The sequence below is a fragment of the Micromonospora sp. SL1-18 genome (genome assembly GCF_047921505.1).
GTDB lineage: Bacteria > Actinomycetota > Actinomycetes > Mycobacteriales > Micromonosporaceae > Micromonospora.
This window is the reverse complement of the sequence record NZ_JBLROA010000002.1, coordinates 1-56,842: the sequence shown is the minus strand read 5'-3', so window position 1 is coordinate 56,842 and position 56,842 is coordinate 1. Positions and strand designations below refer to the sequence as shown.

Here is a 56,842-nt window from a genome sequence, read left to right as displayed (position 1 = left end):
ATGTGCGCCCACGAGCTGGTGAACCGACCGTCGCACGACATTGACTTCGCCACAGCGACCGCGATGCCACTCGCCATGGTGGTTCAGCGGCTCTCCGACGCCTACGTCCGTGCCGGATTCTCCGCCCAGGTGATCGAGGCCACTCCGCGGATGGCTCGGATGCTCGTCTCGGACGGCGCGGCGTCCTGCGAGGTCGATCTTCTCAAGGAGGCACTTGGGCCGCCCGCCCGCATGAGCATCGGTCCGGTCCTGGCCTTCGAGGACGCGGTCGGGCTCAAGGTGCGCGCCCTTCCGCTTCTACGGCCTGAGTTGGTCAGGCGTCGACGAGCTGCGGAGCTGGGCCCTGCGATGGGAGTCGGACATCAGGCGCCGGCTGGCGAGCGGCGAGACCGGGCCCGCCGGGGTGCCGGATGACGAATGGGAGGCGTACCTCGACCCGGCCTGACCCGGCCCTTGGTGTCGAGCAGCGCCTGTGATCCGGAATAGCCTGGCCCGGTGAGCGGGTGCGTGTTCTGCGGGATCGTGGCGGGCAAGGTGCCCGCGTTCGTCGTCGCCGACGAGCCGGACGGCGTGGCCTTCCTGGACACCCGGCCGGTCTTCAAGGGGCACGTGCTGGTGGTGCCGCGCACCCACGTGGACACCCTCGACACGCTGCCGGCCGAGCTGCTGCCCGGCTACTTCCGGCTGGTGCAGCGGCTCATTGTGGCGGTGGAGAGCGGTCTGGGGGCCGGTGGGACGTTCGTCGCGGTGAACAACAAGGTGTCCCAGTCGGTGCCGCACCTGCACACCCACGTGGTGCCCCGGACGAAGGGCGACGGACTGCGTGGCTTCTTCTGGCCACGGACCCGCTACGCGGACGACGCCGAGGCCGAGGATGTCGCCCGCCGGATCGCCGCCGCCCTGGCCTGAGCCGGGCACGGGCGGGTAAGAAAGCGGGGACCGGCGGTGTTGCACGCTGGGAGAGGCAAGAGAGGAGTCCCATCGTGTTCCTTCGCCGCATGAAGCCCGAGCTGCCCACCCCCGACCAGGCCCTGCCGGGCCGGTCGGTCGCGATGCCGATCTCCGACCGGCACGAGGTGTTGCCCTCCTCGCTGAAAGGCCCGTTCCCGGAGGGCTCGCAGGTCGCCGTCTTTGGGATGGGCTGTTTCTGGGGCGCTGAGCGGCTGTTCTGGACCCTCCCCGGCGTGATCACCACCTCGGTCGGCTACGCGGGTGGCATCACCCCGAACCCGACATACGAGGAGGTCTGCTCGGGGATGACCGGGCACGCCGAGGTGGTCCAGGTGGTCTACGACCCCACCCGGATCAGCTACGAGGACCTGCTCAAGGTCTTCTGGGAGAACCACGACCCGACGCAGGGCATGCGCCAGGGCAACGACGCCGGTACGCAGTACCGGTCGGCGATCTACGCCACCAACGACGAGCAGCTCGCCACCGCGCAGTCGTCGCGGGACGCGTTCGCGCCGATCGTGGCGCGGGCCGGCAAGGGCGAGATCACCACGGAGATCGCCCGGCTCGTTGACTACTACTTCGCCGAGGACTATCACCAGCAGTACCTGGCACCGACCAAGAACCCGAACGGGTACTGCACCCACGGCCCGACCGGGCTGAGCTGCCCGGTCGGCGTGGCCCGCACCGCGGGCTGACCTGTCCCGACGTGCCACCGGCCGCCGCGCACTGGCGGCCGGTTGGCGGTCGGTGCGGCAGCGACCGCCGCGCACGGCGCAATGAGCCGCCGTTCCAACATTGTGGCATTCGTCACAGGCGGGAGCCTGGCGAATCACCCCAGACCGGCAACATCGACGCAGAAGCCAACTGAGAGTGTGACGTTCAGCAACCGCCATCGGGAGCAGGATGCGCAGGCGCGCATTTTAGCAACACGCCACCCAATCGTCATCAGCTCAACCGGCGGATAGAAGCGTCATCTGGCAGCATGGACCGGCATGTGCGGACTGGCTGGGGAGTTCCGCCGTGACGGCTCACGCGCCGATGTGGCAGCGGTCGAGCGCATGGCGGCCACGATGAGTGACCGAGGGCCCGACGGCGGTGGAGCCTGGGCCCAGGGGCCGACGGCCCTGGGGCACCGCCGCCTGAAGATCATTGACCTCTCCGCAGCGAGCGGCCAGCCACTGGTCGATTCCGCCGCCGGGCTCACCGGCGTCTTCAACGGCTGCATCTACAACTACCGCGAGCTACGCGAGGAACTCCGCGCCAGAGGGCACCGCTTCTTCTCCTCTGGAGACAGCGAGGTCGTGGTCAAGGCGTACGCCGAGTGGGGGCTGGACTTCGTCGACCACCTGACCGGCATGTTCGCGGTGGCGATCAGCGAACGCGACAGCGGCCGGCTGGTGCTGGCCCGCGACCGGCTCGGCGTCAAGCCGCTCTACCTGGCCGAGACGCCGGGCGTGGTCCGTTTCGCCAGCACGCTGCCCGCGCTGCTGGCTGGCGGTGGCATCGACACGTCGATCGACCCGGTGGCGCTCGCCCACTACCTGAGCTTCCACAGCATCGTGCCGCCGCCGCGGACCATCCTGCGCGGCGTCACCAAACTTCCCCCGGCCACCGTCCGGGTGTACGAGGCGGACGGCTCGACCCACGAGCGGGTCTACTGGGAACCGGCCTTCAGCCGGGTCGCCGAGCGGGCCGACTGGACCGAGCGGGACTGGCAGGACGCGCTGCTGGAATCGCTGGCCACCGCCGTACGCCGCCGGATGGTGGCCGACGTGCCGGTCGGCGTGCTGCTCTCCGGCGGGCTGGACTCCAGCCTGGTCGTCGCGCTGCTCGCCGGCGAGGGACAGTCGGGCCTCGCCACGTTCTCCATCGGCTTCGACGCGGTCGGCGGCCGGGCGGGCGACGAGTTCGTCTACTCCGACCTGGTCGCGAAGACCTTCGGCACCGACCACCACCGGATCAGGGTGCCCACCGGCAATCTGCTGCCGCCGCTGGAGGCCGCCGTCGAGGCGATGAGCGAGCCGATGGTCAGCCACGACTGTGTGGCGTTCTGGCTGCTCAGCCAGGAGGTCGTCCGGCACGTCAAGGTGGTCCAGTCCGGCCAGGGCGCGGACGAGATCCTGGGCGGCTACCACTGGTACCCACCGCTGGCCAAAGTCGACCGGGAGCGCGCGCTCGAGACGTACGCGGAAGCCTTCTTCGACCGCGACGCGGCCGGCCTGGCCCGGGTGCTCAACCCGGCGTGGCTGGCCGACGGCGACCCGGCGCGGGACTTCGTCGCCGCGCACCTGGCCCGGCCCGGGGCCCAGACCGCGGTCGACGCCGGCCTGCGGCTCGACACCCAGATCATGCTGACCGACGACCCGGTGAAGCGGGTGGACAACATGACCATGGCGCACGGGCTGGAGGCCCGGGTGCCGTTCCTCGACCACGAGTTCGTGGAGCTGGCCGCGAGCTGCCCGCCGGAACTCAAGCTGGCCCAGGGCGGCAAGGGCGTGCTCAAGGAGATCGGCCGACGGTTCCTACCCCACGAGGTCATCGACCGGCCGAAGGGCTACTTCCCGGTGCCGGGCCTCACCCACCTGGAGGGCAAGCTCCTCGACCGGGTACGCGACGCCCTCACCGCGCCCGAGGCCCGCCGCCGCGACCTGTTCCGCGCCGAGTACGTCGACGCGCTGCTCGCCGACCCGAACGCCGAACTGACCCCCTTGAACGGAAACAAGCTGTGGCAACTCGGACTCCTGGAAATGTGGCTGCAGAGCCACGGAATCGACTGACCGTGACCGACACCCTCGCCATCGGTACGGCTCGAATCGAGCGGGAACGGGTGCCGGGCCACGGCCGGGAACGTGTCGGCCCGGGCGGCGACCCGGTCGCGCCGGGCAGCCCGGAGCCCGGCCGGCGGCCGTCCGCCGAAGCCGGCGTGGTGCTGGACTGCGGCTGGGGCCGGCTGGTCTTCGGACAGACCTTCACCGAGCAGGTTGATGTCGCCGACGTGCTGCGCTCCGAGGCGGTTGGTGCCCGGGACATCTGCATCTACCTGCGCGACCCGCACGTGCTGGTCTCCCGCCTCCCGGACGAGCTGTTCATCGACCCGTCGCTGACCTACCGGTTGCCGCTCGGCGAGCGCCGGCCGGCCGCCACCGAGGCCGGCGAGGTCCCCGGCCTGGCCATCCGCCCGCTGTCCGACGCCGCCGACGCGGACGCGGTGAACCGGATCTACGCCCGCAACGGGATGGTCACCGCGCCGGCCGACGTGCTGGTCGACAACGCCGGCAGCGACCGGTTCCTGCACCTGGTCGCCGAGGACGCCACCGGCAAGGTGGTCGGCACCATCACCGGGGTGGACCACGTCGCCGTCTTCGCCGACCCGGGCAACGGCGCCAGCCTGTGGTGCCTGACCGTGGACTTCAACATCGCGCCGCCCGGCACGGGCCAGGCACTGCTCACCGCGCTGGCCGACCGGCTCGACGCGCGGGGCCGCGCGTACGTGGACCTGTCGGTGCTGGCCGAGAACACCGGCGCGATCCGGCTGTACGAGCGGCTGGGCTTCCACCGCACCACGACGCTGTGCGTGAAGCGGAAGAACCCGATCAACGAGCGACTCTTCCTTCCCGCCACCCCGCCCGGGTACGACGAGCTCAACCCGTACGCGAGGATCGTCGCCGACGAGGCGATGCGGCGCGGCATCCGGGTGGAGGTCACCGATCCGGACTGGGGTGAGCTGCGGCTCACCAACGGCGGCCGGATCATCCACACCCGGGAGTCGCTGTCGGAGCTGACCTCGGCGGTGGCGATGAGCCGCTGCGACGACAAGCGGGTGACCCGGCGGATCCTCACCGAGGCGGGGCTCTGCGTGCCGCGCGGCCGGACCGCCACCGGTGACGGCGACGACCTGGCCTTCCTGGCCGACGTCGGCGCTGTGGTGGTCAAGCCGGCCCGGGGCGAGCAGGGCAACGGCATCACCGTCGGGGTGCGTACGCCCGAGCGACTGGCCGCGGCGGTCGAACTGGCCCGCCGGTTCTGCCCGGACGTGCTGATCGAGGAGCTGTGCGCGGGCGAGGACCTGCGGGTGGTCGTCATCGACCACGAGGTGGTGGCCGCGGCCGTCCGCCGGCCCGCCCAGATCACCGGGGACGGGGTGCACGACGTCACCGAGCTGGTCGAACGGCAGAGCCGACGCCGGGCCGCCGCCACCGGGGGCGAGTCGCGGATCCCGGTCGACGGCCTGACCCGCGAGGTGGTGGCCGAGGCCGGTTACCAGATGCACGACGTGCTCCCGGAGGGGCAGGTGCTCGCCGTACGGCGGACCGCCAACCTGCACACCGGCGGCACGATCCACGACATGACCGCCGAGCTGCACCCGGTGATCGCCGAGGCGTGCGTGACGGCCAGCCGGGCGCTGAACATCCCGGTCACCGGGCTGGACCTGCTGGTCGGATCCCCCGACCGGTCGGAGCACGTGTTCGTCGAGGCGAACGAGCGGCCGGGCCTGGCCAACCACGAACCGCAGCCGACCGCCGAGCGCTTCGTCGACCTGCTCTTCCCCGGCACCCGCGCGCCGCAGCGGCTCTGGAGCCCGGCCGGGCCGGGAGGCGCCACGTGAGCCCGAGGCCGCTGGAGATCGACCTGGAATACCTCCGCCAGGTGCTGGTGGAGCTGCTCGAGATCGCCAGCCCGTCGGGGCGTACCGACCACGTGCAGCAGTACGTCGGCGAGCGGCTCTCCGCGTTGGGCGTCTCCTCCACGCTGACCCGGCGCGGCGCGCTCAGCGCCTGCCTGCCCGGCCCGCGGCAGACCGGCGCCGACCGGGCGATCGTGGTGCACACCGACACCATCGGCGGGATGGTTAAGCGGCTCAAGGACAACGGCCGGCTGGAGCTGAAACCGATCGGTACGCACAGCGCCCGGTTCGCCGAGGGCGCCCACGTACGGATCTTCACCGACGACCTGGACCGAGTGATCACCGGTCAGGTGCTGCCGCTGAAGGCCAGCGGCCACCGCTACAACGAGGCCGTCGACTCGCAGGGCATCGGCTGGGAGCAGGTCGAGGTACGGATCGACGAGCCGGTCCACGACATCGCCGGTCTGCGCGCGCTCGGCATCGACGCGGGCGACTTCGTCGCGCTGCTGCCGAATCCGGTGGTCACCCCCGCCGGGTACGTCAAGTCCCGGCACCTGGACGACAAGGCCGGGGTGGCCGCGGTGCTGACCGCCTTCAAGGCGCTGGTCGACGCCGGGGTGGCCCCCGCGGTCACCGCGCACCTGCTCGTCACCGTCACCGAGGAGATCGGCCACGGGGCCAGCCACGGCCTCGATCCGGACGTCGCCGAGATCGTCTCGGTGGACGCCGCGGTGGTCGCCCCCGGGCAGCAGTCCCGGGAGGACGCGGCCACCCTGGCGATGGGCGACGGGGTGGGCCCGTTCGACTACCACCTGACCCGCAACCTGGCGTCGATCGCCCGGGAACACGGGGTCGACCTGGTCCGGGACGTCTTCGACCACTACCGCTCGGACGTGGCGGCGGCGGTCGAGGCCGGGGCGCACGCCCGGGTGGCGCTGCTCGGCTTCGGCGTCGACGCCACCCACGGGCACGAGCGCACCCACCTCGACGGCCTGCGCCACCTCACCCAGTTGCTCTGCCTCTACCTGCAGAGCCCGCTGGTCTTCCCCGAGTGGGACGCCGAGCCGGAGGGCGACCTGGCCGACTTCCCGTCGCTGGCCGTCCAGCCGGCCTCCGAGGAGGGCCCCCGCGAGGGCCCGATCGGCCTGGACTGAGCGGGAAGCGGGAAGCGGGCCCGACGGAACCTGTGATCCAAATCCGTTGCCGGGGTCACGCAGGACTGGATAGCGTGGCGGTACACGGGAAAGGAGGTGGTCCAGCTTTGTATAGCAATCGGACTCGTGAGGTGGCTGTCCGCTAGCCGCTGTCCTCGACAGTAATCCCGTCCGCCGCGAGGCGGGCACAGGCACCATCGTCGAGACCGTGTGGCAGCGGTGCGGCGAATCCATGACAGCCACCCGACCCCCGGGGTGCCGGCCCAGTCCAGCCGGCCCGCGCGCGAGCGCGGAAGCCCCGGGGGTCGCTTCATGTCAGCAGCAGGAGGAGCCGGGTCCATGCGCGAGCTGGTGGTGCTCGGGACGGCCAGCCAGGCCCCGACCCGACAGCGCAACCACAACGGCTACCTGCTGCGCTGGGACGACGAGGTGCTCCTCTTCGACCCGGGCGAGGGTAGCCAGCGGCAGATGCTGCACACCGGGATCTCCGCCACCGACCTGACCCGGATCTGCGTCACCCACTTCCACGGCGACCACTGCCTCGGCCTGCCCGGCGTGATCCAGCGGCTCTCGCTCGACCGGGTGCCGCACCCGGTGGCCGTGCACTTTCCCGCCGGTGGCGCGGACTACTTCGCCCGGCTGCGCCACGCGTCGAGCTTCTACGAGACCGCCGAGCTGGCCGTCGAGCCGGTCGGGGCCGACGGGCAGCGGTTCACCCTGGGCATCGGCACGCTGGAGGCCCGCTGGCTGCGCCACCCGATCGAGACGTACGGCTACCGGCTCGTCGAGCCGGACGGCTGCCGGGCGCTGCCGGAGAAGCTGGCCGCGTACGGTATCGCCGGGCCCGCGGTCGGCGAGCTGCTCCGCGTCGGGCACCTGGACCTGGACGGACGCCGCGTCACCCGGGACGAGGTGAGCGTGACCCGCCCGGGGCAGCGGTTCGCGTTCGTGATGGACACCGGGCTCTGCGACGGGGTGTGGGCCCTGGCCGAGCACGCGGACATGCTGGTCATCGAGTCGACGTTCCTGGAGCCGGAGGCCGCGCTCGCCGCCGAGGTCGGCCACCTCACCGCCGCGCAGGCCGCGCGGGTGGCGGCCGAGTCCGGGGTACGCACGCTCGTGCTCACCCACTTCTCCCAGCGGTACGCCGACCCACGCCGCTTCGCCGACGAGGCCCGGCAGCACTTCACCGGTGAGCTGGTGATCGCCGAGGACCTGATGACCGTCCCCGTACCGCCCCGGCGGGTAGCCTCGACCCGGTGACCGTCACGCTGCGCCCCGCCACCGAGGCCGACCTGATGGCGGTCGGCGCCCTGCACCAGCGGTCCCGGGTGGCGGCGTACGGTTCGTTTCTGCCGCTGGAGGCGCTGGCCGAGCCGACGCCGGAGGCCATGGGCCGGTACTGGGTGGAACGGTGGGCCTGGGAACGCGACGACCACCGGATGACGGTGGCCGACCGGGACGGGCGCGTCGTCGGCTTCAGCTACCTGGGCCCGGACGACGCGGGCGACCCGGCGACCGGGCTGCTCAACGCGATCCATCTGGAGCCGGGCGAGCGGGGTCGAGGCACCGGGCGGGCGCTGATGATCGACTCGCTGGCGGCAATGCGCTCACGCGGGTGGGCGCACGCGGCCCTCTGGGTGCTCCGGGACAATGCACCGGCCCGGCACTTCTACGAGCGTGGCGGTTGGTCCGCCACCGGCGAGCAGCGGGACGAACACATCAGCACGGCACTCGTCCCCCAGCTGCGGTACGCCCGCGAGGTGTGAGGGCCCGCCCCGTCACGCACCCGCGCCGTTCGCTCTCAGCGGATCGGGGCATGAGCGTCAGCGCCGGCGCGTTGGCAGCAGCATGGACACCGAGCACACCGAGCGGGCGGAGGATGCCGCGCTCGACGCGTACTCCCGGGTGGTGACCGGCGTGGCCGCTCGGGTGCTGCCCAGCGTGGCCGCACTGTCAGTGCGGACCGCGCGCGGCGCGGGCGCCGGCTCCGCCGTGGTGATCGGCCCGGACGGGCTGCTGCTCACCAGCGCGCACGTGGTGCAGGGCGCCCGGGACGGCTCGGCCGCCTTCGGCGACGGCGTCGAGACCCGGTTCCGGGTGGTCGGTGCCGACCCACTGTCGGACCTGGCCGTGCTGCGAGCGGATGAGACGACCGTGCCGCCGGTGGAGCTGGGCGACGCGGACCGTCTGCGGATCGGCCAACTCGTGGTCGCCGTCGGCAACCCGCTGGGGCTGGCCGGCTCGGTCACCGCCGGGGTGGTCTCCGGGCTGGGCCGGTCGCTGCCGGCCCGCGACGGCCGGATCACCCGGCTGATCGAGGACGTCATCCAGACCGACGCGGCGCTTAACCCCGGCAACTCGGGCGGCGCGCTCGCCGACTCGGCCGGCCGGGTGGTCGGGGTGAACACGGCGGTCGCCGGGTACGGCCTCGGACTGGCCGTACCGGTGAACGCCACCACCCGGCAGATCATCGCCGACCTGACCGCCGACGGCCGGGTCCGGCGGGCCTGGCTGGGGGTCGCGGGCGTGCCGATGCCGCTGCCGCCGGAGGTCGTCGCCCGGACCGGTCAGCGACGCGGGTTGCGGGTGGTGGAGGTGATCCCGGACAGCCCGGCCGGGGTGGCCGGGATCTACCTGGGCGACGTGATTCTCTCCGCCGGCGGCCGGCCGGTGCAGGACGGCCAGGGGCTGCAACGGCTGATGCTCGGCCCGGCCATCGGCACCCGGCTACCCGTCACCGTGCTGCGCCGGGGCGCCCTCGTCGACGTGATCGCCGTCCCCACCGAACTGGGCCGCTGACGCGGTGCGGGCCGCTCCCCGACGGGAGCGGCCCGCACCCGGTGGTTTCAGCGGGCGCCGAGGTGGGCGAGCAGGTCCTGCCGGGTCAGCACGCCCTTGGGCTTGCCGTCGACCAGCACCAGCGCGGCGTCGGCCTTCTCCAGGAGCGTGACGGCCTCGCTGACCGGCTGCCCGCCGCCGACCATCGGCAGCGGCTCGGCCATGTGCCGCTCGATGGTGTCGTGCAGGTGGGCCTGCCCGGTGAAGAGCGCGTCGAGCAGGTCCTTCTCGGCGATCGAGCCGGCCACCTCACCGGTCACCACCGGCGGCTCGGCCTTGAGCACCGGCAGCTGGGAGACGCCGTACTCGCGCATGTAGTCGATGGCGTCGCGGACCGTCTCGGTGGGGTGGACGTGCACCAGCTCGGGCAGGCCGCCCGGCTTGCTGGCGAGCGCGTCGGCCACGGTCGGCTCGGCACCGGAGTTGTCCAGGAAGCCGTACCGGGCCATCCACTTGTCGTTGAAGATCTTCGACAGGTAGCCCCGGCCGCCGTCCGGCAGCAGCACCACGATCACGTCGTCTGGTTTGGCCCTGCGGGCCACCTCCAGGGCGCCGACCACGGCCATGCCGCACGAGCCGCCGACCAGCAGCCCCTCCTCGCGAGCCAGCCGCCGGGTCATCTCGAAGGACTGCTTGTCCGACACCTCGACGATCTCGTCCGCGACCGTCCGGTCGTACGTCTCCGGCCAGAAGTCCTCGCCGACGCCCTCGACCAGGTACGGCCGGCCGGTGCCGCCCGAGTAGACCGAGCCCTCCGGGTCCGCGCCGACGACCCTGACCCGCCCGTCGGACGCCTCCTTCAGGTAGCGGCCGATGCCGGAGATGGTGCCGCCGGTGCCGACGCCCGCGACGAAGTGGGTGATCCGCCCCTCGGTCTGCTTCCACAGCTCCGGGCCAGTGGCTTCGTAGTGCGAGCGGGGGTTGGCCGGGTTGCTGTACTGGTCGGGCTTCCAGGCGCCGGGGATCTCCCGGGCCAGCCGGTCGGAGACGTTGTAGTAGGAACGCGGGTCCTCCGGCGCGACCGCGGTCGGGCAGACCACCACCTCGGCGCCGTACGCGCGCAGCACGTCCTGCTTGTCCTGGCTGACCTTGTCCGGGCAGACGAAGACGCACTTGTAGCCCTTGAGCTGGGCCACCAGGGCCAGCCCGATGCCGGTGTTGCCGCTGGTCGGCTCGACGATGGTGCCGCCGGGCTTGAGGATCCCCGCCCGCTCGGCGTCCTCCACCATCCGCAGCGCGATGCGGTCCTTCACCGAACCGCCCGGGTTGACGTACTCCACCTTCGCCAGCACGGTCGCCTGGATGCCCTCGGTGACGTTGCGCAGGCGTACCAGCGGGGTGTTGCCGATCAGCTCGACGACGTTGTCGTAGTACTGCACCTCGTTGTGCCCTTCGTTGCGGCACCGGCGCCGGCGGCCGGGCGGACGTTCGTTGTCGCCCAGGGTACGTGCCGTCAGGGCACCACATGGCCCGGGATGAACGAGCTGCGACGCGCCTCCCACTCCAGGAACCGCTCGGTCTCGGCGAGCACACTGCCGGCCAGCCAGCTGACCATCACCGCGTCGTCGGCCAGGCCGAGGAGCCCCAGCGGGAACTCCGGGATCAGGTCGATCGGCGAGACGATGTACGCCGTGGCCGCGGTCATCAGGGCCAGCCGAAGGCCGCCGTCGTACTGGCCCTTCGCGGTGGCCCGGATCATCCGCGGCAGTGCCGCCAGCCGCGCGCCCAGCGATGGACCGCCCCGCGCCCCCGCCATCAGCGCCCGGGCCAGCGCGGCGAAGGCCGCGCTCCGCTTCAACGTCTTTGCCATCCTCTTCGCCCCTTTCCGCCCACCAGCATGCGGCCTCGGCGCAAGTGCGCCACCTGTCGGAACAGGTACCCGGAACCGTCGATTCCCAGCCGAGCAATCTCGGAAGAGCGGGGTGTCGGTGCGGCGCGATAATGTCGGTTCATGGGGGACGCTGGCTCCGTCGTACCCGCCGGCTGGCGGGACCTCCGGCGGATCGCCCGCCTGGCGGCGATCGGCACGGGCGCCACCGTGGCGGCCACCGCCGCGACCGGCGGCCTGCTGCTCGGCCAGGCCCGGCAGGCCAGGCGCATCATCCCGATGGCCGAGGCGCCCCCGCCGCGCTGCGACGGAGTGTACGGCGCGAAGCTCCCCGGCCCGCCGGTCACCATGGTGATCCTCGGCGACTCCTCGGCCGCCGGCTACGGCGTGCACCGCCGCCGCGAGACGCCGGGCGCACTGCTGGCCACCGGGCTGACCCGCCGGCTGCACCGGCCGGTGCGAGTGCACCGGTTCGCCGTGGTGGGCGCCCTGTCGGCGGGGCTGAGGCCGCAGGTCGAGTCGGCCCTGGAGGTCGATCCGGACATCGCGGCCATCCTGATTGGCGGCAACGACGTCACCAACCGCACGTCGCCGCCCGTGGCCGTGCGCTACCTTGTCGACGCGGTGCGTAAGCTGCGCGCCGCGGGGTGCGAGGTGGTCGTCGGCACCTGCCCCGACCTGGGCGCGATCCGGCCGATCCAGCCACCGCTGCGCTGGCTGGCCCGCCGGTGGAGCCGCCAGCTCGCCGCCGCCCAGACGGTGGCCGTGGTCGAGGCGGGCGGCTGGACGGTCTCCCTCGGTGACCTGCTCGGTCCCCGGTTCGCCGCGGAGCCGGCCCGGATGTTCGCCTGGGACCGGTTCCACCCGTCCGCCGAGGGGTACGCGGTCGCCGCGGCGGCGCTGCTGCCCACCTTGCTCTCCGCGCTCGGCGCCGGCCAGGAACGCCGCCCTTCGCGTGCCGCCCAGGGCGTACGGTCGCTCCCCGAGGCGGCTCACGAGGCGGCCCGGCACGCCGGCACCGAGGTCAGCGGCATCCAGGTCCGGGGCCGCGACGGCGGGCCCGGCGGACGCTGGGCACAGCTTCGGCGGCGTGCCTTCTTCGGTGTCGGCGCGGTGCCGCAGCCCGGTTCCACCGAGTCTCCGACCCTTGAGGGGCTGGCGTGAGCGGGGCGGTGGGGGCATCATCAGCAGGCACAACGCGGGTCACGCTCACGTCGGCGCCATTCGGCGAGCCTCGGCGGCAGCGGTCGGCGCCGCGAGCGGACCGGCCCGCGCCGCCGGAACTGGGGAGGTGCCATCATGACGCAGCGTAATGAGCTTGTGGCCCGGCTGGGCCGCGCCGCGGCCCTGTCCCTGGTGGCCGGCACGGTGGGCGGGGCGGCGATCCTCGCCGGCCAGGCCATCGCCGCCCGCAGCCGCCAGTACGCCCAGCCCGAGCTGGGCCTCGCGCTGCGCGCCACGGTCGGCCGGGCCGACGCCCCGCCGCTGCGGCTGGTGCTGCTCGGCGACTCCTCGGCGCTCGGCGTCGGCGTGGACCGCTTCGAGGAGACCGTCGGCGGCCAGCTGGCCCAGCTGCTCGCCGAGGGGCGTACCGGCCGGCGGGTGCAGCTGTCCAGCGTGGGGGTGTCGGGCTCCCGCGCCACCGACCTGGCCACCCAGGTGGCTCGCGCCCTGCTCGGCGAGCGGCCCGACGTGGCGGTGATCCTGATCGGGGCCAACGACGCCACCGCGCTGGCCCGGCCGGCGGACGCCGCGGCGTACCTCGGGTCGGCGGTGCACCGGCTGCGCGAGGCGCACGTCGAGGTGGTCGTGGGCACCTGCCCCGACCTCGGCGCGGTGCGCGCGGTCGCGTCCCCGCTGCGGCACCTGCTCGCCTGGTCGGGGCGACGGATCGCCCGGGCCCAGACCTCGGCCGTGCTGCACGCCGGCGCCAGCGTCGTCGACCTGGCCGCCGAGACCGGCCCGGTCTTCCGGGCGGACGCGGGGACGCTCTGCCACGACGGCTACCACCCCTCCGCCGACGGCTACCGGGTCTGGGCGCACGCCCTGCTGCCGGCGGTCGAGGCGGCGGCGACGGCCGCGGCCCGGCACCACTGAGCCCGGCGACGGCCGCGGCCCGGCACCACCGAGCCCGGCGCTGGGCGTGACATTTCCCGCCCGGCGGCCAGCTTCCGTCACAAGTTACCCGCGAGTTAGCGTTGGCCCATGCCGATTGAGTCGCCCCGCGACGCCGTCATCGTCGCCACCGCCCGGTCCCCCATCGGTCGCGCGGTCAAGGGTTCCCTCCGGGACGTCCGCCCGGACGACCTCACCGCCGCCATCGTCCGGGCCGCCCTCGACAAGGTGCCCGCGCTCGACCCGACCACGATCGACGATCTCTACCTGGGCTGCGGGCTGCCCGGCGGCGAGCAGGGCTTCAACCTGGCCCGGGTGGTCGCCATCCTGCTGGGCCTGGACGGCCTGCCCGGCGCCACGCTGACCCGATACTGCGCCTCGTCGCTGCAGACCACCCGGATGGCCATGCACGCGATCCGGGCGGGCGAGGGCGACGTGTTCATCTCCGCCGGCGTCGAGACCGTCTCCCGGTACGCCCGGGGCAACTCCGACGCCCTGCCGCCCGAGGCGCAGGCGCTGGTCGGCGGCGGCTGGGAGAACGCCCGCTTCGCGGTGGCCCGCGAGCGCTCCGCGACCCGCGCGCAGGGCGGCGCCGAGGTGTGGACCGACCCGCGCGAGGCCGGCCAACTCCCCGACATCTACCTCGCCATGGGCCAGACCGCGGAGAACCTCGCCCAGGTCTACGACATCACCCGCGAGGACATGGACGCCTTCGGCGTGCGCAGCCAAAACCTGGCCGAGAAGGCGATCGCCAACGGCTTCTGGGCCCGCGAGATCACCCCGGTGACCACGCCGGACGGCACCGTGGTCAGCGCGGACGACGGGCCGCGCCCGGGGGTGACCATGGCGGGCGTCGCCACCCTGAAGCCGGTGTTCCGCCCGGACGGCCGGATCACCGCCGGCAACTGCTGCCCGCTCAACGACGGCGCCGCCGCCGTGATCGTGATGAGCGCCCAGCGGGCGAAGGATCTCGGCCTCACCCCGCTGGCCCGGATCGTCTCCACCGGCGTCACCGCGCTGTCCCCGGAGATCATGGGGCTCGGCCCGGTCGAGGCGTCGAAGCAGGCGCTCGAGCGGGCCGGCATGACCATCGACGACGTCGACCTGGTCGAGATCAACGAGGCGTTCGCCGCGCAGGTGATCCCGTCGTACCGGCAGCTCGGCATCCCCGAGGAGAAGCTGAACGTGATGGGTGGCGCGATCGCCGTCGGGCACCCGTTCGGCATGACCGGCGCCCGGATCACCGGCACCCTGCTCAACGCCCTGGAGTGGCACGACAAGACCATCGGCCTGGAGACCATGTGCGTCGGCGGCGGCCAGGGCATGGCGATGGTACTCGAACGGCTGAGCTGAGCCGGTCCCACGCCAGCCGGGCTCGGGCTTGTCGCCCTACAGCACGGAGCGGGTCTTGGCGACCGCGGCGGCGGCCTCGGCCAGCACCGACTCCGGTGGGCCGGCCGCCACCAGGTCGGCGGCGACCACCCGGAGCTGGTCGGGCAGCACCAGGTCGCTGCCGAGCCGGGGTACGTCCCGGCGCGGCTCGCCCTCCGCGTCCGCCGCCAGGTTGGCGATCTCCTGCACCAGCTTGTGCACCAGGTCGGCCCGGGAGACGTTGCCGCCCTCGGCCGATGCCGACCAGCGCGGCTGCTGCCAGTGCCCGACCTGGCGGACCAGTAGCTCCACCGCCCGGTCCAGTTCCGCTGCGCCCATCGCGGCCGAGTCTACGACGGCTCCAGGTCGCGGCGCGGCGACAGACGCGCCGAGCTGAAGTTGTCGACGACGGCTCCAGGTCGCGGCGCGGCGGCAGACGCGCCGAGCTGGAGTTGTCGTACGGTCACCGTCGGACGTAGCTGAGCAGGCGGAGGATCTGCCAGTACAGGAAGATCAAGCCGACCAGCAGTCCGAACGCGCAGTACCAGGCGTACCGGCGGGGCAGGCCGGCCCGGGCCGACCGTTCGACCAGGTCGAAGTCGAGGATGAAGCTGAACGCGCCGGCGACGATCGCCACCACCGAGAAGAGGTACGGCAGCCAGCCCACCCGCGCGGCCAGGCCGTAGACCACCACTCCCTGCCGCCCGGTGATCAGGTAGGTGACCAGGTTGACCAGGCTGAGCACCAGGATCCCGAGCAGCGTGCCCGCGACCAGCCGGACCATCCGCGGGGTGGCTCGGACCAGCCGGGCCCGGTAGAGCAGCGCCATGCCGAGGAAGACGCCGAAGGTACCGATCACCGCCTGCACCACGATGCCCGGGTACACCAGCTCGAAGGCCCGGCTGGCAACCCCGAGCAGCAGCCCCTGGAGCACCGCGTACCCGACGATCAGGGGCGGGTTGGTGACCTGTCTGAAGGAGATGAACAGCAGCAGCGCCAGGCTGGCCAGGGAACTTCCGGCCAACGCCGCCGGGATCCACACCGCCTGTGGCACGAGCACCCAGGCGGCTGCCGCGGTGGCGCCGGTGAGCAGCAGCAGGCCGACCGTGCGGCTGACCACGTCGGTCACGGTCATCGTGTCGGCGGCACCCAGGCCGAGTACCTGATGCTCGGTCCGGCCAACGTCGTCCAGTCGGGTCAGCACCGGGTTGGTACTTCGCACCGCGACCTCCTCGCCGACGTATCCGGCTTCCACTCTGCCCGGGGCGGATGCGCGGCGGCGAAGAAACGACGACGCCCGCCGCCGCGGTCGCGGCAGGCGGGCGTCGCAGGTCGAGCGGCGGTCAGTCGTCGCCTTGGAGGTAGCTGAGCAGGCGCAGCACCTCCAGGTAGAGCCAGACCAGGCCGACCACGATGCCGAAGGCTGCGGTCCAGGCGTACCGCTGCGGGAGGCCCATCCGGACGCCCTCTTCGATGTTCGCGAAGTTGAGCACGAAGCTCAGCGAGGCCACCACGATGCAGACCAGGCTGAAGACGATGGCCAGCCCGCTGCCGTCGCGCAGGTGGGTGTTGACGCCGAAGAGCGAGAGCACCAGGTTGATCATCATGGTGGCGAAGAGGCCACCCATGATCGCGATCATGATCTTGGTGAACTTCGGGGTGGCCCGGATGACGCGTGCCTTGTAGAGCATCGTCATCACGAAGAAGACGCCGAAGGTCCCCACCACGGCCTGCAGCACGATGCCGTCGTAGAAGGACTCGAACGTCTTGCTCACCGCACCGACGAAGACCCCCTCGATGACGGAGTACGCCACCACCAGGGCCGGGTTCGCCATCCGGGAGAACGAGATGATCAGGCCGAGGACCAGGCCGACCACCGCGCCGCCGAGCCAGGCCGCCCCGAGCAGCTGGTCCGGGACGAGGACCCAGGTGGCCGCCGCGGCGCCGCCGAGGATCGCCAGCATGGTGACCGTCTTGACGACGACGTCGTCCAGGGTCATCGGGGCCGCGGTGGCCGGGGTCACCGGGGTGTCGTAACCGGTCGCGTACTGCTGCTGCGGGTACGGCTGGTACTGCTGCGGGTATCCGGGCTGACCGTACGGCCCGGGCTGGGCGTACCCGGCCGTCCGCTCACGTTCGGCGTGGCCGAACCGGGACAGCACCGGGTTCGTGGTCTTCACTTTCAGGCCTCCCTCGGGGGGTCGATGCACGTGAACGTGCAACTCCAGGGTAGACGGGACGCGCACCCCGTGTCCGGGGTGAAGCTGTGGGAAAGCTGAGAGTCTGGTGCCCGGGGCGGGGCTCGAACCCGCACGCCTCGCGGCAGCCGCTTTTAAGGCGGCCGTGTCTGCCGTTCCACCACCCGGGCGGGTGACACCGGCGCGGCGAAACGCGGCGGTGCAGGTCTCACCGTAACCGTTGCGGGGTGAGCTGGCCTAGCCGGCGGGGACCCGCCCTTATGGTCGAAGCCGTGACCAGTGCCGCCCGCACGGGCCAGGGCCAGGCGGTCCGCCTCGAACCGGGGGTCGCCCGTCCGGGCCGGGCGGGCCGCCTGCTGGCCACTGCGGCCCGGCACCGCGCGGACCTGCTGGCCGGGCTGCTCTTCGTCCTGCTCGCCGGGTGGCTCACGCACGGCCTGTGGCCGGCCCCGGGCCAGCGGGTGCTCGCGCTCAACCCGGCCGACCAGACCCTCTACGAGTGGTTCCTGGCCGTCGACTCGCGCGCCCTGCTGGGCGACTTCAGCCTGCTCACCGACCGGCTCAACGCCCCGGACGGGGTCAACCTGCTGACCAACACCACGGTGATCGCGCTCGGGGTGCTGCTCGCCCCGGTCACGGTCACGTTCGGGGCACCGGTCACCTTCGCCCTGCTGGCCGGCGGCAATCTCGCCGGCACCGCGATCGCCTGGTATCTCCTGTTCACCCGCGCGTTGCGCGCCCACCCACTCGCCGCCGGCCTCGGCGCGGCGCTCTGCGGCTTCGGCCCCGGCATGGTCTCGCAGAGCAACGCCCACCTGCACATGACCGCCCAGTGGCTGGTACCGGTGATCGTCTGGCTGGTGGTCCGGCTGTTCCGGGCCGCCGAACCGACGGGCCCGACGGACGGGCCGGACCGCCGACGGTTGGCCACCTCGGCGGTCGGGCTGGCCCTTGCGGTCGTCGCACAGTTCTTCATCGGCGAGGAGGTGCTCCTCCTCACGGCGCTCACCCTGCTGGTGGCGGCCGTCGCGTACGGGCTGGCCGACCAGAGGCTGCCACGTCGGGCGCTGCCCACGTTCGGCGGCGGGCTGACGATGGCCGCCGGCCTGGCCGGGTGCGTGCTCGCGTACCCGTTGTGGTACCAGTTCGCCGGGCCGCAGGCCGTCTCCGACGGGCCGTTCGACCCGCGCCACTACGCCGCCGACCTGATCAGTTGGACGACCTTCTCCCCGCTCTCCGTGCTGGGCAGCGACGCCGCGTCCCGGTTGACCACCGGCCCGGCCGAGTTCAACACCTTCCTCGGCTGGCCCCTGCTGCTGGTCACCGCCGCCTGCGCGATCTGGCTGGGGCGCCGCCCGGTGGTGGTCGCCTGCGTGGCCGCGGGCCTGGCCATGGGCGGCCTGTCGCTGGGCCCCGAGGTGCTGGTCGCCGGCGAGCGGACCGGGCTGCCCACCCCGTACGGGCTGCTGGACGGGCTGCCGGTGGTGGACAGCGCGCTGCCGACGCGGTTCGGCCTCGCGGTGCTGCCGCTGGCCGGGGCGGTGCTGGCCCTCGCCGTGGATCGGGCCCTGGTGGGCCGTGGCCGGGCCCGCCGGCTGGTGCCGGTGGCCGTCGGCCTGGGTCTGCTCAGCGTGTTTCCCGCGCCGCTGCCGACCACACCCCGGCCGGCGCTGCCCGAGTTCGTCACCGCCGGCCACTGGCGACAGTGCGTACGCCCCGGCGGGGTGCTGGTCCCGGTGCCGGCGGCCACCCCGGCGGAGCCCTCGCCGATGCGCTGGGCCACCGCCGCGAACGCCGCGTTCGGCATGCCGGAGGGCTTCTTCATCGGCCCGTACGGCGACGACGGCCGGCCGTCCGTCGGCACCTATCAGCGCCCCACCTCCGCCCTGCTGGCCGACGTCGCCGAGCGGGGGTTGCCGGCGCCGATCGGCGACGAGCAGCGCCAGCAGGCCGTCCGGGACGTCAGCTTCTGGCGCGCCTCATGCGTGGCGCTGGCCGACGACGCACCGCACGCGGAGGCCCTGCGTCGGACCCTGCAGGCGCTCTTCGGCCCGGGCACCCGGGTCGCCGACGCCTGGACCTGGCGGTTCTGACCTGGGTCCGGCCCGTGGTTGCTCTTGGTGGCTGTGATCAGCGGCGCGCGCCCACCGACGCGGACGCCTCGGCGAACTCCTCACGCGGGTCGTGCAGCTGGCCCAGCGCGACCACCTCACGCTTGAGGAAGAACGCCAGCGTCCAGTCGACCACAACCCGGACCTTGCGGTTGAACGACGGGATACGCGACATGTGGTACGTGCGGTGCATGAACCAGGCCGGCCAGCCGGTCATCTTGACGCCGTAGACCTGCGCCACGCCCTTGTGCAGGCCGAGGCTGGCCACGCTGCCCGCGTGCTTGTGCTTGTAGTTGACCGGCTCCCGCCCGCGGATCACGTTGACGATGTTGTCGGCCATCCGGGCGGCCTGCCGCACCGCGTGCTGTGCGCTCGGCGAGCAGAAATTGCCCGGCTCCTTGGTGAGGTCCGGCACCGCGGCGCAGTCGCCCGCGCTCCAGGCGCCCTCGACCACCCGGTCGCCGTCCACGATCTGCAGGGTGGGCACGCAGGTGACCCGGCGGCGCTCGTCGCGCGGGAAGTCGGTCGCGTCCAGCATCGGCGACGGCTTGACGCCGGCCGTCCAGACGATGGTGTCGGTGGCGAAGCTGTCGCCGTCGGAGAGTTTGACGATCCCGTCGACGCAGGATTCGAGCCGGGTGTCCAGCCGGATGTCCATGTTCCGCTTGAGCAACTGCTGCACCGTATAGGCGCCCATGTCCCGGTCGACCTCGGGCAGCACCCGCTGGGTCGCCTCGACCAGGACCCAGCGCATCTCCTCCGGCTCCAGCTCCGGGTAGTAGCGCAGCGCGTCCCGGGCCATGTCCTCCATCTCGGCGAGCGCCTCGATGCCGGCGTAGCCGCCGCCGACGAAGACGAAGGTCAGCGCGCGCCGGCGGACCTCCGGGTCGGTCGTCACGGCCGCCACGTCGAGCCGGTCCAGCACGTGGTTACGCAGGAAAACGGCCTCACCGATGGTCTTGAACCCGATACCGTGCTCGTGGAGGCCGGGAATCGGCAGGGTGCGGGAAACCGAGCCGGGCGCGACCACCACGTGGTCATACTGGATCTCGCGGGTCGGGCCGCTGATCGGCTGGACGATCGCGGTCTTCCGGTCGTGCTCGATCCGGGTCACCGCGCCGGCCACGACCGTGCACCGGCGCAGCTCCCGCCGCAGTGGCACCACAGCGTGCCGGGGCGAGATGTTGCCCGCGGAAGCCTCGGGGAGGAACGGCTGGTAGGTCATGTGCGGCTGAGGGTCGACGACGACGACCTCGGCCTCACGAGAGCTCAGCTTCTTGGACAGGCGCAGAGCGGCGTACAAGCCCACGTGCCCGGCACCCACGACAAGGATCCGCTTCGGGTTCACGCCATCTATCTTTCCCCGGGCGGCTCGCCTCATCCCTTTCGAGACCCCCTTCTGTGACTCAGCACAATCCTTGTGACCTGCGCAACCTCCCGAGGTGTTCCGTTATCTGCGACGCAGGAGCCAGCCGAGCAACGCGCTGAGCGCCACCGCGACGAGCAGACCGGCCACGGTCGCCGCCTGGAAGCCGTGGCTCCCGCCGACCCCGCCGAGCCAGGCCAGCACGATGCCGAGCACCGCGCTGGCCAGCACCACGACGCCGGCCCGCGCCAGCCACCGGACCACCAGGTCCGGGTCGACCACCGCGTCGTACGACAGCAGCGCGGCGAGCGCGCAGAGGGTGTGCGCCAGGTAGAGCAGGGCGGCCACGGCGAGCACCCGCCACAGCGCCGGCGATCGGTCGAAGCCCAGCGTGGCGAGCAGCCAGCCACCGACCGTGACCAGCGCCGCGAAGGTTGGCCAGACCCGGCGCGGCCCGGCCGCCGGCAGCACCGCCGCCACCGCGAGGGCCAGCAGCGACCGCGGGGTGAACGCCTCCACCGGGTACGCGAGCAGGAAACCGACCAAAACGGTGAGGAAGATGCCGACGCGGACCAGCAGCGGCGTGAGGCTGACTCGGCGGACGCCGTACCGCAGCGCATGAACCCGCTCGTTGAGTCCTTCGAGGAGGTCGTTCATCTGCGCCCGCCTTCGTTCGCGACTGCGGGACTCCGCTCCGCTGCATTCCTCGCGCTCACCGAACTCCCACCCGGGGGGCGGTGGCCAGGCGGGCCACGTCCCGCAGCACCTGGTCTAGGCTGCCGGCGCCGGCCCAACGCACCACCGGCACGCCGTGCTCGCGGAGCTGGCCGATCATCGTGTCCCGGTCCAGCCGCCACAGCCGGTACGCCACCTCGGCCCAGCCACGGTCCTTCGGCATCGGCAGATCGGCGGGCAGGGTGTCCACCGCCACCACGAACCGCCCACCCCGTGCCATCCTGGCCAACATCTGGGCGGACCGCTCGTCCAGCAGCGGGGTGAGCACCACCACCAACGCGTCCGAGGAGAGCATTTGGGGGCCGAAAACCTGGTCGTACGGCTCGTGCGGGGAGGACTCGGCCCGCACGTCGAGCAGCCACTCCAGCACGGTCAGGTACTGCCGGCGCCCGGTGGCCGGGCGCAGCCGGCGGGCGGCCGAGCCGTACTCCTGCAACGCCACCCGGTCGCCCCGGTGCAGGTAGTGCTCGGCGATCGCGGCGGCGGCCCGGACCGTGGTGTCCAGCACCGACGCCGGGCCGCGGAAGCCGCCGGAACCCCCCGCCTCGGCCAGCACGTCGAGCAGCACCACCACCTCGGCGTCCCGGTCGGAGAGGGTGGCCGCCACGTGCAGCTGCCGGGCCCGCAGTGACACCCGCCAGTCGATCCGGCGCAGCCGGTCCCCGGGCGCGAAGACCCGTACGCCGGCCAGTTCGCCGCCCTCCCCCGGCCGGCGCGAGTGGTGCGCGCCGACCAGCCCGGCGGCGCGGGGCATCGCCTCCACCGCGTCGAACGGCTCGGTCATCGGATACACCCGCATCCGGACCGGTTCGGTGATCACGGCCCGGGAGACGAGCAACCCGTCGGCGGCGGCGACCCGCACCCCGGCCGGGCCGACCGGGTGCCGGCCCCAGCGCAGCGCCGTCCCGGTCAGCTCCAGGTCGACGGCGGTGCCGGACGGTACCGAGGTGACGAAGGGGCGATCGGCCCCGGACCGGCTCACGTCCACCCCGGTCCCGCCGAAGCCGGCCTTCTCCACCCGCAGCCAGCGCGACGTCCGGGTCCGGACCACCGCCAGGTCGTACGACACGGTGTCCGGGTTGGCGACGGCGACCGTGGCGGCCATCGGGGTGCCTTCGACCAGTTGCGCGTCCCCGGTGGCGATCTCCAGCTCGGGCAGCGTGGTGGGTCGGCGGCGCAGCCCGTACGCGGTGCCCAGGGCGAGCGGCGTGGCCAGCACGACCAGGTCGATCCGGCCGAGCAGCACGGCCGCGATCAGCAGCAGCCCGGTGAGCAGCACGGCCCGGCCGAGCGCCCAGGTGGGCGTCCAGCCGCTCGCCGGCTCGTGACGGTCGGCCATTAGCGCCCGGCGGGCGCGGCCGCGTAACTGGGCAGCGCGCCGCTGGCCGGGGCGGGCGTGGCCGCCAGCACCTCACCGACGACGAAGGACGGGTCGACCCGACGCAGCCACATCTCCGGGCGCAGGGTGATCCGGTGGGCCAGTGCGGGTACGGCCACCGCCTTGACGTCCTCCGGCACCACGTAGTCGCGGTTGGCGAGCACCGCCCGGACCCGGGACAGCAGCAGCAGCGCCAGCGAGCCGCGCGGCGAGGCGCCGACCAGCGCGGACGGGTGCTCCCGGGTGGCCGCGGTCAGCGCCACGATGTACCGGCCGATCGAGTCCTCGACGACCACGTCCTCCAGCGCGGCCTGCATGGCGCGCAGCGTTCCGGCGTCCACCACCGGCTTGATCTCGGCCTCCTCCCGGCGGCGGGCGATCCGCCGGCGCAGCACGTCCCACTCCTCCTCGTGGTCGGGGTAGCCGAACGACACCCGGAGCAGGAACCGGTCGAGCTGGGCCTCCGGCAGCGGGTAGGTCCCCTCGTACTCGATCGGGTTGGCGGTGGCGAGCACGTGGAACGGCTCGTCCAGCCGGTAGGTCACGCCCTCGACGGAGACCTGCTTCTCCTGCATCGCCTCGAGCAGCGCGGACTGCGTCTTCGGCGGGGTCCGGTTGATCTCGTCGGCGAGCAGCAGGTTGGTGAAGACCGGCCCGGCGCGGAACGAGAAGTCGCCGCTGCGCTGGTCGTACAGGAAGGATCCGGTGACGTCGGCGGGCAGCAGGTCCGGGGTGAACTGGAGGCGGCGGAAGTCCAGCCCGAGAGCCTGCGCGAACGAGCGCGCGGTCAGGGTCTTGCCCAGGCCGGGCAGGTCCTCCAGCAGCACGTGGCCGCCGGCGAGGATGCCGGCGAGGACGAGTTCCAGGGCCTCCCGCTTGCCGACCACGACCGTGCCGACCGCGTCCAGCACCGCCTGGGCCAGCCGGCCCACCTCGGCGGGAGGCATGCTCCGGTCCACGTCGTTCATCACAGCTTCTCCAGTTCGGCGACGATCGCCGCGAGTTGGCGCGGCGACGGGGGGCGGGATGGCGTACCGAGGAACGCCCACAGCGGCTCTCCCAGCAGGGCGCGGGCGCGGGCCGGGTCGGACTCGCGGGTCACGCCGTGCTTCTGGCGCAGCCGCTCGTCGGCCAGTTCGCCGAGCCGGGGCAGGACCCGGGTGGTGAACCGCTCGCGGTCGCCGGCACACCAGTCCAGCGGGCGTTCCCACCCGTTGATCGCGGTGCGCAGCGCGTCCTGGGCGGCCCAGTTCCAGGCTCCCGGCTCCTCGCCGGCGGGGGCACCGCCGCCGGACGGGAGCGGCGGCGGGGGCGACAGCGCGGCGGTGACTCGGCGTACGGCGAGCAGGGCGAGCACGCCCGCCACGATGATCCAGAGCGAGACCTGCAGGCCCACCGCGCGCAGTCCGGCCACGACCACCACCACGGCCGCCGCGGTGGCCGCGAGCGTACGCGGCACCCAGCGCAGCCGGCCGCGCCGCGCCCGGGTGGCCTCGCCGGCGGGCTCGTCGAACGACAGCAGGTCGTCGATGCTGGTGCCGGTGCGCTCGCTCCAGTCGGTCATGACGGCACCTCGCCGACGGCCGCCAGGCTGGTCAGCTCGCCGCGCAGCCGTTGCAGCGCGGCCCGGGCCTGGTCGCGCATCCGCTCGTCGACAGCGTGGGTGGCGTACCGGGCCTCGCGGTAGACGCGCGCGAAACCGTCCAGCACGTCGGCGCTGGCGATCGCCGGTACGCCGGCGGCCGGATCGCCGCGCAACAGCCGGCTGACCAGGTCGGTGGAGGTGTCTCCGGCGAGCCGGGGCACGCCCGCCTCCTCGGCGGCCTCCTCGAGCCGGACCCAGCAGGCGATCACCGCGGTCCGCGGGTCGGTGGACCGGTCGTCCAACTCCACCAGGCCGGCGTCCAGGGCTGCCACCACCTCCCGGGCGGTGCCCTCGGCCGTACGCCGGGCCCGCTGCGCAGGCACGGCCCGGGTGGTCCGCCGCAGCGCCCCGCTGACCACCGTCCAGACCAGGTAGCCGACGGCGACCAGCATGGCCAGGCCGAGCACGACCATCGCGGCGGTGAGGATCCACCCGGGAATCCCGCCGGAGGTCGGCTGGCCCACGTCCCGGGGCTCGACCGGGATCGAGGGCGCGGGCTCGGCGGTGGGGTACTCCGGCACGTACGGGATGGTGTCCGAGATGGGCGGGATCCGACTGGCGCCGATCGTGGAGTGCCCGGCGGCGAGCGCGGCTACGGCGAGCAGCAGGGCCACCGCAGCGACCGGCCACCACCTGCGCAGCACGCCGAGGTCCATCTCACCGCCCTAGGCAATCCTCAGTCGTCCACCCCGGCCAGCTGTTTCGCCCGGGCGAACACGTCGTCCAACATCGCTGGTGTCAGCCGCCCGGTGAAGGTGTTCTGCTGGCTGACGTGATAGCAGCCGAGAAGCGCCGGTGCGGACGTGTCGGACCAGTGTGCCCCATGGCCGAAGGCGGGGCGAGGTGTGGGCGGTCGTTGACCGTACACGTTGCGCAGGACCGGCCACCACGCAGCCCAGGCGAACGCGCCCAACGCGACCACGACCCGCAGGGTGGGCCGGATCAGCGCGACCTCGCGGTGCAGCCACGGCGCGCAGGTGTCCCGCTCCGCCGGGGTGGGCTTGTTGTCCGGCGGTGCGCAGCGCACGGCGGAGAAGATGCGGGTCTCGCGCAGGGTGAGGCCGTCGTCGACGGCGACGCTGGTCGGCTGGTTGGCGAGCCCGGCACGGTGCAGCGCCGCGAAGAGCACGTCCCCGGAGCGGTCACCGGTGAAGATCCGACCGGTGCGGTTGCCGCCGTGCGCGGCCGGCGCCAGGCCGAGGATGGCGATCCGGGCGTCGGACGCGCCGAAGCCCGGCACCGGCCGTCCCCAGTACTCCTGATGAAGGAAGGCCGCCCGCTTCGTCCGGGCGACCTCCTCCCGCCACGAGACCAGGCGCGGGCAGGCGAAGCAGTTGCTCACCGCGCCGTCGAGGTCGGCCAGGTCGGTCGCCCGCATGGCGCGGACGACCACCTCCTGGGGGGTACGCGGTTCAGCCAAGCCGGGCCCGGAAGAGTTCCAGCGTGCGGGCCCAGGCCGTGGCGGCGGCCCGCTGGTCGAAGTGCTCCGGGCGGTCCTCGTTGAAGAACGCGTGCGCGGTGCCCGGGTAGTCGTACGTCTGGCAGGCACCCCCGGCGGCCTCGATGGCCCGGCGTACGCTCTGCACCCCGTCGGCGGCGGACGTGCCGTCCGCTTCCGAGCAGTGGATGACCGCCGCCTTGTCCGCGTAGTCGGTCCAGTCCGTCCGCATGCCGTCCCAGGGCAGGCGGGGGTAGAAGCCCGCGGTGGAGGCGATTCGCTCGGAGAACGTCCCGGACCAGAGGGCCAGGCTGGCGCCGGCGCAGAACCCGGCGCAACCGATCTTGCCGGCGACCTCGGGGCGGCCGGCGAGGTACTCCGCGGCGGCGGCGATGTCCGTGGCCGCCTCGTCCATCTGCACGCTGTTCAGCATCTGCCGGGGCTCATTGGGCTTGCTGGCCGGGCCGCCGTGGCGGAAGTCCGGCGCGAGGGCGACGAAGCCGGCCTCCGCGAAGCGGTCCACCACCGCCTGGATGTGGGGCACCAGGCCCCACCAGTCCTGGATGACGATGACCGCCGGGCTGGCCGCACCGTCGGAGGGTATCGCGAGATACCCCTCGCTGGTCCCCCCGTTGCCGGTGAAGCTCACCATCTCGCCCATCGACCCGTCCTCCTAGCGGTCAGTCATCATCGGCTGGTCGCACAGTGGTGTTACGTGCGGGTAGCGTGCCACGGCCTCACCGGCGCGGGGAAGACGCGGAAACAGTGGCGTTCACCTCCCGCTCGCCGCATCGCCCCACCCACTCCGTCGATGACGTACGTGACGAGGGGCGCCCGTCGGTCGACGGGCGCCCCTCGGACGAGTTCAGCGGGTCGGCTCCGGCGCGGCCGGCTCCGGCGCCCCGACCGGTGCACTTCCGGTCGGCGCCACCGGTGCACTTCCGGTCGGCGCGGCCGGCCTGCTTTCGCTCGGCGCTTCCGGCCTGCTGTCGGTCGGCGTGGGCGACGCGTCGACGGTCGGCGCGGGCGCGGGCGGCCCGAAGGGTGCCTGGTCGGGACAGTAAGGGTAGGCGTTCCGGGGCGCGGGCACGGTGCCGCTCCGGTCGACACAGGTCGGCCAGCCGAGCCGGATCGGCACCCCGTTCTGGTCGAAGAGCTGGGCGTTGGGCACCAGCCGTCCCTCCTGGTCGTAGACGAAGACGTCCTCGATCGAGTCGTACGGGCTGCCTACCGAGACCTCGTGGTAGCCGAACTCGTTCGAGCTGGCGTGCTGGTCCACGTTGATTAGCGTGGCGAGGGAGAGAAGCAGCAGGGCGGCCGTACCGAGGCGTAGCAGCCGCTGCCGCCAGCCCCGGAGGTCGACGGAGCGCCGGCCCAACCAGACCGAGGCGAGGATCGTGCCGGCGAGCAGGAACAGGCCGGCCAGCACGCTGCCGCTGAGCCGGGGCAGCAACCCGGACGGTTCGCCGAGCGCGCCGGAGATCAGGAGCGCGGCCAGCCAGCCGCGGACCAGCCACCACGCCGGGCGCAGCGGCCGGAGGAACTCGCCTGCCGTGGCGTACCCGAGCAGCGGGCCGAGCCGGGTGTCGAGGGCGCGCAGCCGGGCGCCGGCCCAGTTCCGCGCGGCGGCCAGCCGATGGTCGAACGACGACCGCTCGGTGCGGCCGTCCGCGCCGGCGGCGGCGCGCAGCTCGGCCGCGTACGCCTCGGGGGTGCCCAGCCGATCAACCAGCGCGCCACCGGTCTCGGCGGCCACCTCGGCCAGGTGCTCCGGCAGGTCCTCGGTCAGCTCGTCGCGGACATGGGGTGGCAGGTCGGCGAGGGCCGCCCGCACCCGGTCTACGTAGTCCGCGATCTCCTGCCCAGTGACGGTCATGCCGCCATCCCCCGATCATCGAGCAGTGCGTTCATGGTGGTGGCGAACGATCGCCAGGTCTTGCCGGAGCGGGCGAGCTGGTCACGGCCGGCGGCGTTGAGCGCGTAGTACTTGCGGTGCGGGCCGGACTCGCTCGGCACCACGTACGTGGTCAGCAGGCCGGCGGCGAAGAGCCGGCGCAGGGTGCCGTAGACCGAGGCGTCGCCGACCTCCTCCAGGCCGGCCTCGCGCAGCCGGCGGAGAATGTCGTAGCCGTAGCCGTCCTCGTCCCTGAGCACGGCGAGGACGGCCAGGTCGAGCACGCCCTTGAGGAGCTGCGTCGTATCCACACTTGGCACGGTACTGCGGATTACACAGTACCGTCAAGCAGACAGTAGCGCGCCGCTTGACTGCCATTCGGTGAGACCAGGTCGCGCTACGTCACCCGCGAATCCCGCAGCGTCACGGAATTCGCGCTACAGCGGCACCCATTCTGTGCCGGCGCTTAAGTTTCGCTTATGAGACCTGCTGATCTCGGAGGACGATCGATAACTTGCCTGAATGCGACACTTCGGAACCCTGATCGCCGCAGCCATCGTAGGCCCGCTGGCCTGGATCCTCTTCGCCCTCGGCCAGAGCCGGACGGCGCAGGCGTTCGCAGACGCGCAAGACGCGAGCGCATTGAAGAGCGGTGATTTCGTAAAGCCCGCGCTGGTGCTGGCAGCCGCCGGGCTTCTGCTCGGGCTCATCGCCACGCTCCGGATCTCCCCGCTGGGCGCGACGCTGGCCGGGTTGGCCTACTCGGCTACCTACCTGGGCCTGCTGGTCAACCCGACCTCGACGCTGAAACTGCTCAACCACAAGGTGACCCTGAGCGGCCACCAGGTCGACCTGGCGGCCCCCGTCCGGACCGGGACGGCACTGCTGGTGGGCTCGCTGTTGCTCGTCGCGGTGGTGAGCGCCGGCCGTTGGCAGCGGTCGGACGCCGACTCTCACGTGGTGATGCCCGACGAGGTCCTCGCGCCCGCCGCGCCACGAAACCGCCCGCTCGGCGTGGACGGTCTCGGCCTGAGCACGTCAGGCAGCACGTCCGAGCCGGAACTGGTTCGGGCCGGCGCTTCGAACGCGACCAGCGGTTCGGATTGGGCAGGCACGTCCGGCGGTTCCGGAGACCGGCTCGGGCAGTCCTCGGAATGGCCGCGCCAGGCGTCGCGGTGACCGGTTGACGGTCTACGCGAGGCTCCACGCGATGCCGTCGAGGATGTCGTGCTCGGATGCGACGACGGACGGCATGCCGGCGCGCTCCATGATGACCCGCAGCACCAGGGCTCCCGCGCCGATCACGTCCGCGCGGCCGGGGTGCATCACCGGGATGGCCAGCCGCTGCGCGGCGCTCTTCGCGAGCAGGTCGGCGGTGACCTCCGCGACCTGGTCGTACGAGACCCGGGCGTGGTGGATGCGCTCCGGGTCGTACTCCCCCAGGCCCTGAGCGATGGCGACGACGGTGGTGACCGATCCGGCGAGCCCGACCAGCGTGGCGGCCTCGCGCCCGGGCACCACCGTCAGCGCCCGGTCCACCGCCACGGCGATGTCCGCCTGCGCGGCGGTGATCTCGTTCCGGCTCGGCGGGTCGCCGTGCAGGTGCCGCTCGGTCATCCGGACGCAGCCGATGTCCACCGAGACGGCCGCCTGCACCCTGCCGTCGCGGGTGCCGACCACGAACTCGGTCGAGCCGCCGCCGATGTCGACCACCAGGTACGGCGGCTGGGCGTCGGCGGGCAGCCCGCGCACCGCGCCGGTGAACGAGAGCCGGGCCTCCTCGTCGCCGGTGACCACCTCGGGCGCCACGCCGAGGGTCTGCTCGACCATCGTGCGGAAGTCGGCGGCATTGGCGGCGTCCCGGGTCGCCGAGGTGGCCACCATCCGCACCCGCTCCGCGCCGAACTTCTCGATCTCGGCCGCGTAGTCGGCGAGCGCCACCCGGGTCCGCTCGATCGCCTCAGGCGCGAGCCGGCCGGTCCGGTCGACACCCTGGCCCAGCCGGACGATCTCCATCCGGCGACACAGGTCCACCAGCGGCGCCTGCGGGCCGGCGTCCGGGCCAGGCAGGTCGGCGACCAGCAGTCGGATCGAGTTGGTCCCGCAGTCGATGGCAGCCACGCGCGTCGTCACGGCAGCAACCCTACGGCAGCCCGAACCGGCCGAGTGCCATGATCGACTCAACGTGCGGCAGCGGCGGTGTCAAGCAGCCGGAACGGGCCGACTTGCCGCAACCCCCCGCTGACCCGCCGGCCTTTAGAGGCGCAGCAGCATCCGGGAGTTGCCGAGAGTGTTCGGCTTGACCCGTTCCAGGTCGAGGAACTCGGCCACGCCCTCGTCGTACGAGCGGAGCAGCTGCTCGTAGACCGGCTGCGGCACCGGCGCGCCGTCGATCTCGCGGAAGCCGAACGAGCCGAAGAACCGGGTCTCGAAGGTCAGGACGAAGATCCGGGCCACGCCCAGCTCGCGCGCCGCCTCGATCAACTCGCCGACGATCCGGTGCCCGATCCGGCGCCCCCGGCAGGCCGGGTCGACCGCCACCGTACGGATCTCGGCCAGGTCCTCCCACATCACGTGCAGGGCACCACAGCCGACCGCCGTGCCGTCCGGCGCCACCGCCACCCGGAACTCCTGCACATCCTCGTACAGCGTGACGGTGGCCTTGCTGAGCAGCCGCCGATCGTCGGTGTAGGTGTCGACCAGCCGCCGGATGCCGCGCACATCCGAGGTGCGGGCCCGGCGGACCACGATCTCGTCGATGATCATCTCACTCGGCCGTCGGGACGTCCACGCACGGGCCGGTGGCCCACCACTTCTCCACCAGCGCCAGGGTCTCGTCGCCGAACGGGCTGACCCCCGGCCCGGCGGCGAGCGCGTGCCCGAGGTGGACGTGCAGGCACTTCACCCGCCCGGGCATGCCGCCGGCCGAGATGCCCGCGATCTCGGGCACCTGGCCGATCGCCTCCCGCCGGGCCAGGTAGTCCTCGTGCGCGGCCCGGTAGCGGGCGGCCAACTCGGGGTCGGTCGCCAGCCGCTCGGCCATCTCCTTCATCAGCCCGGCCGACTCCAGCCGGCTGCACGCCGCCGTCGCGCGCGGGCAGGTCAGGTAGTACAGCGTCGGGAAGGGGGTGCCGTCGGCCAGCCGCGGCGTCGTCTCCACCACGTCGGGCAGGCCGCACGGGCAGCGATGGGCCACCGCCCGGGTGCCGCGGGGCGGGCGTCCGAGCTGCGCGGCCACCGCGGCCAGGTCGGCCTCGGTGGCCGGTTGCCGCTCGGGCGGGGGTACGGAATCCGCCGCCGGATCCTGCGGTGGTACGACGCTCACGGTGTCGCCTTTCGTTCGCGACTGCGGGGCTCGCAGACCCGGCTCACTCCTCGCACTCACGGTGTCGCCTTTCGTTCGCGACTGCGGGGCTCGCAGACCCGGCTCACTCCTCGCACTCGCGGTGCCTGTCTCTCGTCGGGTGGGTGCTCGGGGTGGTCACTTCTTCTCGGGGCGCTCGGCGTTGGCCGCCCGCACGCTCGACCACAGCGTGTCGTACCAGGGGTCGGGCCGCTTCGGCGGGCCCGGCTGCGCGCCCCTGCTGGCGTCCTTCGCGGCTCCCTCCGGGTCGGAGAGCACCACCAGCGGGGTCTCTCCCGGCCGGACCATGAAGAAGCGCTCCCGGGCCTGCGCCTCGATGTACGCCGGGTCCTGCCACTTGGCCGCCTTGGCGGAGAGATCCTCGATCTCCTTGCGCTGTTCCGCCTGGGAGGCCTCCATCCGAGCGATGTCCGTCTGCTGGTCGAGGTAGACCCGGACCGGATAGGTGTAGGCCAGGGCGAGCGCGATCAGTACCGCGAAGAGCACGGTGGCACGCCCGGTGACGCGCCGGGGTTGGGGTGCGGTGAGCCGCTTGACCGTGCCGCCGGCCGCCGTACGCCGAGCGGCCGTGGGACGGCTCGCGGGGCGTACGCCATCGACGCCGCGGATGGCGCCGGGCGACCGGCCGGCGGCGCGTGGCTCGGCCCGGACGCCGGCGTCGCGGACCGACGACCGGATCCGGGCCGCGCCCGGCCGGCCGGTCTGACCGGGCCGGCGGGCGGGACGCTGACCACCCGGTGTGCGGCGCTGCTGCATCGTCACACCCCTCCCCCGGAGCTTGCGGCTCAGGCCGAACGGTAGCGCGGGAACGCGCCCGCGCCGGCATACCGCGCCGCGTCGGCCAACTCCTCCTCGATCCGCAGGAGCTGGTTGTACTTGGCCACCCGGTCGGACCGGGCCGGGGCGCCGGTCTTGATCTGGCCGCAGCCGAGGGCGACGGCCAGGTCGGCGATGGTGGTGTCCTCGGTCTCGCCGGAGCGGTGGCTCATCATGCACTTGAAGCCGGCCCGGTGGGCCAGGTCCACCGCGTCCAGGGTCTCGGTGAGCGAACCGATCTGGTTGACCTTGACCAGCACCGCGTTGGCGGCCTTCTCGGTGATGCCCCGGGCGATGCGCTGCGGGTTGGTGACGAACAGGTCGTCGCCGACGATCTGGATCCGGTCGCCGAGCGCCGCGGTCAGGGTGGCCCAGCCGCTCCAGTCGTCCTCCGACAGCGGGTCCTCGATGGACACGATCGGGTAGTCGCCGACGAGCTTGGTGTAGTAGTTGCTCATCTCCTCGGCGGTCTTCGCGCTGCCCTCGAAGGTGTAGGTGCCGTTCTCGAAGAACTCGGTGGCGGCCACGTCGAGGGCGAAGACGATGTCGGTGCCGAGCCGGTAGCCGGCCTTCTCCACCGCCTCGGCGATCAGGTCGAGCGCGGCGGCGTTGGTCGGCAGGTTCGGGGCGAAGCCGCCCTCGTCGCCGAGACCGGTCGACAGGTCCTTCTTCTTCAGCACCGATTTCAGCGCGTGGTAGACCTCGGCACCGGAGCGCAGCGCGTCACGGAAGGTGGGCGCGCCGATCGGCGCGATCATGAACTCCTGGATGTCGACGTTCGAGTCGGCGTGCGCGCCACCGTTGAGGATGTTCATCATCGGCACCGGCAGCAGGTGCGCGTTCGGGCCGCCCAGGTAGCGGAAGAGGCTCAGCTCGGCACTGCCCGCGGCGGCCTTCGCCACCGCCAGCGAGACGCCGAGGATCGCATTGGCGCCCAGCTCGGCCTTGTTGTCGGTGCCGTCGAGGTCGAGCATCTTCTGGTCGATCAGCCGCTGCTCGCTGGCCTCGTAGCCGATCAGCTCGTCGACGATCTTGTCCTCGATGTTGGTGACCGCCTTCTCGACACCCTTGCCCTGGTAGCGGTCCTGGTCACCGTCGCGCAGCTCGATCGCCTCGAAGGCGCCGGTGGAGGCGCCGGACGGCACCGCGGCGCGGGCGATCGTGCCGTCGTCGAGCCCGACCTCGACCTCGACCGTCGGGTTGCCCCGCGAGTCCAGGATCTCCCGGGCGACGATTCCCTCGATGGTTGCCACTGAGTCGCTCCTCGTTTGTGTGTTCCGGTCCGGTATGGGCCGCGACGGTGCGGCTGAGGCAGGTGTTGCACGCAGCGTATCGCCCTTCCGGGCCGGGCCGGCCCAGGGTTGGCTGACGGGAGGAACAGTGCCCGGCGCGGATCCCCCTTTCCGCGCCGCAGACGAGACGGACATTCCCGGAATCTCTGACCTCAACCGGCATCGGGTTTGCGAGAGGTTGCCCCGATCGACGAGGCTGGGTGACATGCCCGCCGCCTCGACGACTCTCCGCGTGCTCGCCGCCTCGGTCATCGCGTCGCTCACGGTCACCGGCTGTCAGGCCCTCGACGACGCCGGGGGCGCGCTCGGGCGGGCCGACCTGGTCAACGACCTTGCCGCCCGGATGGACCGGGCCCTGGAGCAGACCTGGGCCGCCGACTACCAACTGCCGGGCGGCCGAACCGCCTCTGTCGCCCAGACGATGAAGCCGCTCCAGTCCGCGTACACCTGGCCGGACGGCAAGATCACGGTGTCCCAGCAGGCGGTGACGCACTGCGAGAAAAGCGGAGGACGTACCTCCTGCGTGGTGTCGCCACCGTTGCCGACCGCCGGGAAGCCGTCGGTCGTGGTCTACACCGAGGCCCGCAAGTACGGCCTGGTCACCCCGCCGGCGGTGATCCGGCTGCTGACCGACGCCGCCCTCGACCGCGAGGCGGACATCGAGCAGACCGACACCACCCTGGGCGGGCACCACGCCACCTGCGTCGACGTCACCCGCGCCGGGGAGCGCTTCACCGCCTGCGTCACGACCGAGGGGGTGCTGGCCAGCTTCACCGGGACCCTGGACGGCAAGCCGGCGGACATTGCGCTGAGCCGGTACACCGACACGGTCGAGGCGTCCGCCTTCGACGTGCCGGCCGGGGCCGACGTGGTGGATCGCCGCCCGGCGACCTCGTGACCGGGCGGCCCGCGGACGCCCCCGCCGGGACCGGCGCTCCGGCCGCAGCGGGCGGCGCCGCCCCCGACCGCCTGGGCGGTCCGGCCGCGGCGGACCGGGGTGGGTTCGTCCCCGGTGCCGACCGGAGCCGGCCGCCCGCGCCCGACGACCTGGCCCTGCCGGTGGCCGGGCGCAAGCTGCTGGCCGGGCCGGACGGGCACTTCCCCCGGATCGGCGGGCTGCCCGCCGACCTCCGGTGGGTGCCGCTCGGGACGCTCGACGGGACGCCGGCCTGGGCGGCCGAGGTGGCCGACGCGGAGGCGCTGCCCGGGCGCTGGCGCGGCTGGCAGGGCATCGCCACCGAGCTGCCGGAACCGCTGGCCGCCCTCGCCGGGCGGGCCCTCGCGGTGGTCACCTGGCGGCGTACGCACCGCTGGTGCGGGGCGTGCCGGGCCGAGCTGACCGACTGGCCGGGCGAGACCGCCCGGCGCTGCCCCGACTGCGGCCTGACCGTGTTCGTGCCGCTCTCCGTAGCGGTGCTGGTGGCGATCACCCGCCCCGGCCGGGCCGGCGGCGCCGACGAACTGCTGCTGGTCCGGCACGCGTACGGGCCGACGCAGCTGTGGGCGCTGGTGGCCGGGTTCGTCGAGGCGGGCGAGTCGCTGGAGTCGGCCGCGCACCGGGAGATCGCCGAGGAAGTCGGGCTGACCATCGGGCGGCCCGTCTACGTCGACAGCCAGCCCTGGGCGATGTCCGGCCCGGGCACCCTGCTCGCCGGCTTCACCGCCACCGTCACCGACCCGGACGCCGAGCCGGTGATCGACCCGACGGAGCTGACCGAGGCGCGCTGGTTCCCGGTGGACGCGCTGCCGTCGGAGCTGCCGCCGGCGTACTCCATCTCGCGCTGGCTGGTCGACGCCGTCGCCGCCCGCGCGCGGCGCTGAACCAGCGCGGACGCCCGGCCCAGGTGTTAACAAGGGGCCCCTGCTCTACCGGAGGCGTTAACAGGGGGCCCTTCCTTACACCCCCAGCAGGGTACGCAGGTGGCGCGGGGGCGGGCAGTCGTGTGCCAGCATCGCGTCGTGCCACTCGCGCACCGACACGCCGTCGGGGCGGGCGCGGGCGATGTCGGCCATCTCGCTGTACCCGACGAAGTAGGTGGAGAGCTGGGTGGAGGTGAGCAGCGCCCGCCGCCACTTGCCGGCCGCCTCGCCCTCCTCCTGGAAGCCGCGCCCGGTCATCAGCGCCATCGCCTCCGCCTCGGGCATCCCCTCGCAGTGCACGAGCTGGTCGAGCAGCGCGTTGATGGTCATCCGGAGCTGCATCTTGAGCTGCTGGAGCCGGACCGGAAGCCCGCCGAACCCGAGGCCGGCCATCAGCTCCTCGGTGTAGACGGCCCAGCCCTCGACGAACACCCCCGACTCGGTGAGCGGCCGGACCCGGGTCGGCCCGCCGTACCGGCGGGCGTGGGCGAGCTGGAGGAAGTGACCGGGCATCGCCTCGTGCACAGTCAGGTTGCGGATCATGTGGTCGTTGTACTCGCGGTAGAACGACTCGACCCGCTGCGCCGGCCAGTCGGCCGGGGCGGGCGCGATGCAGTAGAAGGTCGGCACGTTCGCCGTCTCCAGCGGGCCCGGCGAGTCGCAGTAGGCCACCGCCACGCCCCGGGCGAACTCCGGCATCTCCTGGATCACGCACGGGTCGTCGACCAGGGTGATCAGGTCGTGCGCGCGGACGAAGTCGGTCGCCTCGTCCAGCGTGACCGAGGCCAGGTCCACGATGGTGGCATCGTCGGGATGCTCGGCGGCGAGCAGATCCAACGCCCGACGTACCGTCGCGTCGTCGGCCGGGCCGCCGACCAGCTCCACGGCCGCCTCCCGGATCTCCGCGGTGACCCGGTCGAGGTTGTTCCAGGCACGGCGCTGGACCTCGGCGGCGCTCAGCTCGGTGTCCAGCGTGTGCCAGAGCCGCGCCTCCCAACGCCGCCGGCCCAACCGGGGGTCGCGCCCCGGGCCGGCGTCGGCGGCCAGCCCGAGCCGCAGCCAGGCCACGAACTCCTCCAGCGCCGCGATCGCGGCGGTCGCCGCCGGTTCCACCCGGTCGAGCAGCGCCGGCGCCTCGGCGAGCGGCCCCGGCAGCTCGTCGCGGATCAGCGCCGCCGCACCGGTGAACTGCCCGACCGCCGTCTCCGCGTGGATCCGCGGCATGTCGCGCAGCATCGCGCGCGCGGTCGCCAGGGCGTCGGGTACGGCCGCCAGCCGCCCGGCCAGGTGGGTCAGCCGCTCCTCGACGGGCGCGTACGGGCGGGCCAGCACGGCGTGCAGCAGCGGACCCGGGTTGTGCCGCAGCGGGTCCCACTCGTGGGCGCGGATCTCGGTCAGCTCGAACAGCCCCTGGTCGACCATGCTGCTGAGCAGCGCGTGGTCGACCCGCTCCTCGACGTCGAGTGAGCCCGGGTCGATCTCGGAGAGCGCGTCGGCCGCGTCGCGCAGCATCGCCTGGTCGGCCGCGAGGGCACCGGCGGAGAGGTCGGGCAGCCGGTCGTCGTACCGGTGGTCCCCGGCCGAGGTGGCCAGCCCGGGCCGGCTCTCCAGCAACGCCTCGACGATCCGCTCCGCCACCACCACAAACGCGTCCATACGGACGACCCTACCGACCTTCCCCGACGTTCTCGTCGATGCCGACGTTCTCGTCGATCAATGAGTTTGCGTCAGTCGGAGCGCGTTCTCCGGCGCAAACTCCTTGATCAACTCGCTTGGGTGGGGGTGGGGTGGGGCGGGTGGGAGGCGCGTTCGGCAGCGCGGACGGCGTCCGCGTAGGCCAGCGCGGTGCGGCGGAGAGCCGCCTCGGGATCGATGCCGGCCTGGCGGGCGGCGGCGACGGTGGCCAGGAGGCTGGCGCCGAGTCTCGCCTCCGGATCCACCTGGGACTCCGTCAGCGGGGGCGGCACCGCCAGTCCGATCCGGCCGGCCCGGTCCAGGATCTTCGCCGCCAGGGCCAGCGCGGGTTGGCTCATCGCGATACCGTCCAGCACCGACTCGCGGGTCTTCTCGGCCCGCTTGATCCGCTCCCAGTTCGCCTCGATCTCCTCGATCGTGGCGGCCTCGGCCCCTGCGAAGACGTGCGGGTTACGCCGGACCATCTTGTCGACCAGGCCGCCGGCCACGTCGTCGACGGTCCAGCTCTTGCCGTCGGGCAGTTCCTCGGCGAGCCGGGCGTGCAGCAGCACCTGGAGCAGCACGTCGCCCAGCTCCTCGCGAAGCGCGTCGGTGTCGTCGGCGCTGATCGCGTCGTACGCCTCGTAGCACTCCTCGAGCAGGAAGCCGGCGAGGCTGCGGTGCGTCTGCGCCCGCTTCCACGGGTCACCGCCGGGGGAGGCGAGCCGGTCCATCACCTCGACCGCGTCGAGCAGCCGGGCGCCCGGCGGGTCCCACGAGCCGTACATCAGCTCCAGCTCGGCCAGGCCCGGCTCGCGGGCCAGCCGCAGCCCCAGCTCCCGAGCGAGGGCCTCGTCGCCGGTCGGCCCGGCCAGCCAGACCGCCGTGCCGTGCGCCGCAACCGCGTCGAGCAACGCCTGGGTGGCACCCTCGGCCACCACGGTCACCCCGGCACCTGCCGCCCGGACCACCGAGGTCAACCCGCTCTCCGCGCCGGCCAGCACAGGCGCTGCGCGTACGACGTCCCAGGCGGCCGCGGTGAGCAGGCCGGCCGGCAGCCGCGGCGAGGTGACCAGCAGGACGATCCGAGCGGTCATGCTCAGGAGGCGGTGCCCGGGGCGGTGGACGCGGTGTCGTCCGTCTCGTCGGTGGTCTTCGGCTCAGGGGTGGAGATGTCGGTGACCGGGCCGGTGCCGTCCACGTACGGGAGGTCGTAGAAGGTGGGGGCCTGCAGCTGGAGCACGGCCGGGACGGCCAGCGTCGGGTAGCGCGGGTTGATCCGGACGTCCTGCCGGGCCACCTCGCCCCGCAGCACCTCACTCAGGGCCACCACCGCCGTCGCCTGGCTGGCGATGTTGGGGTCAGCGAAAACCTGACGCTGTTCGTCGGCGGACCAGCCGGCTGGGGCCACGTTCGCCTTCACCAGCGCGTCGTAGAGCGCGCCACGGTCGACGTCCGTCAGCTCCGTCGACGGCAGCGCCCCGCCGAGCGCGAGGAAGATGTTGTACCACTCGGCGGCGAGCTTCGCGTACTCGGTGTCCGGCACGTGGCGCATCTGGCCGATCGCGTCGACGCTGACCTGGTTGCCCACCTGGACCTGCTTCGCGGCGACGATCCGCTTGCCCAGGTCGAGGCCGACCAGCAGGTTGACCACGTCCTGCCCGTCCAGGTCCAGCTGGCGCTGCTCCGGGGGCACCTGCTGGCCCTGCTTCTCGGCCGCGTCCACCTGCTCGGCGTACACCGTCGCGGCCTCCTTGCGGATGGCGTTGACCCGGTCGATCGAGTACGCGGTGTCCCCCACGTACGCGGCGACGGTCGGGGCGGACCGGCCGCAGGCGGCGAGGGAGAGCACAGCGAGGGCCGCGACGCTGGCGGCGGCGATGAGACGGCGAGCACGCATGACGGCCACTCTCTCATGCCCGCCACGCTGCTGTGACGCCGCCCACCCCGCTCGGGCGCGGCTCACCGCGCACCGGCCCCAGCCGGCTGAGCCGGCGTGGGCTCGCCGCATCACCTTTCGCTCGCCACTGCGGGGCTGGCAAAACCGGCCAGCTCCTCGGGCTCGCCGAGGACGTCGGAGAGGAGCTGGGCGCACCACTCCAGCAGCGCCTGGTCGCGCAGCGGCTCGCCGCCGACCCGGCGGGTGCTCGGCCGGGGCACGCTGACCTGGTCGAGCGCCTGCTTGTAGACCGAGTCAGGGTGGTACCGCTTGAGCCGCAGCTGCTTCGAGTCGGGCAACGGCAGCGGGCCGAACCGGAGGTGCTTGCCCTGCATCGAGACGTCGGTGAGGCCGTACCGCCGGGCCAGCAGCCGGAACCGGGCCACCGCGACCAGGTTCTGCACCGGCGCGGGCGGCTCGCCGTAGCGGTCGGTCATCTCGGCGACCACCTCGCGCAGCCGCTCCTCGTCACGAGCCTCGGCGAGCTTGCGGTACATCTCCAGCCGCAGCCGCTCCACCGCGACGTAGTCGTGCGGCAGGTGCGCGTCGACCGGAAGATCCACCTTGACCTCGGTCTCTTCCTCCGGCTGCTCGCCCTTGAAGGCGGAGACCGCCTCGCCGACCATCCGGACGTACAGGTCGAAGCCGACGCCCTCGATGTGGCCGGACTGCTCGCCGCCGAGCAGGTTGCCCGCGCCCCGGATCTCCAGGTCCTTCATCGCCACGTACATGCCGGCGCCCAACTCGGTGTGCTGGGCGATGGTGGCCAGCCGCTCGTGCGCGTTCTCCGTCAGCGGCCGGTCGGACGGGTAGAGGAAGTACGCGTACGCCCGCTCCCGGCCCCGGCCGACCCGGCCCCGGATCTGGTGCAGCTGGGCCAGACCGAGCAGGTCGGCCCGCTCCACGATCAGGGTGTTGGCGTTCGGGATGTCGATGCCGGACTCCACGATCGTGGTGCAGACCAGGACGTCGAACTCCTTCTCCCAGAAGCCGACCATCACCTTCTCGAGCGCTTCCTCACCCATCTGGCCGTGCGCCACCGCGACCCGGGCCTCGGGCACCAGCTCGCGGAGCCGGCGGGCCGCCCGCTCGATCGACTCGACCCGGTTGTGCAGGTAGAACACCTGACCGTCGCGGAGCAGCTCGCGGTGAATCGCGGCGGCCACCTGCCGCTCGTCGTACGCCCCGACGGCGGTGAGCACCGGGTGCCGCTCCTCCGGCGGGGTGGCGATGGTGGACATCTCCCGGATGCCGGTGATCGCCATCTCCAGGGTGCGCGGGATCGGGGTGGCCGACATGGCCAGCACGTCGACCGAGGCGCGCAGGGTCTTCAGGTGCTCCTTGTGCTCGACGCCGAAGCGCTGCTCCTCGTCGATGATGACCAGCCCCAGCTGCTTGAACCGGGTGGCCGCCTGGAGCAGCCGATGGGTGCCGATGACGATGTCAGCGGTGCCGTCGCCGACCATCGCCAGGGCCTGCTCGGCCTCCTTCGGCGTCTGGAACCGGGAGAGCTGCCGGATGGTGATCGGGAACTGGCTCATCCGCTCGGCGAAGGTGTTGTAGTGCTGCTGCACGAGCAGGGTGGTGGGCACCAGGACGGCCACCTGCTTGCCGTCCTGCACCGCCTTGAAGGCGGCGCGGACCGCGATCTCGGTCTTGCCGTACCCGACGTCGCCGCAGATGAGGCGGTCCATCGGGACGGTCTGCTCCATGTCCCGCTTGACCTCTTCGATCGCGGCGAGCTGATCCGGCGTCTCCTGCCAGGGGAAGGCGTCCTCCAGCTCCCGCTGCCAAGGACTGTCCGGTGCGAACGAGTGCCCCTTGGACGCCTTGCGGGCGGCGTAGAGCTGGATGAGCTGAGCGGCGATCTCGCGGACCGCCTTGCGGGCCCGCGCCTTGGACTTCTGCCAGTCCGAGCCGCCCATCTTGTGCAGGGTGGGCTGCTCGCCGCCGACGTACCGGGAGAGCTGGTCGAGCTGGTCGGTGGGGACGAAGAGCCGGTCGCCGGGCTGGCCGCGCTTGCTCGGGGCGTACTCGATGACCAGGTATTCCCGGCTGGCGCCGTTGACGGTGCGCTGCACCAGCTCGACGTACCGGCCGATGCCGTGCTGCTCGTGCACCACGTGGTCGCCCGCCTTCAGCTCAAGCGGGTCGATGGTGTTGCGCCGCCGGCTGGGCATCTTGCGCATGTCCCGGGTGGAGGTGCCCCGGCCACCGGTCACGTCGTCGCCGGTGAGCACCACGAACCGGGACGCCTCGTCGACGAAGCCGGCGGTCAGGCAGCCGCAGGAGACCAGCAGCTCGCCGGAGGCGGGCGCGGCCGGCACCTCCTCGGTGAACCGGGCGCCGAGGCCGGCGTCGCGGAGCACCTCGACGGCCCGCTGGGCGGGGCCGTGCCCCTCGAAGACCAGCGCGATCGACCAGCCCTCGCCGGCCCATCGCTTGAGGTCGTCGACCAGCCGGGCGGTCTCGCCGTGGTAGAGCGGGGCGGGCTGGGCGGCCAGGGTCAGCGCGATCGCGTCGTCCGGGGTGACGTCGACCTCGGACGGCTCGTCCTCCCACGGCTGCCGGGCCGGCGTGGCCTCCGCCTCGGCCAGGCCGAACGGCGCGAGGGTCCACCAGGGTTGGCCCAGGGCGCGGGCTGCCGTGCGTACGTCGGCCAGGGTCCGGAAGGCGGCGGCGCCGAGGTCGACCGGGGCTTGGCCCCCGACGGCGGCCGCCGCCCAGCTGGCCTGGAGGAACTCCTCCGAGGTACGCACCAGATCGTGCGCCCGGGTGCGGATCCGCTCCGGGTCGCAGAGCAGCACGTGGGTGCCGCCCGGCAGGCAGTCCAGCAGCAGCTCCATCGAGTCGGCACCGATCAGGGCCGGGGCGAGCGACTCCATGCCCTCGACCGGGATGCCCTCGGCCAGCTTGTCGAGGATCTCGGCCAGCTCCGGGTGCTCCTCGGCGAGCGCGGCGGCCCGCTTACGCACCGCGGGAGTGAGCAGCAGCTCGCGGCAGGGCGGCGCCCAGAGCTGGGCGACCTGCTCGATGGTGCGCTGGTCGGCGACGGCGAAGGTACGGATCTCCTCCACCTCGTCGCCCCAGAACTCGACCCGGGACGGGTGCTCGTCGGTGGGCGGGAAGACGTCGAGGATGCCGCCGCGTACGGCGTACTCGCCCCGCTTGGTGACCAGGTCGACCCGGGCGTACGCCATGTCGGTGAGCCGCCGGGCCACCTCTTCCAGGTCCGCCTCGTCGCCGGCGGCGAGCTGCACCGGCTCCAGGTCGCCGAGCCCCTTGAGCTGCGGCTGGAGCAGCGACCGGACGGGCGCCACGACCACCCGCAGCGCCCCGGTGCGCCCGTGCGCGTCGGCCGACCCGGGGTGGGCGAGCCGGCGCAGCACGGCCAGCCGCCGCCCGACGGTGTCGGAACGGGGCGACAGCCGCTCGTGCGGCAGCGTCTCCCAGGACGGGAAGACGGCCACCCGCTCCGGCGGCAGCAGGCTGCCCAGCGCGGAGGCGAGGTCGTCGGCCTCCCGGGTGGTCGCCGTCACCGCGAGCACGGGGCGGCCCGCGCCGCCGTCCGGCTCGTCGGCCGCGACGGCGGCGACGGCGAACGGACGCAACGCGGCCGGGGCGGTGATGTCGAGGCCGTCGACCTGCGCGGCACCGGAGCGCGCCAGGTCACGCGCCCGGGCCAGCCCGGGGTCGGCCAGGGCGGCGGAGAAGAGTCCGGTGAGCATCTGTGATCACATCCAGGAGGTCGGCACACGGCGACAACCCCTCGTCCAGCCGGACGGGGGGTGCACGCCCTCCAGCCTATCCCCGCCCACTGATCTTCCCTCGCTCTCCGCCGTTACGCCCGCCGCCCTGGGAACCACGCAACTTCACCGAAACTGCTGCCTCCGGCTCGTAGCAGGCAGCAACCTCCCGGAAGTTGTGCGGATCTTGACCAGTCCGGCCGGTCCGTGGTCGGGTGTCAGCATGGCCAGACGGCTGGTCGAGCTGAGTCACCCCCCTCAAGATCAACTGGAGTTGACCATCGAGCCACCGAGCGATCAGGCCGCCCGGACCGAGCCCGGATCGAGCTGGCGTACCAGCCGTTGGGACAGGTGGGCCAACGCTCGGGACTGGGCCAGATCGATCGGCCAACGATCGACGTCCGATCCGGCGGAGAGTTCCAGCAACAGGCCGGACGGCGGGGTCGGACCGACGTCCATCCGCCACAGGCCAATCCCGACCTGGATCACCTCGTCGCCTCGCACAGCCGCGCCGATGAGGCGGGACAGGTGCAGGTCGTTCGACCCGGCACAGTCCGGGCCGCGCAGGCACCACGGCGGGTGGGCAGCGTTCGATAGGTTACTCATGGGCCGGGGGTCCTTCCCGGTCAAGGCCCGGGGAGCGGAGTGCCACCTCCACCCCGGGCCGCCCTATTGATAGCGCTCACCCGGTTGCGAGCCAGGGCAAGCAGGCACAGCCTATCGCCGCTAGTCGACATTGTCGACAGTGTCGACGTTATAGACGCTGTCGTTTTCTGGTGATCTACTTGGCCCTGCGAGCCAGGGAGACACCGTGAGCACACCCAAGTACGAGCAGGTGGCGTCCGCCATCCGCAGCCAGATCCAGGCCGGGACGCTGAAGCCAGGTGATCAGCTACCCACGACGCAGGGGCTGATCGAGATGTACGGCGTCTCCTACGGCTCAGTCCGCACCGCACTGCTGATCCTGAAGGCCGAAGGGCTGATCGAGGGCAGGCAGGGCGAGGGCGTGTTCGTGCGGGAGCAGGGCGGTCAGTAGCGCACGCTGATGCGGCGCTCAACGGCGTCGACCCGGATCTCTCCGCCGTACGGGATGATCAGCTGCGGGTCGGTGTGGCCGAGGTCGACATCGAACACCACCACCGGGCCGTCGGCGTAGTCGGCGAGTGCTCGGGTGATCGCCTCCCGCTGCGCCTCGCCCCATGCCCGCCGCTGCTCAGGCGTGTGCGGCTGGTCGAAGTCCCATGCCTTCGGGCGGCCGACCACGATCGCCGGGAAGGCAGCCAGCAGCCCGCGTTCCCCCATGTTGCGCACGATGCGGAAGACCTCCTGGGCGGTGGGCAGCTCGTTCGAGGTCTCGAAGACCAGCACCGATCCGGCCAGCTCCGCCACCGACGGCACCCGGTCGGCGGCCATCAGCCAGTGCAGGATCTCCAGGCAGCCACCCCAGGTGCGGCCCTGCACCACGGTCTCCGGCCCGTGCCACCGCCAGCCCTCGCCGGGGAGCATCTCCGGCTCGTACGCCAGCGTGGACGGGTCCCGCCAGTCGTTCGGCTGGTCACCCCAGTCCGGGGCCGGGGTGAGGTCGTACCAGCCGGAGGTGAAGAGGGCGGCCCGCAGCGAGTCGAAGGTGAGCGGGTGCGGCTTGCCTGGCCGGCCGAGGTGCACCAGCACCGATCCGCCGTGGTACGCCACCATCCCCAGCCGGTACAGGTGGTTGAGGATGTTGGTGTTGTCCGAGTAGCCGTAGTAGGGCTTCGGGTTGGCCCGCAGCACCTCGTCGTCCAGATGCGGGGTGACGGTGATCAGGTCGTCTCCGCCGACGGTGGCAAGCACGGCGGTGATGGTCGGGTCGGCGAAGGCAGCGGTCAGGTCCCGCGCCCGGTCCCGCGGGTCGGCGCCCATCTGCACGGTGGTCGGATACTCCACCGGCTCCAGCCTGAACTCCTCGTGCAGCCGGCGCAGCCCCAGCTCGTACACGTGCGGAAAGAGGCCCGGCAGCCCGGCGGACGGGGAGACCACGGCGACCCGGTCGCCTGGCTTCGGCTTGGCGGGATAGCGCAGGGACGTCATGCCCCGACGCTATCGGCCCCCGCCACCGGGTTATTCGACCGTCTGCCCGACCTCGATCAGGTGACCGCCAGCCTGGCACCCGCTGCCGGATTGGGCGACGAAACCGTACAACCCGGGCGAAGCACCGCCGTAGGCTGGCCACGTGGGCGAGCAGGGACGGGAGCCTCCGGTACGCGGCGCGCTCGCCCAGAGTGCAGATCATCACGTGATCCCCCTCCTGATCCCCCTCCTGCCATCGTGCCGGACATGGATACGATCCAGGGAGTCGGACAGCGCTGTCCTTCGTACTCTCGTAAGGAGCGCACCCGTGACCGACAAGCACGACCACGACGGCCCCGACGCCGCGCTGCGAGCCGACATCCGCCGCCTCGGCACCCTGCTCGGGCAGACCCTCGCCCGCCAGGAGGGCCGGCCGCTCCTCGACCTGGTCGAGGAGATCCGCGCGCAGGTCCGCTCCGACGCCCCCGGCGCCGCGCAGCGCCTCGCCGGCCTCGATGTCACCACCGGCACGAAGCTGGCCCGCGCCTTCTCCACCTACTTCCACCTGGCCAACATCACCGAGCAGGTGCACCGGGCGCGCGAGCTGCGCCGCCGCCGGGCGGTGCACGGCGGCTGGCTGGACCAGGCCGCCAAGATGATCGCCGAGCGTGGGGTCCCCGCCGAGGAGACCGCCTCGGTGGCCCGCCGGCTCGCGATACGCCCCGTCTTCACCGCCCACCCGACCGAGGCGGCCCGCCGCTCGATCCTGTCCAAGCTGCGCGCCATCGCCGACGAGTTGGACGCCGAGACCGCCAACGCCATCCTCTACGGAGCCAGCGACGAGGGCCCGGCCAACCGGCGCCTGGCCGAGCTGCTGGACCTGATGTGGCAGACCGACGAACTGCGGCTGGACCGGCCCGACCCGACCGACGAGGCCCGCAACGCCATCTACTACCTGCGCGACCTGTACGCCGAGGCCGCCCCGCAGGTCCTCGACGACCTCGCCGACACGCTGCGCACCCTGGGCGTGGAGACCTCACCGACCGCCCGCCCGCTGACCTTCGGCACCTGGATCGGCGGCGACCGGGACGGCAATCCGTTCGTCACCCCCGCGGTCACCCGTGAGGTGCTGCGGATCCAGCACGAGCACGGCATCGAGGCCACCGAGAAGGCGATGGACGTGCTCATCAGCGAGGTCTCCGTCTCCCGCCGGCTGCGCGCGGTCTCGCTGGACCTCTCCGCCAGCCTCGCCACCGACCTGGACGCGCTGCCCGAGGTGGCGCCCCGGTTCCGCCGGGTCAACGCCGAGGAGCCCTACCGGCTCAAGGCGCGATGCGTGAAGGCGAAGCTGGCCAACACCCGGGAGCGGCTACGCACCGGCACCGCGCACGTGCCGGGGCGCGACTACCGGGGCTCGGCCGAGCTGATCGCCGACCTGGAGCTGCTGCGCGCCTCGCTGGCCCGCAACTCCGGGCAGCTGACCGCGGTGGGCCGGCTCGCCTCGACGATCCGTACGGTTTCCGCGTTCGGGCTGCACCTGGCGACCTTGGACGTCCGCGAGCACGCCGAGGCGCACCACGCGGTCCTCGCCCAGCTCTACGCGGCGGTCGGCGAGGTGTCCGACTACCCGTCGCTGAGCCGGCTGGAGCGCACCAAACTGCTCGCCGACGAGCTGACCGGCCGCCGCCCGCTCTCCACCCTGGACACGCCGCTCACCGAGTCCGCACGGAAGACGTTCGACGTGTTCGGGGCGATCCGCGAGGCGCAGGACCGGTTCGGCACCGAGGTGATCGAGTCGTACATCGTCTCGATGACCCTCGGCGTGGACGACGTGCTCGCCGCGGTGGTGCTGGCCCGCGAGGCCGGCCTGGTCGACGTGCACAGCGGGCGGGCCCGGATCGGCTTCGTGCCGCTGCTGGAGACCCCGGCCGAGCTGAACGCCGGCGGCGAGCTGCTGGACGAGCTGCTGTCGCTGCCGGCGTACCGGGCGCTCGTCGCGGCCCGCGGTGACGTGCAGGAAGTGATGCTGGGCTACTCCGACTCCAACAAGGAGGCCGGCATCACCACCAGCCAGTGGTCGATCCACCGGGCGCAGCGCGCGCTGCGCGACGTGGCCGCCCGGCACGGCGTACACCTGCGGCTCTTCCACGGCCGGGGCGGCACGGTGGGTCGGGGCGGCGGCCCCACCCACGACGCGATCCTGGCCCAGCCGTACGGCACCCTGGACGGCGCGATCAAGGTGACCGAGCAGGGCGAGGTCATCTCCGACAAGTACACGCTGCCGGCGCTGGCCCGGGAGAACCTGGAGCTGACCGTGGCCGCGGTGCTCCAGGCGACGCTGCTGCACACCGCGCCCCGTCAGCCGGACGAGATGCTCGAACGCTGGAACGCCACGATGGAGCTGATCTCCGACGCGGCGTTCCGGTCGTACCGGTCGCTGGTCGAGGACCCGGACCTGCCGGCGTACTTCTGGGCCTCCACGCCCACCGAGTTGCTCGGGGCGCTGAACATCGGCTCCCGGCCGGCCAAGCGACCGAACACCGGCGCCGGCCTGGCCGGCCTGCGGGCCATCCCGTGGGTGTTCGGCTGGACCCAGACCCGGCAGATCGTCCCCGGCTGGTTCGGCGTGGGGTCCGGGCTGGCCGCCGCGCGGGCCGCCGGCCTGGAGGACGTGCTCGCCGAGATGCACCGCAACTGGCACTTCTTCCGCACGTTCCTGTCGAACGTGGAGATGATGCTGACCAAGACCGACCTGAACATCGCCCACCGGTACGTGGAGACGCTGGTCCCGAAGAAGCTGCACCCGATCTTCGACAAGATCCGGCAGGAGTACGAGCTGACCAAGCAGGAGGTGCTGGCCGTCACCGCCTCGCCGGCCCTGCTGGACGGCTCGCCCGTCCTCCAGCGCACCCTGGCGGTGCGGGACACCTACCTGGAGCCGCTGCACCACCTCCAGGTGGCGCTGCTACGCCAGTACCGGGACTCCGGCGCCGCCGGCCGCTCGGTGGCCACCGCGCCGGGCGGCCGCCGCGCCCCGAACGACGGTACGGCGCTGGAGCGGGCGCTGCTGACCACGGTCAACGGCATCGCCGCCGGCATGCGCAACACCGGCTGAGGTGCAAGAAAGGGCCCCCTGTTAACGCATTTCGCATAGCAGGGGGCCCCTGTTAAGAGCCTGTCGCACAACTTTCGATCTTCAGCTGTCAAGAGTTGTTGCTGCGATTCGCCCATAGTGGACGATCATTTTGTGCGTGGCGTACAACTTCATCTCCTGCAGCCCGGACGACTCGGCGTTGCCGCGGCATGACCTGCGTGGGTGGCTGCCGCCGCAGCATCTGTGCTGGCAGGTCCTGAAGGTCGTCGGTGAGCTCGACCTGTCGAGGTTCCTGCGGGGCTACCGCGCCGATGGCCAGGGCGGGGCGGCGTATCCACCGCAGGTGTTGCTGAGCTTGGTGCTGTACTGCTACTGCAAGGGCGTGCGCTCGTCCCGCAGGATCGAGGCGGCCTGCCTCGACGATGTGGGCTGCCGGATCATCACCGGCAACCAGCACATCGACCATTCCACCGTCGCGCGTTTCCTGCGCCGTCACCGCGAAGGCATGAAGGCGCTGTTCGTGCAGGTCCTGGCGCTATGCGCCCAGCGTGGGCTGGTGGACCTGTCCGCGGTGGCGGTGGACGGCTCACCGATGCAGGCGGCCGCCGCCCGCTCCACCAACCGCAGCCTCCACTCCCTGGAGACCATGATCGCCGATGGCGAAGCCGAGATTGACCAGTTGACGGGCGCCATGGACGACTCAGCAGCCGCCGCAGGCAGCACCCAGCACACCGCCGCCGGCAGCTGCCTGCGGCGGCTGTCCCGGCTCGGCGACCGCCTGGCGCGAGCCCGGATGGCCCGGGACAAGCTGCATGAACGCGCGCTGCCCTCAGCCGGCGAGATCCGGATCAAGGTTGAGGCCGCCGAGCGGATGGTGGCCAGGGCCGCCCAACGCCTCGCCGAGGTCACTGCCGCCCAGCAGCAACGGCTGGCCGACTACGCCCGCCGAAGCCTGCAGGACCAGGCCGCGGGACGGCGGCGCGCTGTCGGGCGCCCGCCGGTCAGTATCGAGGCCAAGACCAAGGTCATCCGGCAGCAGACCCGGCTGGCCAGGGCGCAGGCCGGGCTGCACCGTGCGCTCAACCCACGGCCGATCCCGTCCGCGGCGGCCAGGGCGTCACTCACCGACCCGGCGTCGCGGCTCATGCTCGGCAAGCACGGCGGCTACGTGCAGGGCTACAACGTGCAGATCGCCTGCTCCCGCAACCAGATCCTCCTCGCGATCGAGCTGCACGACAATCCGTCCGACACCACCGCCCTGATTCCGGTCATCAGACGTGTCCAGCACAACTGCGCGACCGCAGGGCTGAGCAGCGACGCCGCGGCGTGGCTGGCCGACAGCGGATACGCCAGCACCGCGAACTTCACTGCCCTGGCCGATCTCCCGCTGCTCGTGTCAATCACCAACGAGTACGACCAGACCATGGCCCCCACGCCCCCCAGCCAGGACGTCCCCGCCGGCCACCGCGACATGGCCGCCCGCCTGGCATCCACCGAAGGCAAGCAGCTCTACGCCCGCCGCGGCGCCCTCGTCGAACCCGGCTTCGCCCAGCTGTTCCAACGGTTCGGACGCCGCCTGCACCACCGCGGCACCAGCGACGTCGACGCCGAGATCAAACTGCTCGGCGTCGTGCACAACCTGAACAAGATCTTTCGCCACGACGCCAGACGGAAGACCATTTGACAGCTGAAGATCGAAAGTTGTGCGACAGGCTCTTAACGCCGCCGCCGGTCGGTCACCAGTCGCCGCCGCCGAAGTCCCCGCCGCCGAAGTCGCCCCCACCGAAGTCACCGAAGCCGCCGAAATCACCGCCGCCGTAGTCACCGCCGCCGGAGTCACCGCCGCCGGAGTAGTCGCCCTGATCGCCGGTGAACTGATCGCCGGAGAAGTCGTTGCCGCCGTGGTCGCCGGAGTCCTGGCCGCCGCCGAAGCCGTCCTGGAAGCCCTCCTGGTAGCCGGCCTCGTAGCCGTAGCCCGGGTCGGCGAAGGCGGGCGAGAAGAGCGCGTCGGCGATGAGCATGCCGCCGAGCACGCCGGCGCCCGCGCCGAGCGCGGTCTTCCACCACGGCGTCGAGTACCAGCCGGCCGGCACCTGCCGCCCCTGCCAGGCGCCGCCGGGGTAGTAGTACGGCGTGCTGTTGCCCGGCTGCGGCCCGGCCCGGTAGGTCTGCCCCTGCACGTTGACCTCGCGCTCCTTGGTGAGCATCCCGGCGCCCCGGGCGGCGGCCAACGGCGGCAGCTCCGGCCCCGGGTCGATGCCCATCGCGGTCCGCGCCGCCCGGATGTACGCCAGCCCCTCCAGCGCGGTCTCCCGGGCCAGCGCGAACTGGTGCTGGGTTCGCGCCTGCTCCAGCTGGGAGCCGGCCGCGTTGTACCGCTCCCCCGCGTCGGCCAGCGCCTGGCGTACCGCCGGGGCGTCACCGTGCAGGTTCATCAACTGCCCGCCGAGTCGCTCGTACCAGCGCTGCGCCTCGGCCCGGGCGTCGCCCAGTTCCGTGGCCCGCCGGGACCTGCTCCCCCATCGCCAGAACACGAACGCACCTCCGAGCATCAGCACCAGAACGAGGCACAGCGCAGCTTTCATGACTCGAAGGTACCTACGGGGATCACGTCGCACCCATTTGGCAAGCTTCGGAGGGTGACGAGCTTCGCAACGCTGGCCGTGGTGATCATCTGTCTCGCCGCGGGTGGCGCGGTGGGCTGGCTGGCCGCCCGGGCCCGGTCGGCGGCCGAGGTCGCCCGGCTGGAGGCCACGCTCGCCGCCACCAGGGAGGGCGAGGGGCGGCTGGAACAGTCGATGCGGGCGCTCAGCTACGAGGCGACCGCCCAGTCCCAGGAGGCCGTCGCGCGGGCGGTGGCGCCGCTGCACGACACTCTCCGGCGCTACGAGCAGCGCGTCGCCGAGCTGGAACGCGACCGGGTCGAGGCGTACGCCGAGCTGCGCGAGCAGGTGCGCGCGATGAGCACGGTCTCCGGGGAGCTGCGCACCGAGACCAAGCAGCTCGTAGCCGCGCTGCGCGCCCCACAGGTCCGCGGCCGCTGGGGCGAGCACCAGCTCCGTCGCATCGTCGAGGCGGCCGGCATGCTGGAGCACTGCGACTTCAACGAGCAGGTCACCGCCGCCACCGACCACCAGGGGGTACGCCCCGACCTGGTGGTCCGGCTGCACGGCGGGCGGACGGTGGTGGTCGACGCCAAGGCGCCCTTCGACGCGTACCTGACCGCGATGGAGGCGCGCGACGAGCGAGGGCGGGACACCCACCTCGACGCGCACGCGCGGCACCTGCGGGCACACGTGGACGGCCTGGCCGCCAAGTCCTACTGGGCCGCGTTCGACCAGACCCCCGAGTTCGTGGTGCTCTTCGTGCCGGCCGATCCGTTCCTCGACGTGGCGTTGCAGCGCGACCCGGCGCTGTTGGAGCACGCCTTCGCCCGCAACGTGGTGCTGGCCACGCCGGCCACCCTGGTGGCGCTGCTGCGCACGGTCGCCTACTCGTGGCGGCAGGAGGCGCTGGCCCGCAACGCCGCCACCGTGCACGCGCTGGCCCGCGAGCTGTACGGGCGACTGTCCACCCTGGGCGACCACGTCGGCAAGCTGGGCACGTCGCTGGGCGGGGCGGTGACCGCGTACAACCGGGCGGTCGGCTCGTTGGAGGCGCGGGTGCTGGTCAGCGCGCGCAAGCTGGCCGAGCTGGGCGTCTCCGACCAGGAGCTGCCGGCACCGGCCCAGGTGGAGCTGGCACCGAGGCAGCCGCAGGCGCCGGAGCTGACCGGAGGCGACACGTCGCCGCCGCTGTAGCGCGAGTGGTCGCGCCTTTGTTACAACACCCGTCGGTCACATCACGAGCAGGTCACAACAGACCTCGCGCTAGTGACAGCCCCCGATCACCCCATAAAAGATCTCTTCCTACTCGCCCTGTACCCCTCCGGGCGCCTTTCTCTCATCGGAGGAAGAGAACGTGAATAAACCCCCAAGCTGGATCCGGCGCGCCTCGGCCGGGTTCGTCGCGTCCGCCCTCACGGCCGGCGCCCTGACTCTGGCGTCCGCCGGCACCCCGGCCCTCGCCGAGTCCACCCCCGACATCCCCAAGGCCGGGTGGAGCCCGACCGACCAGGACCGACTGGCTCAGGCGAAGGTCAAGGGCCAGCAGACCGTCGACGTTCTGGTCGGCGCACAGGACGGCCAGGCCAGCGCCGTCGCCGACCGTCTCGCGGCGCTCGGCGCGAGCGTCGACTACCGCGACGACAGCCTCGGCTACCTGCGCGCCAGCGTGGCCACCGACCGGGCCGACCGCATCGCCGGGCTGAGCGGCGTGCAGACGGTGGAGATCGACGCGACGCTCGCCGTGCCCGACCCGCGTCCGGACGGCAGCGAGTCGCCGGCCCCCCAGCCCGCGCCCGGCGCGGGCACCCCCGCCGCCAACCCGTACATGCCGATCCAGGACATGAACGCGGCGCAGTTCGTCGCCGAGCACCCCGCGCTCGACGGGCGCGGCGCCACCATCGGCATCATCGACACCGGCGTCGACCTGGCGCACCCGGCGCTGCAGACCACCACGACCGGCGAGCGCAAGATCATCGACTGGGTCACCGCGACGTCCCCGACGGCGGACGGCGACCCGACCTGGATCAGCATGACGACCAAGGTCTCCGGCGGCAGCTTCACCGTCGACGGTCGTGCCTGGACCGCGCCGCGCGCGGGCTCCTACCGCTTCGGCGTCTTCAACGAGCGGGCCAAGAACCTCGGCGGCGAGGTGGGCAACGACGTCAACCGCGACGGCAACCGGGCCGGCAGCAGCGGGCTCTTCGGCGTCCTGTGGGACGGCGACAAGACCGTCTGGGTCGACACCAACCAGGACGGCTCGTTCGCCGACGAGACCCCGATGACCGACTACAAGGTCCGCCACGACGTCGGCACCTTCGGCACCGACAACCCGGCGACCCCGATCGTCGAGGCCATGCCGTTCGTCGTGCAGATCGACGGCAAGAACAAGTTCGTCAACATCGGCATCGTCTCCGGCCAGCACGGCACGCACGTCGCCGGCATCACGTCCGGCAACGGGCTGTTCGGCGGCAAGATGACCGGCGTCGCCCCGGGCGCCAAGCTGGTCTCCGTACGGGTCTGCATGTTCGTCAGCGGCTGCACCGCGCACGCCCTCATCGAGGGCATGATCTACGCCGCCAAGCAGGCGAACGTGGACGTCATCAACATGTCGATCGGCGGCCTACCGTCGCTCAACGACGGCAACAACACCCGCGCGCTGCTCTACAACCGCCTCATCGAGCAGTACAAGGTGCAGATGTTCATCTCGGCCGGGAACAGCGGGCCGGGCACCAACACCGTCGGCGACCCGTCCGTGGCCGAGAAGGTGATGAGCGTCGGCTCGTACATCACCGATGCCACCTGGCAGGCCAACTACGGCACCAGCTCGTCGAACCGGGACAACCTGCACTACTACAGCTCCCGTGGGCCGCGCGAGGACGGCGGCTTCAAGCCCAACATCGTCGCCCCCGGTTCGGCCATCTCCAGCACCCCGACCTGGCAGCAGGGCGGGCCCGTCGCCGGCACCTACCCGCTGCCGCCGGGCTACTCCATGCTCAACGGCACCTCGATGGCCTCGCCGCAGGCCGCGGGTGCCGGCGCGCTGCTGGTCAGCGCCGCCAAGGCGGAGGGCTTCCAGCGCAAGCCGGACCAGATCCGACAGGCCATGATGTCCTCGGCCCGGTTCCTCGACGGCATCGGGGCGTTCGAGCAGGGCACCGGCCTGGTCGACGTCAAGGCGGCGTACGAACTGCTGCGCAAGAACATCCAGACCGTCGGCATCAACTCGTCGGTGCCGGTGAACACGGTGCTCGCCGGCTACCTCGCCACCCCCGGTGTCGGCGTCGGCATCCACGACCGTGAGGGCGTCACGGTGGGCCGGAAGTACACCCGCACCTACACCTTCACCCGCACCACCGGCGGGTCGAAGCCGATCACCTACGACCTGTCGTGGGTGGGCAACGACGGCACCTTCTCGTCCGACTCGTCGGTGGCCCTGCCGCTGAACAAGCCGGTCGAGGTGACCGTGGCGATCAACCCGGCGACCCCGGGCGCGCACTCGGCGATCCTGCGGCTGGACGACCCGGCGACCACCGGCGTCGACTACCAGACGATGAACGTGGTGGTCGCCCCGTACACCTTCGCGGCGGCGGACGACTTCCAGGTGACGATCAACGGCAAGGTCGGGCGTAACCAGGCGCTGCGCTACTACTTCCAGGTGCCGGCCGGCACGCCGGCGCTGAAGGTGGACTTCACCGGGCCGTCCGGTGAGCCGGGCACCGGGCAGGCGCGCTTCCTGCGCTTCCACCCGTACGGCGTGGGAATCGACGACAACGCGTCGACCTCCTGCTTCAGCCCGCCCGCGCCCGTCACCCCGCCCACCGTGCCCTGCGCCACCGGCTCGCCGAACAGCCGGACGACCGCCAACCCCCTCCCGGGGGTCTGGGAGATCACGGTGGACGCCCGGCGTACCTCGGACGCGGAGTGGACCAAGTTCACGCTGACCGCCTCGGTCCTCGGCGCGACGGTCTCCCCGAACCCGGACGTGCTCGACACCGTCGCGGGCGGCGTGCCGGTGGCCCGGTCGTACTCGCTGAAGAGCACGCTCGGCGGGTTCACCGGCCGGGCGGTCGGCGGCACGCTGGGCAGCGCCCGGCAGGGTCCGTTCACCATCGGCAACCGCGCCGTGCAGGAGTACGACCTGACGGTGACCCCGGGTTCGACCCAGCTGCGGGCCACCATCGGTGGCACCGCCGACCCGGCCGCCGACCTGGACCTGTACGTGCTCAACTGCACGTCCGGGACCTGCGTGGAGGCCGGACGCAGCGCGGGCGGCGGCTCCGAGGAGTCGGTAACCATCAACGACCCGGCGCCGGGCGCCTGGAAGGTACGCGTCGACGGCTACTCGGTGCCCACCGGCTCGACCAGCTACAACTACGTCGACGTCTTCACCAACCCGGCCTTCGGCACCGTCGCGGTGACCGACGCGAACGCGCCGCGCCCCAGCGGCAGCTCGTGGACGGTACCCGGCTCGGTGACCGCGAAGGTGGGTCCGGCCAACGGCCGGGTGCTCTACGGCACGGTGCAGGTCCGGACCGACACGAACCTGCTGATCGGCAGCGGTGACGTGGTGGTGCGGAACGTCGGCTGACGATTCCGCGAGGAAGCAGGAGGCCCGTCCCCGGTGTGGGGGCGGGCCTCCTGCCTCATCAGGCGCAGGCGGGCGTTACAGCCAGCCGCACTGAGCCGCGCGCACGCCGGCCTCAAAGCGGCTCCGGGCCTGCAGACGTTCCATGAGGGCGGCGGTGATCCGCCGCACGGTCCGCAGGGAGAGCCCGAGCTTGCGAGCGGCCACCTCGTCGGTATGGCCCGCGGCGAGGATCTGCAACAGTTCCTTCTCGAACGAGTCGAGACCGTGTTCGTTCACCGGTTTGACCCCGCCCAGCGGGTTGGCGTTCCGCCAAACCTGCTCGAAGAGCGCGTAGATGGCGGCGACGACCCCGCCGTCGAGGACTTCCACCGCTCCCTTAGTCGAATCGTCCGGGTCGAGCGGCAACAACGCGACGCGCTGGTCGACCACCACCATGAGCATGGGCAAGGTCGGCGTGGTGCGGACCTGGCCGCCCAGGCCGGTCAACCAGCGGGCATACCCGACGACGCCCGGATCGTTGCGGTAGCTGTCCTGGTAGACGCAGCGGATCTGCACACCCCGCTCGAGAGCGAGCTGGTTGAGCGGCTTGCTCGACTCCCTACCGTCCGGCGTCTGCGCCGTCCCGGGATTCAACGAGACGCATTCTCGTTCGGCACTGATGGCCAGCGCCTCCAGGCGGGAGCGGACGGCCTCAATGTCCTCGTACCGCCGAACCCCCTCGTGCATCCGGGCGGCCATCTGCTCGGCGGCGATGGACTGGATGGCGACGCGGGTGGCCTCGACCTGGCGCTGTCGCTGGGCGACCTCCGCTTCCGCGCGGGCGAGCAGCGCGGCGAGACCAACTTCAGGCGACACGGGCCGCATCGAGCCGGGCTGCACCGATGACGGCCGGAGCAGGGCAAGGTCTGCGAGTTCGTCCAGCGCGGCCCGCACCTGGGCCTCATCGAGCGCCAGATGGCCGGCGAGGTCGGCCACCCCCAGATTCGGCAGGGCGAGCATCGTCCGATATACCAGCTCAGCCCTATTTGTCAGCCCCAATGATTCAAGCACGTCTACCTCCACCCCGTGTTGGAGGAAGTATCTGTGCCGGGCGGTCGGTACGCAAGACCGGCCCCGAGCGGGAGGCGCAGTGGCATCAAAGTGCCATGCAGCTTGATGCCAGCCATCAGGTGGTGACGCGGATGGAACTGCCCGGCAAGCTCTATTCAAAGGGCGCAGCCGATCCCGCCGAAAAGCCAGGGCGACACCGGAAAGCGCCTTCAACTCAAGGTATTGAGGAGTTCGTGGTCATGTCGAGGCGCATCTTCTTCCTTGCCGCCATTGTCGCGGTGCTTATGTTTGGCCCGCTGGCGTACACGGCTGGCGCGAGCTCGACGGTCGGCGATGATGTCGAATGGACCACGAGCGGGCAGGCAATTTTCATGACCAGCGGCGGGGGCTCCGACGGCGGCTTCGAGTGGGCGTGACCATGCGGATGGCGACATTCGCGGTTCACTGTCCCGACCGCCTGCGGTCAGCGGGCGAGGAAGTGCTACGAGACCTGGTCTGGGCGCACATCCGCCAGCAGGACCGGGTCGAGCACGTCCGGGTACGGGCCGGGCCGGAACACATCTCGGTCGCCTTGTTCGTGCTAACCAAGAATCAGCTCGACGCGGATGAAGTGGCGCGGGCCGTCGGACACCGCATCCGCGCACTACCGGCCTTCTACCGTTGACCAGACGGACCAGGCCAACGTCTTCCGTTCGACCCCTCGGAGCACTTCCGCTCCCGACACCAGTGGCGCCAGGTCGCGAATCTTCGCGACCTGGCGCTTTTTCCTTTCGGCACACCTTTCCGCGGCACCGCGCATTGACACCAAAGTGCCATGCAGCTTGCTGCCAGCCGCACGGTAGTGACATCTCTGGGTCGCACCGGCAAGCTCTATTCCAAGGGAGCGAACACTCCGCGAAAAGAACAATCCGCGAAAAGAAGGATGGTTGGAATGTCCATTAATCGCAATCTCGGTAGGCTCGCCACCAGCTGCGCCATTTCCATCGGCCTGCTGGGATTCGGTGCGGCACCGGCATTCGCCGACGACCCGGTCCAGCTTCCGGTCGGCGAGGAGGAAGTGGTGGACATCGATGAGGGCGGGGAATTCATCCCCGAGGATCCGACGGAGGGGGGGT

At 72.3% G+C, this 56,842-nt stretch carries 52 protein-coding genes and 1 tRNA gene (1 of these 53 cut by a window edge); 24 read left to right on the top strand and 29 right to left on the bottom strand.

All coding sequences use genetic code 11. From position 1 onward, the window contains the following. From ACNAW0_RS01285 to ACNAW0_RS01245, 9 genes are all read left to right on the top strand, one after another. Window positions 1-414 carry the 3' portion of a hypothetical protein gene (locus ACNAW0_RS01285; RefSeq protein WP_416285771.1) on the top strand. Its footprint begins 84 nt before the window's first position, so only the last 414 of its 498 coding nucleotides appear in the window; its start codon lies beyond the left edge, outside the window; its stop codon occupies window positions 412-414. An 81-nt stretch (window positions 415-495) separates the two neighbouring features. Further along, window positions 496-909 (top strand): HIT family protein, encoded by a 414-nt coding sequence (locus ACNAW0_RS01280; protein ID WP_416285770.1) that lies wholly within the window; start codon window positions 496-498, stop codon window positions 907-909. Window positions 910-983: 74 nt separating this feature from the next. Beyond that, window positions 984-1,646, top strand: coding sequence for a peptide-methionine (S)-S-oxide reductase MsrA (gene msrA / locus ACNAW0_RS01275; RefSeq protein ID WP_416285769.1), 663 nt, complete (start codon window positions 984-986; stop codon window positions 1,644-1,646). A 297-nt stretch (window positions 1,647-1,943) separates the two neighbouring features. After that, window positions 1,944-3,728: an N-acetylglutaminylglutamine amidotransferase gene (locus ACNAW0_RS01270; protein WP_416285768.1), complete on the top strand. Its 1,785-nt coding sequence runs from the start codon at window positions 1,944-1,946 to the stop codon at window positions 3,726-3,728. A gap of 2 nt (window positions 3,729-3,730) precedes the next feature. Then, window positions 3,731-5,557, top strand: a complete 1,827-nt coding sequence (ngg, locus tag ACNAW0_RS01265; RefSeq protein ID WP_416285767.1) for an N-acetylglutaminylglutamine synthetase — start codon at window positions 3,731-3,733, stop codon at window positions 5,555-5,557. Beyond that, on the top strand, window positions 5,554-6,729 hold the full coding sequence (locus ACNAW0_RS01260) for an osmoprotectant NAGGN system M42 family peptidase (protein WP_416285766.1): 1,176 nt from the start codon (window positions 5,554-5,556) through the stop codon (window positions 6,727-6,729). The genes ngg and ACNAW0_RS01260 overlap by 4 nt, the downstream gene beginning before the upstream one ends. A gap of 339 nt (window positions 6,730-7,068) precedes the next feature. After that, window positions 7,069-7,992 carry a ribonuclease Z gene (locus ACNAW0_RS01255; RefSeq protein ID WP_416285765.1) on the top strand — a complete coding sequence of 308 codons (924 nt, stop codon included), beginning with the start codon at window positions 7,069-7,071 and terminating at the stop codon, window positions 7,990-7,992. Further along, window positions 7,989-8,498: a GNAT family N-acetyltransferase gene (locus tag ACNAW0_RS01250; RefSeq protein WP_416285764.1), complete on the top strand. Its 510-nt coding sequence runs from the start codon at window positions 7,989-7,991 to the stop codon at window positions 8,496-8,498. The genes ACNAW0_RS01255 and ACNAW0_RS01250 overlap by 4 nt, the downstream gene beginning before the upstream one ends. Before the next feature lie 82 nt (window positions 8,499-8,580). Beyond that, window positions 8,581-9,531, top strand: a complete 951-nt coding sequence (locus ACNAW0_RS01245) for a S1C family serine protease (protein WP_416285763.1) — start codon at window positions 8,581-8,583, stop codon at window positions 9,529-9,531. A 47-nt stretch (window positions 9,532-9,578) separates the two neighbouring features. Here ACNAW0_RS01245 and ACNAW0_RS01240 read toward each other — a convergent pair whose 3' ends face one another. Then, window positions 9,579-10,949: a cystathionine beta-synthase gene (locus tag ACNAW0_RS01240; protein WP_416285762.1), complete on the bottom strand. Its 1,371-nt coding sequence runs from the start codon at window positions 10,947-10,949 to the stop codon at window positions 9,579-9,581. A 74-nt stretch (window positions 10,950-11,023) separates the two neighbouring features. Next, window positions 11,024-11,380, bottom strand: a complete 357-nt coding sequence (locus tag ACNAW0_RS01235; protein WP_416285761.1) for a YkvA family protein — start codon at window positions 11,378-11,380, stop codon at window positions 11,024-11,026. Between the two features lie 141 nt (window positions 11,381-11,521). Between ACNAW0_RS01235 and ACNAW0_RS01230 the strand changes: the two genes are divergently transcribed. From ACNAW0_RS01230 to ACNAW0_RS01220, 3 genes are all read left to right on the top strand, one after another. Next, window positions 11,522-12,562: an SGNH/GDSL hydrolase family protein gene (locus ACNAW0_RS01230; protein WP_416285760.1), complete on the top strand. Its 1,041-nt coding sequence runs from the start codon at window positions 11,522-11,524 to the stop codon at window positions 12,560-12,562. 135 nt (window positions 12,563-12,697) lie between these two features. After that, window positions 12,698-13,495, top strand: a complete 798-nt coding sequence (locus tag ACNAW0_RS01225) for an SGNH/GDSL hydrolase family protein (protein WP_416285759.1) — start codon at window positions 12,698-12,700, stop codon at window positions 13,493-13,495. A 108-nt stretch (window positions 13,496-13,603) separates the two neighbouring features. Beyond that, window positions 13,604-14,866, top strand: a complete 1,263-nt coding sequence (locus ACNAW0_RS01220; protein WP_416285758.1) for an acetyl-CoA C-acetyltransferase — start codon at window positions 13,604-13,606, stop codon at window positions 14,864-14,866. 36 nt (window positions 14,867-14,902) lie between these two features. Here the strand turns inward: ACNAW0_RS01220 and ACNAW0_RS01215 are convergent, their stop codons facing one another. The 4 genes from ACNAW0_RS01215 to ACNAW0_RS01200 all read right to left on the bottom strand — a co-directional run bounded on the left by ACNAW0_RS01215 (window position 14,903) and on the right by ACNAW0_RS01200 (window position 17,252). Then, window positions 14,903-15,223 carry a hypothetical protein gene (locus ACNAW0_RS01215; protein WP_416285757.1) on the bottom strand — a complete coding sequence of 107 codons (321 nt, stop codon included), beginning with the start codon at window positions 15,221-15,223 and terminating at the stop codon, window positions 14,903-14,905. Between the two features lie 124 nt (window positions 15,224-15,347). After that, a complete protein-coding gene (locus ACNAW0_RS01210) occupies window positions 15,348-16,106 on the bottom strand; it encodes a Bax inhibitor-1/YccA family membrane protein (RefSeq protein WP_416285756.1) in 759 nt (252 codons plus the stop codon). Window positions 16,107-16,227: 121 nt separating this feature from the next. Then, window positions 16,228-17,064: a Bax inhibitor-1/YccA family membrane protein gene (locus tag ACNAW0_RS01205; protein WP_416285755.1), complete on the bottom strand. Its 837-nt coding sequence runs from the start codon at window positions 17,062-17,064 to the stop codon at window positions 16,228-16,230. A 104-nt stretch (window positions 17,065-17,168) separates the two neighbouring features. Continuing rightward, window positions 17,169-17,252 (bottom strand) — tRNA-Leu (locus ACNAW0_RS01200). A 102-nt stretch (window positions 17,253-17,354) separates the two neighbouring features. Here ACNAW0_RS01200 and ACNAW0_RS01195 point away from each other — a divergent pair. After that, entirely contained in the window at window positions 17,355-19,175 is a 1,821-nt protein-coding gene (locus ACNAW0_RS01195; protein ID WP_416285754.1) for a hypothetical protein, read from the top strand. A 37-nt stretch (window positions 19,176-19,212) separates the two neighbouring features. Here ACNAW0_RS01195 and ACNAW0_RS01190 read toward each other — a convergent pair whose 3' ends face one another. From ACNAW0_RS01190 to ACNAW0_RS01145, 10 genes are all read right to left on the bottom strand, one after another. Beyond that, a complete protein-coding gene (locus tag ACNAW0_RS01190) occupies window positions 19,213-20,574 on the bottom strand; it encodes an NAD(P)/FAD-dependent oxidoreductase (protein WP_416285753.1) in 1,362 nt (453 codons plus the stop codon). A gap of 69 nt (window positions 20,575-20,643) precedes the next feature. Continuing rightward, on the bottom strand, window positions 20,644-21,216 hold the full coding sequence (locus ACNAW0_RS01185; RefSeq protein ID WP_416285752.1) for a hypothetical protein: 573 nt from the start codon (window positions 21,214-21,216) through the stop codon (window positions 20,644-20,646). 55 nt (window positions 21,217-21,271) lie between these two features. Further along, window positions 21,272-22,633 (bottom strand): DUF58 domain-containing protein, encoded by a 1,362-nt coding sequence (locus tag ACNAW0_RS01180; RefSeq protein ID WP_416285751.1) that lies wholly within the window; start codon window positions 22,631-22,633, stop codon window positions 21,272-21,274. Then, window positions 22,633-23,640 (bottom strand): AAA family ATPase, encoded by a 1,008-nt coding sequence (locus ACNAW0_RS01175; protein WP_416285750.1) that lies wholly within the window; start codon window positions 23,638-23,640, stop codon window positions 22,633-22,635. The genes ACNAW0_RS01180 and ACNAW0_RS01175 overlap by 1 nt, the downstream gene beginning before the upstream one ends. Continuing rightward, window positions 23,640-24,236, bottom strand: a complete 597-nt coding sequence (locus tag ACNAW0_RS01170) for a hypothetical protein (protein WP_416285749.1) — start codon at window positions 24,234-24,236, stop codon at window positions 23,640-23,642. Before ACNAW0_RS01170 ends, ACNAW0_RS01175 begins: the two co-directional genes overlap by 1 nt. Then, complete coding sequence (locus ACNAW0_RS01165) at window positions 24,233-24,973, bottom strand: DUF4129 domain-containing protein (RefSeq protein WP_416285748.1); 741 nt, start codon at window positions 24,971-24,973, stop codon at window positions 24,233-24,235. Before ACNAW0_RS01165 ends, ACNAW0_RS01170 begins: the two co-directional genes overlap by 4 nt. 20 nt (window positions 24,974-24,993) lie before the next feature. Continuing rightward, a complete protein-coding gene (locus ACNAW0_RS01160; protein ID WP_416285860.1) occupies window positions 24,994-25,695 on the bottom strand; it encodes a uracil-DNA glycosylase in 702 nt (233 codons plus the stop codon). 34 nt (window positions 25,696-25,729) lie between these two features. Continuing rightward, complete coding sequence (locus ACNAW0_RS01155; RefSeq protein ID WP_416285747.1) at window positions 25,730-26,416, bottom strand: dienelactone hydrolase family protein; 687 nt, start codon at window positions 26,414-26,416, stop codon at window positions 25,730-25,732. A gap of 204 nt (window positions 26,417-26,620) precedes the next feature. Beyond that, the gene (locus ACNAW0_RS01150; protein ID WP_416285746.1) at window positions 26,621-27,631 is read right to left on the bottom strand and encodes an HAAS signaling domain-containing protein; all 1,011 of its coding nucleotides are present in this window, start codon (window positions 27,629-27,631) and stop codon (window positions 26,621-26,623) included. Then, complete coding sequence (locus tag ACNAW0_RS01145) at window positions 27,628-27,960, bottom strand: PadR family transcriptional regulator (protein WP_416285745.1); 333 nt, start codon at window positions 27,958-27,960, stop codon at window positions 27,628-27,630. Before ACNAW0_RS01145 ends, ACNAW0_RS01150 begins: the two co-directional genes overlap by 4 nt. 211 nt (window positions 27,961-28,171) lie before the next feature. Here ACNAW0_RS01145 and ACNAW0_RS01140 point away from each other — a divergent pair, with 211 nt between their 5' ends. Beyond that, entirely contained in the window at window positions 28,172-28,828 is a 657-nt protein-coding gene (locus ACNAW0_RS01140; protein ID WP_416285744.1) for a hypothetical protein, read from the top strand. A gap of 12 nt (window positions 28,829-28,840) precedes the next feature. Here ACNAW0_RS01140 and ACNAW0_RS01135 read toward each other — a convergent pair whose 3' ends face one another. The 5 genes from ACNAW0_RS01135 to eno all read right to left on the bottom strand — a co-directional run bounded on the left by ACNAW0_RS01135 (window position 28,841) and on the right by eno (window position 33,082). Next, window positions 28,841-29,770 (bottom strand): exopolyphosphatase, encoded by a 930-nt coding sequence (locus ACNAW0_RS01135; protein WP_416285859.1) that lies wholly within the window; start codon window positions 29,768-29,770, stop codon window positions 28,841-28,843. Window positions 29,771-29,905: 135 nt separating this feature from the next. Beyond that, window positions 29,906-30,415 (bottom strand): amino-acid N-acetyltransferase, encoded by a 510-nt coding sequence (locus tag ACNAW0_RS01130; RefSeq protein ID WP_416285743.1) that lies wholly within the window; start codon window positions 30,413-30,415, stop codon window positions 29,906-29,908. A 1-nt stretch (window position 30,416) separates the two neighbouring features. Beyond that, on the bottom strand, window positions 30,417-30,974 hold the full coding sequence (locus tag ACNAW0_RS01125; RefSeq protein ID WP_416285742.1) for a DUF501 domain-containing protein: 558 nt from the start codon (window positions 30,972-30,974) through the stop codon (window positions 30,417-30,419). Window positions 30,975-31,130: 156 nt separating this feature from the next. Beyond that, window positions 31,131-31,769 carry an FtsB family cell division protein gene (locus ACNAW0_RS01120; protein ID WP_416285741.1) on the bottom strand — a complete coding sequence of 213 codons (639 nt, stop codon included), beginning with the start codon at window positions 31,767-31,769 and terminating at the stop codon, window positions 31,131-31,133. Between the two features lie 29 nt (window positions 31,770-31,798). Then, a complete protein-coding gene (gene eno / locus ACNAW0_RS01115) occupies window positions 31,799-33,082 on the bottom strand; it encodes a phosphopyruvate hydratase (protein ID WP_416285740.1) in 1,284 nt (427 codons plus the stop codon). Between the two features lie 244 nt (window positions 33,083-33,326). Here eno and ACNAW0_RS01110 point away from each other — a divergent pair, with 244 nt between their 5' ends. Both ACNAW0_RS01110 and ACNAW0_RS01105 read left to right on the top strand, forming a co-directional pair. Beyond that, window positions 33,327-34,019 carry a hypothetical protein gene (locus ACNAW0_RS01110; protein ID WP_416285739.1) on the top strand — a complete coding sequence of 231 codons (693 nt, stop codon included), beginning with the start codon at window positions 33,327-33,329 and terminating at the stop codon, window positions 34,017-34,019. Further along, window positions 34,016-34,942: an NAD(+) diphosphatase gene (locus ACNAW0_RS01105; RefSeq protein WP_416285738.1), complete on the top strand. Its 927-nt coding sequence runs from the start codon at window positions 34,016-34,018 to the stop codon at window positions 34,940-34,942. The genes ACNAW0_RS01110 and ACNAW0_RS01105 overlap by 4 nt, the downstream gene beginning before the upstream one ends. A gap of 75 nt (window positions 34,943-35,017) precedes the next feature. On the opposite strand, the gene ACNAW0_RS01100 is transcribed toward ACNAW0_RS01105, so the two are convergent. The 5 genes from ACNAW0_RS01100 to ACNAW0_RS01080 form a co-directional block, all read right to left on the bottom strand. Then, window positions 35,018-36,637: a DUF885 domain-containing protein gene (locus tag ACNAW0_RS01100; protein ID WP_416285737.1), complete on the bottom strand. Its 1,620-nt coding sequence runs from the start codon at window positions 36,635-36,637 to the stop codon at window positions 35,018-35,020. Between the two features lie 107 nt (window positions 36,638-36,744). Continuing rightward, window positions 36,745-37,752: a nucleoside triphosphate pyrophosphohydrolase gene (locus ACNAW0_RS01095; protein WP_416285736.1), complete on the bottom strand. Its 1,008-nt coding sequence runs from the start codon at window positions 37,750-37,752 to the stop codon at window positions 36,745-36,747. Window positions 37,753-37,754: 2 nt separating this feature from the next. Then, the gene (locus ACNAW0_RS01090; protein WP_416285735.1) at window positions 37,755-38,555 is read right to left on the bottom strand and encodes a hypothetical protein; all 801 of its coding nucleotides are present in this window, start codon (window positions 38,553-38,555) and stop codon (window positions 37,755-37,757) included. A 110-nt stretch (window positions 38,556-38,665) separates the two neighbouring features. Next, window positions 38,666-42,322 (bottom strand): transcription-repair coupling factor, encoded by a 3,657-nt coding sequence (mfd, locus tag ACNAW0_RS01085; protein WP_416285734.1) that lies wholly within the window; start codon window positions 42,320-42,322, stop codon window positions 38,666-38,668. A gap of 315 nt (window positions 42,323-42,637) precedes the next feature. After that, window positions 42,638-42,946 carry a hypothetical protein gene (locus tag ACNAW0_RS01080; RefSeq protein WP_416285733.1) on the bottom strand — a complete coding sequence of 103 codons (309 nt, stop codon included), beginning with the start codon at window positions 42,944-42,946 and terminating at the stop codon, window positions 42,638-42,640. Window positions 42,947-43,151: 205 nt separating this feature from the next. On the opposite strand from ACNAW0_RS01080, the gene ACNAW0_RS01075 reads away from it, so the two are divergent. Beyond that, a complete protein-coding gene (locus ACNAW0_RS01075; RefSeq protein WP_416285732.1) occupies window positions 43,152-43,376 on the top strand; it encodes a GntR family transcriptional regulator in 225 nt (74 codons plus the stop codon). On the opposite strand, the gene ACNAW0_RS01070 is transcribed toward ACNAW0_RS01075, so the two are convergent. Further along, entirely contained in the window at window positions 43,370-44,410 is a 1,041-nt protein-coding gene (locus ACNAW0_RS01070; protein ID WP_416285731.1) for a S66 family peptidase, read from the bottom strand. The two genes, ACNAW0_RS01075 and ACNAW0_RS01070, sit on opposite strands and share 7 nt — an antisense overlap. 307 nt (window positions 44,411-44,717) lie before the next feature. On the opposite strand from ACNAW0_RS01070, the gene ppc reads away from it, so the two are divergent. Beyond that, on the top strand, window positions 44,718-47,504 hold the full coding sequence (ppc, locus tag ACNAW0_RS01065; protein WP_416285730.1) for a phosphoenolpyruvate carboxylase: 2,787 nt from the start codon (window positions 44,718-44,720) through the stop codon (window positions 47,502-47,504). Between the two features lie 136 nt (window positions 47,505-47,640). Then, entirely contained in the window at window positions 47,641-49,167 is a 1,527-nt protein-coding gene (locus tag ACNAW0_RS01060) for a transposase (RefSeq protein WP_416285729.1), read from the top strand. A 52-nt stretch (window positions 49,168-49,219) separates the two neighbouring features. On the opposite strand, the gene ACNAW0_RS01055 is transcribed toward ACNAW0_RS01060, so the two are convergent. Then, window positions 49,220-50,068, bottom strand: coding sequence for a hypothetical protein (locus tag ACNAW0_RS01055; RefSeq protein WP_416285728.1), 849 nt, complete (start codon window positions 50,066-50,068; stop codon window positions 49,220-49,222). Window positions 50,069-50,122: 54 nt separating this feature from the next. Here ACNAW0_RS01055 and ACNAW0_RS01050 point away from each other — a divergent pair, with 54 nt between their 5' ends. Next, window positions 50,123-51,283, top strand: coding sequence for a DNA recombination protein RmuC (locus ACNAW0_RS01050; protein ID WP_416285727.1), 1,161 nt, complete (start codon window positions 50,123-50,125; stop codon window positions 51,281-51,283). A gap of 160 nt (window positions 51,284-51,443) precedes the next feature. Next, window positions 51,444-54,677, top strand: coding sequence for a S8 family serine peptidase (locus tag ACNAW0_RS01045; RefSeq protein WP_416285726.1), 3,234 nt, complete (start codon window positions 51,444-51,446; stop codon window positions 54,675-54,677). Window positions 54,678-54,752: 75 nt separating this feature from the next. Here the strand turns inward: ACNAW0_RS01045 and ACNAW0_RS01040 are convergent, their stop codons facing one another. After that, a complete protein-coding gene (locus tag ACNAW0_RS01040; RefSeq protein ID WP_416285725.1) occupies window positions 54,753-55,676 on the bottom strand; it encodes a helix-turn-helix transcriptional regulator in 924 nt (307 codons plus the stop codon). Between the two features lie 146 nt (window positions 55,677-55,822). Here ACNAW0_RS01040 and ACNAW0_RS01035 point away from each other — a divergent pair, with 146 nt between their 5' ends. From ACNAW0_RS01035 to ACNAW0_RS01025, 3 genes are all read left to right on the top strand, one after another. Beyond that, window positions 55,823-56,143, top strand: coding sequence for a hypothetical protein (locus tag ACNAW0_RS01035; protein ID WP_416285724.1), 321 nt, complete (start codon window positions 55,823-55,825; stop codon window positions 56,141-56,143). 2 nt (window positions 56,144-56,145) lie between these two features. Next, window positions 56,146-56,391 carry a hypothetical protein gene (locus ACNAW0_RS01030; RefSeq protein ID WP_416285858.1) on the top strand — a complete coding sequence of 82 codons (246 nt, stop codon included), beginning with the start codon at window positions 56,146-56,148 and terminating at the stop codon, window positions 56,389-56,391. Window positions 56,392-56,541: 150 nt separating this feature from the next. Beyond that, window positions 56,542-56,842 (top strand): hypothetical protein (locus ACNAW0_RS01025; RefSeq protein ID WP_416285723.1); only part of this gene is annotated, 301 nt, incomplete at its 3' end.

Excerpts from the sequence above, each read along its gene's own strand:
- ACNAW0_RS01270 (WP_416285768.1), top strand. The coding sequence starts at position 1,944 with ATGTGCGGACTGGCTGGGGAGTTCCGCCGTGACGGCTCACGCGCCGAT.
- ACNAW0_RS01255 (WP_416285765.1), top strand. The coding sequence starts at position 7,069 with ATGCGCGAGCTGGTGGTGCTCGGGACGGCCAGCCAGGCCCCGACCCGA.
- ACNAW0_RS01245 (WP_416285763.1), top strand. The coding sequence starts at position 8,581 with ATGGACACCGAGCACACCGAGCGGGCGGAGGATGCCGCGCTCGACGCG.
- ACNAW0_RS01235 (WP_416285761.1), bottom strand. The coding sequence starts at position 11,380 with ATGGCAAAGACGTTGAAGCGGAGCGCGGCCTTCGCCGCGCTGGCCCGG.
- ACNAW0_RS01230 (WP_416285760.1), top strand. The coding sequence starts at position 11,522 with ATGGGGGACGCTGGCTCCGTCGTACCCGCCGGCTGGCGGGACCTCCGG.
- ACNAW0_RS01225 (WP_416285759.1), top strand. The coding sequence starts at position 12,698 with ATGACGCAGCGTAATGAGCTTGTGGCCCGGCTGGGCCGCGCCGCGGCC.
- ACNAW0_RS01220 (WP_416285758.1), top strand. The coding sequence starts at position 13,604 with ATGCCGATTGAGTCGCCCCGCGACGCCGTCATCGTCGCCACCGCCCGG.
- ACNAW0_RS01215 (WP_416285757.1), bottom strand. The coding sequence starts at position 15,223 with ATGGGCGCAGCGGAACTGGACCGGGCGGTGGAGCTACTGGTCCGCCAG.
- ACNAW0_RS01190 (WP_416285753.1), bottom strand. The coding sequence starts at position 20,574 with ATGAGGCGAGCCGCCCGGGGAAAGATAGATGGCGTGAACCCGAAGCGG.
- ACNAW0_RS01185 (WP_416285752.1), bottom strand. The coding sequence starts at position 21,216 with ATGAACGACCTCCTCGAAGGACTCAACGAGCGGGTTCATGCGCTGCGG.
- ACNAW0_RS01180 (WP_416285751.1), bottom strand. The coding sequence starts at position 22,633 with ATGGCCGACCGTCACGAGCCGGCGAGCGGCTGGACGCCCACCTGGGCG.
- ACNAW0_RS01175 (WP_416285750.1), bottom strand. The coding sequence starts at position 23,640 with ATGAACGACGTGGACCGGAGCATGCCTCCCGCCGAGGTGGGCCGGCTG.
- ACNAW0_RS01170 (WP_416285749.1), bottom strand. The coding sequence starts at position 24,236 with ATGACCGACTGGAGCGAGCGCACCGGCACCAGCATCGACGACCTGCTG.
- ACNAW0_RS01165 (WP_416285748.1), bottom strand. The coding sequence starts at position 24,973 with ATGGACCTCGGCGTGCTGCGCAGGTGGTGGCCGGTCGCTGCGGTGGCC.
- ACNAW0_RS01160 (WP_416285860.1), bottom strand. The coding sequence starts at position 25,695 with ATGCGGGCGACCGACCTGGCCGACCTCGACGGCGCGGTGAGCAACTGC.
- ACNAW0_RS01155 (WP_416285747.1), bottom strand. The coding sequence starts at position 26,416 with ATGGGCGAGATGGTGAGCTTCACCGGCAACGGGGGGACCAGCGAGGGG.
- ACNAW0_RS01150 (WP_416285746.1), bottom strand. The coding sequence starts at position 27,631 with ATGACCGTCACTGGGCAGGAGATCGCGGACTACGTAGACCGGGTGCGG.
- ACNAW0_RS01140 (WP_416285744.1), top strand. The coding sequence starts at position 28,172 with ATGCGACACTTCGGAACCCTGATCGCCGCAGCCATCGTAGGCCCGCTG.
- ACNAW0_RS01130 (WP_416285743.1), bottom strand. The coding sequence starts at position 30,415 with ATGATCATCGACGAGATCGTGGTCCGCCGGGCCCGCACCTCGGATGTG.
- ACNAW0_RS01120 (WP_416285741.1), bottom strand. The coding sequence starts at position 31,769 with ATGCAGCAGCGCCGCACACCGGGTGGTCAGCGTCCCGCCCGCCGGCCC.
- ACNAW0_RS01110 (WP_416285739.1), top strand. The coding sequence starts at position 33,327 with ATGCCCGCCGCCTCGACGACTCTCCGCGTGCTCGCCGCCTCGGTCATC.
- ACNAW0_RS01100 (WP_416285737.1), bottom strand. The coding sequence starts at position 36,637 with ATGGACGCGTTTGTGGTGGTGGCGGAGCGGATCGTCGAGGCGTTGCTG.
- ACNAW0_RS01095 (WP_416285736.1), bottom strand. The coding sequence starts at position 37,752 with ATGACCGCTCGGATCGTCCTGCTGGTCACCTCGCCGCGGCTGCCGGCC.
- ACNAW0_RS01090 (WP_416285735.1), bottom strand. The coding sequence starts at position 38,555 with ATGCGTGCTCGCCGTCTCATCGCCGCCGCCAGCGTCGCGGCCCTCGCT.
- mfd (WP_416285734.1), bottom strand. The coding sequence starts at position 42,322 with ATGCTCACCGGACTCTTCTCCGCCGCCCTGGCCGACCCCGGGCTGGCC.
- ACNAW0_RS01080 (WP_416285733.1), bottom strand. The coding sequence starts at position 42,946 with ATGAGTAACCTATCGAACGCTGCCCACCCGCCGTGGTGCCTGCGCGGC.
- ACNAW0_RS01070 (WP_416285731.1), bottom strand. The coding sequence starts at position 44,410 with ATGACGTCCCTGCGCTATCCCGCCAAGCCGAAGCCAGGCGACCGGGTC.
- ACNAW0_RS01055 (WP_416285728.1), bottom strand. The coding sequence starts at position 50,068 with ATGAAAGCTGCGCTGTGCCTCGTTCTGGTGCTGATGCTCGGAGGTGCG.
- ACNAW0_RS01040 (WP_416285725.1), bottom strand. The coding sequence starts at position 55,676 with ATGCTCGCCCTGCCGAATCTGGGGGTGGCCGACCTCGCCGGCCATCTG.
- ACNAW0_RS01035 (WP_416285724.1), top strand. The coding sequence starts at position 55,823 with ATGCAGCTTGATGCCAGCCATCAGGTGGTGACGCGGATGGAACTGCCC.
- ACNAW0_RS01030 (WP_416285858.1), top strand. The coding sequence starts at position 56,146 with ATGCGGATGGCGACATTCGCGGTTCACTGTCCCGACCGCCTGCGGTCA.